The sequence below is a fragment of the Streptomyces sp. NPDC006610 genome, from assembly GCF_040611575.1.
In the GTDB taxonomy this organism is placed as follows: Bacteria; Actinomycetota; Actinomycetes; order Streptomycetales; family Streptomycetaceae; genus Streptomyces.
In genome coordinates, this window is sequence record NZ_JBEXOP010000023.1 from 1 (window position 1) to 56,801 (window position 56,801).

The 56,801-nt window shown below is 71.8% G+C and carries 51 protein-coding genes, 1 pseudogene and 1 riboswitch (1 of these 53 running past the window's edge); of the genes and pseudogenes, 15 read left to right on the plus strand and 37 right to left on the minus strand.

Going from position 1 to position 56,801, the window contains the following annotated elements; genetic code table 11:
- Window positions 1–49: 49 nt before the first annotated feature.
- A complete protein-coding gene (locus ABZY13_RS19495) occupies window positions 50–442 on the minus strand; it encodes a helix-turn-helix domain-containing protein (protein WP_356632497.1) in 393 nt (130 codons plus the stop codon).
- Window positions 443–624: 182 nt separating this feature from the next.
- On the opposite strand from ABZY13_RS19495, the gene ABZY13_RS19500 reads away from it, so the two are divergent.
- The 3 genes from ABZY13_RS19500 (at window position 625) to ABZY13_RS19510 (ending at window position 4,813) form a co-directional block, all read left to right on the plus strand.
- Entirely contained in the window at window positions 625–1,482 is an 858-nt protein-coding gene (locus tag ABZY13_RS19500; protein WP_356632294.1) for an SDR family oxidoreductase, read from the plus strand.
- A 272-nt stretch (window positions 1,483–1,754) separates the two neighbouring features.
- A complete protein-coding gene (locus tag ABZY13_RS19505) occupies window positions 1,755–1,904 on the plus strand; it encodes a hypothetical protein (RefSeq protein ID WP_356632296.1) in 150 nt (49 codons plus the stop codon).
- The gene (locus ABZY13_RS19510; protein WP_356632298.1) at window positions 1,898–4,813 is read left to right on the plus strand and encodes a BTAD domain-containing putative transcriptional regulator; all 2,916 of its coding nucleotides are present in this window, start codon (window positions 1,898–1,900) and stop codon (window positions 4,811–4,813) included. Before ABZY13_RS19505 ends, ABZY13_RS19510 begins: the two co-directional genes overlap by 7 nt.
- A gap of 128 nt (window positions 4,814–4,941) precedes the next feature.
- On the opposite strand, the gene ABZY13_RS19515 is transcribed toward ABZY13_RS19510, so the two are convergent.
- Window positions 4,942–5,529 carry a M23 family metallopeptidase gene (locus tag ABZY13_RS19515; protein WP_356632300.1) on the minus strand — a complete coding sequence of 196 codons (588 nt, stop codon included), beginning with the start codon at window positions 5,527–5,529 and terminating at the stop codon, window positions 4,942–4,944.
- A 248-nt stretch (window positions 5,530–5,777) separates the two neighbouring features.
- Between ABZY13_RS19515 and rarD the strand changes: the two are divergent.
- Window positions 5,778–6,515, plus strand: a pseudogene (rarD, locus tag ABZY13_RS19520) (EamA family transporter RarD); the annotation flags it as partial.
- Here rarD and ABZY13_RS19525 read toward each other — a convergent pair.
- On the minus strand, window positions 6,500–8,002 hold the full coding sequence (locus ABZY13_RS19525) for an MFS transporter (protein WP_356632302.1): 1,503 nt from the start codon (window positions 8,000–8,002) through the stop codon (window positions 6,500–6,502). The pseudogene rarD and the gene ABZY13_RS19525 overlap by 16 nt on opposite strands.
- Before the next feature lie 154 nt (window positions 8,003–8,156).
- Between ABZY13_RS19525 and ABZY13_RS19530 the strand changes: the two genes are divergently transcribed.
- Both ABZY13_RS19530 and ABZY13_RS19535 read left to right on the plus strand, forming a co-directional pair.
- Window positions 8,157–8,597 (plus strand): helix-turn-helix domain-containing protein, encoded by a 441-nt coding sequence (locus tag ABZY13_RS19530; protein ID WP_356632304.1) that lies wholly within the window; start codon window positions 8,157–8,159, stop codon window positions 8,595–8,597.
- Window positions 8,598–8,625: 28 nt separating this feature from the next.
- A complete protein-coding gene (locus tag ABZY13_RS19535; RefSeq protein WP_356632306.1) occupies window positions 8,626–9,162 on the plus strand; it encodes a VOC family protein in 537 nt (178 codons plus the stop codon).
- Between the two features lie 144 nt (window positions 9,163–9,306).
- On the opposite strand, the gene ABZY13_RS19540 is transcribed toward ABZY13_RS19535, so the two are convergent.
- From ABZY13_RS19540 to ABZY13_RS19560, 5 genes are all read right to left on the minus strand, one after another.
- Window positions 9,307–10,272, minus strand: a complete 966-nt coding sequence (locus ABZY13_RS19540; RefSeq protein ID WP_356632308.1) for a hypothetical protein — start codon at window positions 10,270–10,272, stop codon at window positions 9,307–9,309.
- Between the two features lie 141 nt (window positions 10,273–10,413).
- Complete coding sequence (locus ABZY13_RS19545) at window positions 10,414–11,304, minus strand: ABC transporter permease (RefSeq protein ID WP_356632310.1); 891 nt, start codon at window positions 11,302–11,304, stop codon at window positions 10,414–10,416.
- Window positions 11,291–12,412, minus strand: coding sequence for an ABC transporter ATP-binding protein (locus tag ABZY13_RS19550; RefSeq protein ID WP_356632499.1), 1,122 nt, complete (start codon window positions 12,410–12,412; stop codon window positions 11,291–11,293). Before ABZY13_RS19550 ends, ABZY13_RS19545 begins: the two co-directional genes overlap by 14 nt.
- Window positions 12,413–12,538: 126 nt before the next feature.
- Complete coding sequence (locus ABZY13_RS19555; RefSeq protein ID WP_356632312.1) at window positions 12,539–13,738, minus strand: DUF2092 domain-containing protein; 1,200 nt, start codon at window positions 13,736–13,738, stop codon at window positions 12,539–12,541.
- A 343-nt stretch (window positions 13,739–14,081) separates the two neighbouring features.
- The gene (locus tag ABZY13_RS19560) at window positions 14,082–15,092 is read right to left on the minus strand and encodes a polyprenyl synthetase family protein (RefSeq protein ID WP_356632314.1); all 1,011 of its coding nucleotides are present in this window, start codon (window positions 15,090–15,092) and stop codon (window positions 14,082–14,084) included.
- Between the two features lie 545 nt (window positions 15,093–15,637).
- A riboswitch (cyclic di-AMP (ydaO/yuaA leader) is annotated at window positions 15,638–15,804 on the plus strand.
- A gap of 4 nt (window positions 15,805–15,808) precedes the next feature.
- Here ABZY13_RS19560 and ABZY13_RS19565 point away from each other — a divergent pair.
- Window positions 15,809–16,312 carry a transglycosylase SLT domain-containing protein gene (locus ABZY13_RS19565; RefSeq protein ID WP_356632316.1) on the plus strand — a complete coding sequence of 168 codons (504 nt, stop codon included), beginning with the start codon at window positions 15,809–15,811 and terminating at the stop codon, window positions 16,310–16,312.
- Between the two features lie 35 nt (window positions 16,313–16,347).
- Here the strand turns inward: ABZY13_RS19565 and ABZY13_RS19570 are convergent, their stop codons facing one another.
- Window positions 16,348–17,232 (minus strand): HAD family hydrolase, encoded by an 885-nt coding sequence (locus tag ABZY13_RS19570; RefSeq protein WP_356632318.1) that lies wholly within the window; start codon window positions 17,230–17,232, stop codon window positions 16,348–16,350.
- 197 nt (window positions 17,233–17,429) lie between these two features.
- Here ABZY13_RS19570 and fahA point away from each other — a divergent pair, with 197 nt between their 5' ends.
- Both fahA and ABZY13_RS19580 read left to right on the plus strand, forming a co-directional pair.
- Window positions 17,430–18,662: a fumarylacetoacetase gene (fahA, locus tag ABZY13_RS19575; RefSeq protein ID WP_356632320.1), complete on the plus strand. Its 1,233-nt coding sequence runs from the start codon at window positions 17,430–17,432 to the stop codon at window positions 18,660–18,662.
- A gap of 202 nt (window positions 18,663–18,864) precedes the next feature.
- On the plus strand, window positions 18,865–19,803 hold the full coding sequence (locus ABZY13_RS19580) for a M56 family metallopeptidase (RefSeq protein ID WP_356632322.1): 939 nt from the start codon (window positions 18,865–18,867) through the stop codon (window positions 19,801–19,803).
- Between the two features lie 22 nt (window positions 19,804–19,825).
- Here the strand turns inward: ABZY13_RS19580 and recQ are convergent, their stop codons facing one another.
- The 15 genes from recQ to ABZY13_RS19655 all read right to left on the minus strand — a co-directional run bounded on the left by recQ (window position 19,826) and on the right by ABZY13_RS19655 (window position 38,184).
- Window positions 19,826–21,805 carry a DNA helicase RecQ gene (recQ, locus tag ABZY13_RS19585; RefSeq protein WP_356632324.1) on the minus strand — a complete coding sequence of 660 codons (1,980 nt, stop codon included), beginning with the start codon at window positions 21,803–21,805 and terminating at the stop codon, window positions 19,826–19,828.
- A 307-nt stretch (window positions 21,806–22,112) separates the two neighbouring features.
- Window positions 22,113–23,762, minus strand: a complete 1,650-nt coding sequence (gene nuoN, locus ABZY13_RS19590; RefSeq protein WP_356632326.1) for an NADH-quinone oxidoreductase subunit NuoN — start codon at window positions 23,760–23,762, stop codon at window positions 22,113–22,115.
- A complete protein-coding gene (locus ABZY13_RS19595; RefSeq protein WP_356632328.1) occupies window positions 23,759–25,330 on the minus strand; it encodes an NADH-quinone oxidoreductase subunit M in 1,572 nt (523 codons plus the stop codon). The genes nuoN and ABZY13_RS19595 overlap by 4 nt, the downstream gene beginning before the upstream one ends.
- Before the next feature lie 5 nt (window positions 25,331–25,335).
- Window positions 25,336–27,285, minus strand: a complete 1,950-nt coding sequence (nuoL, locus tag ABZY13_RS19600) for an NADH-quinone oxidoreductase subunit L (RefSeq protein ID WP_356632330.1) — start codon at window positions 27,283–27,285, stop codon at window positions 25,336–25,338.
- A gap of 15 nt (window positions 27,286–27,300) precedes the next feature.
- Window positions 27,301–27,600, minus strand: a complete 300-nt coding sequence (gene nuoK / locus ABZY13_RS19605; RefSeq protein ID WP_100598032.1) for an NADH-quinone oxidoreductase subunit NuoK — start codon at window positions 27,598–27,600, stop codon at window positions 27,301–27,303.
- Window positions 27,597–28,439, minus strand: a complete 843-nt coding sequence (locus ABZY13_RS19610; RefSeq protein WP_356632332.1) for an NADH-quinone oxidoreductase subunit J — start codon at window positions 28,437–28,439, stop codon at window positions 27,597–27,599. Before ABZY13_RS19610 ends, nuoK begins: the two co-directional genes overlap by 4 nt.
- Window positions 28,436–29,086: an NADH-quinone oxidoreductase subunit NuoI gene (gene nuoI, locus ABZY13_RS19615; protein WP_356632334.1), complete on the minus strand. Its 651-nt coding sequence runs from the start codon at window positions 29,084–29,086 to the stop codon at window positions 28,436–28,438. Before nuoI ends, ABZY13_RS19610 begins: the two co-directional genes overlap by 4 nt.
- Window positions 29,079–30,455, minus strand: a complete 1,377-nt coding sequence (gene nuoH, locus ABZY13_RS19620) for an NADH-quinone oxidoreductase subunit NuoH (RefSeq protein ID WP_356632336.1) — start codon at window positions 30,453–30,455, stop codon at window positions 29,079–29,081. The genes nuoI and nuoH overlap by 8 nt, the downstream gene beginning before the upstream one ends.
- On the minus strand, window positions 30,452–32,980 hold the full coding sequence (locus ABZY13_RS19625; RefSeq protein WP_356632338.1) for an NADH-quinone oxidoreductase subunit G: 2,529 nt from the start codon (window positions 32,978–32,980) through the stop codon (window positions 30,452–30,454). Before ABZY13_RS19625 ends, nuoH begins: the two co-directional genes overlap by 4 nt.
- A complete protein-coding gene (nuoF, locus tag ABZY13_RS19630) occupies window positions 32,977–34,326 on the minus strand; it encodes an NADH-quinone oxidoreductase subunit NuoF (protein ID WP_356632340.1) in 1,350 nt (449 codons plus the stop codon). The genes ABZY13_RS19625 and nuoF overlap by 4 nt, the downstream gene beginning before the upstream one ends.
- On the minus strand, window positions 34,323–35,201 hold the full coding sequence (nuoE, locus tag ABZY13_RS19635; protein ID WP_356632342.1) for an NADH-quinone oxidoreductase subunit NuoE: 879 nt from the start codon (window positions 35,199–35,201) through the stop codon (window positions 34,323–34,325). The genes nuoF and nuoE overlap by 4 nt, the downstream gene beginning before the upstream one ends.
- A complete protein-coding gene (locus ABZY13_RS19640; RefSeq protein WP_356632344.1) occupies window positions 35,198–36,520 on the minus strand; it encodes an NADH-quinone oxidoreductase subunit D in 1,323 nt (440 codons plus the stop codon). The genes nuoE and ABZY13_RS19640 overlap by 4 nt, the downstream gene beginning before the upstream one ends.
- Complete coding sequence (locus ABZY13_RS19645; protein ID WP_356632346.1) at window positions 36,517–37,260, minus strand: NADH-quinone oxidoreductase subunit C; 744 nt, start codon at window positions 37,258–37,260, stop codon at window positions 36,517–36,519. Before ABZY13_RS19645 ends, ABZY13_RS19640 begins: the two co-directional genes overlap by 4 nt.
- On the minus strand, window positions 37,257–37,811 hold the full coding sequence (locus ABZY13_RS19650) for an NADH-quinone oxidoreductase subunit B (protein ID WP_031141109.1): 555 nt from the start codon (window positions 37,809–37,811) through the stop codon (window positions 37,257–37,259). Before ABZY13_RS19650 ends, ABZY13_RS19645 begins: the two co-directional genes overlap by 4 nt.
- A gap of 13 nt (window positions 37,812–37,824) precedes the next feature.
- Entirely contained in the window at window positions 37,825–38,184 is a 360-nt protein-coding gene (locus tag ABZY13_RS19655; RefSeq protein WP_007383963.1) for an NADH-quinone oxidoreductase subunit A, read from the minus strand.
- Between the two features lie 690 nt (window positions 38,185–38,874).
- Here ABZY13_RS19655 and ABZY13_RS19660 point away from each other — a divergent pair.
- The gene (locus ABZY13_RS19660) at window positions 38,875–39,729 is read left to right on the plus strand and encodes a C40 family peptidase (RefSeq protein ID WP_356632348.1); all 855 of its coding nucleotides are present in this window, start codon (window positions 38,875–38,877) and stop codon (window positions 39,727–39,729) included.
- Between the two features lie 234 nt (window positions 39,730–39,963).
- On the opposite strand, the gene ABZY13_RS19665 is transcribed toward ABZY13_RS19660, so the two are convergent.
- The gene (locus tag ABZY13_RS19665) at window positions 39,964–41,271 is read right to left on the minus strand and encodes a geranylgeranyl reductase family protein (RefSeq protein ID WP_356632350.1); all 1,308 of its coding nucleotides are present in this window, start codon (window positions 41,269–41,271) and stop codon (window positions 39,964–39,966) included.
- A gap of 97 nt (window positions 41,272–41,368) precedes the next feature.
- Between ABZY13_RS19665 and ABZY13_RS19670 the strand changes: the two genes are divergently transcribed.
- On the plus strand, window positions 41,369–41,893 hold the full coding sequence (locus ABZY13_RS19670) for a GNAT family N-acetyltransferase (protein WP_356632352.1): 525 nt from the start codon (window positions 41,369–41,371) through the stop codon (window positions 41,891–41,893).
- A gap of 444 nt (window positions 41,894–42,337) precedes the next feature.
- On the opposite strand, the gene ABZY13_RS19675 is transcribed toward ABZY13_RS19670, so the two are convergent.
- The 5 genes from ABZY13_RS19675 to ABZY13_RS19695 form a co-directional block, all read right to left on the minus strand.
- Window positions 42,338–43,033 (minus strand): demethylmenaquinone methyltransferase, encoded by a 696-nt coding sequence (locus ABZY13_RS19675; RefSeq protein WP_356632354.1) that lies wholly within the window; start codon window positions 43,031–43,033, stop codon window positions 42,338–42,340.
- Window positions 43,034–43,162: 129 nt separating this feature from the next.
- Entirely contained in the window at window positions 43,163–43,768 is a 606-nt protein-coding gene (locus ABZY13_RS19680; RefSeq protein WP_356632356.1) for a hypothetical protein, read from the minus strand.
- A gap of 7 nt (window positions 43,769–43,775) precedes the next feature.
- Complete coding sequence (mqnC, locus tag ABZY13_RS19685) at window positions 43,776–44,975, minus strand: cyclic dehypoxanthinyl futalosine synthase (RefSeq protein ID WP_356632358.1); 1,200 nt, start codon at window positions 44,973–44,975, stop codon at window positions 43,776–43,778.
- Between the two features lie 78 nt (window positions 44,976–45,053).
- A complete protein-coding gene (locus ABZY13_RS19690) occupies window positions 45,054–45,761 on the minus strand; it encodes an A24 family peptidase (RefSeq protein WP_356632360.1) in 708 nt (235 codons plus the stop codon).
- Window positions 45,758–48,718 (minus strand): BTAD domain-containing putative transcriptional regulator, encoded by a 2,961-nt coding sequence (locus ABZY13_RS19695; RefSeq protein WP_356632362.1) that lies wholly within the window; start codon window positions 48,716–48,718, stop codon window positions 45,758–45,760. Before ABZY13_RS19695 ends, ABZY13_RS19690 begins: the two co-directional genes overlap by 4 nt.
- Before the next feature lie 228 nt (window positions 48,719–48,946).
- Between ABZY13_RS19695 and ABZY13_RS19700 the strand changes: the two genes are divergently transcribed.
- The 4 genes from ABZY13_RS19700 (at window position 48,947) to ABZY13_RS19715 (ending at window position 52,854) form a co-directional block, all read left to right on the plus strand.
- On the plus strand, window positions 48,947–50,509 hold the full coding sequence (locus tag ABZY13_RS19700) for a putative T7SS-secreted protein (protein WP_356632364.1): 1,563 nt from the start codon (window positions 48,947–48,949) through the stop codon (window positions 50,507–50,509).
- 589 nt (window positions 50,510–51,098) lie between these two features.
- Window positions 51,099–51,620 carry a hypothetical protein gene (locus tag ABZY13_RS19705; RefSeq protein WP_356632501.1) on the plus strand — a complete coding sequence of 174 codons (522 nt, stop codon included), beginning with the start codon at window positions 51,099–51,101 and terminating at the stop codon, window positions 51,618–51,620.
- 172 nt (window positions 51,621–51,792) lie between these two features.
- Window positions 51,793–52,182, plus strand: a complete 390-nt coding sequence (locus tag ABZY13_RS19710; protein ID WP_356632366.1) for a hypothetical protein — start codon at window positions 51,793–51,795, stop codon at window positions 52,180–52,182.
- Between the two features lie 345 nt (window positions 52,183–52,527).
- Entirely contained in the window at window positions 52,528–52,854 is a 327-nt protein-coding gene (locus ABZY13_RS19715) for a hypothetical protein (protein WP_356632368.1), read from the plus strand.
- A gap of 94 nt (window positions 52,855–52,948) precedes the next feature.
- Here the strand turns inward: ABZY13_RS19715 and ABZY13_RS19720 are convergent, their stop codons facing one another.
- The 7 genes from ABZY13_RS19720 to ABZY13_RS19750 all read right to left on the minus strand — a co-directional run.
- Window positions 52,949–53,401, minus strand: a complete 453-nt coding sequence (locus ABZY13_RS19720) for a pilus assembly protein TadG-related protein (protein WP_356632370.1) — start codon at window positions 53,399–53,401, stop codon at window positions 52,949–52,951.
- Complete coding sequence (locus tag ABZY13_RS19725) at window positions 53,398–53,832, minus strand: TadE/TadG family type IV pilus assembly protein (RefSeq protein WP_356632372.1); 435 nt, start codon at window positions 53,830–53,832, stop codon at window positions 53,398–53,400. The genes ABZY13_RS19720 and ABZY13_RS19725 overlap by 4 nt, the downstream gene beginning before the upstream one ends.
- Complete coding sequence (locus ABZY13_RS19730) at window positions 53,833–54,213, minus strand: TadE family protein (protein WP_356632503.1); 381 nt, start codon at window positions 54,211–54,213, stop codon at window positions 53,833–53,835. It lies immediately after the preceding gene.
- Window positions 54,214–54,361: 148 nt separating this feature from the next.
- Entirely contained in the window at window positions 54,362–54,613 is a 252-nt protein-coding gene (locus tag ABZY13_RS19735; protein ID WP_129799371.1) for a hypothetical protein, read from the minus strand.
- A gap of 101 nt (window positions 54,614–54,714) precedes the next feature.
- The gene (locus ABZY13_RS19740) at window positions 54,715–55,623 is read right to left on the minus strand and encodes a type II secretion system F family protein (protein ID WP_356632375.1); all 909 of its coding nucleotides are present in this window, start codon (window positions 55,621–55,623) and stop codon (window positions 54,715–54,717) included.
- Between the two features lie 11 nt (window positions 55,624–55,634).
- Window positions 55,635–56,615, minus strand: coding sequence for a type II secretion system F family protein (locus tag ABZY13_RS19745; RefSeq protein ID WP_356632505.1), 981 nt, complete (start codon window positions 56,613–56,615; stop codon window positions 55,635–55,637).
- A 5-nt stretch (window positions 56,616–56,620) separates the two neighbouring features.
- A protein-coding gene (locus tag ABZY13_RS19750; protein WP_356632377.1) for an ATPase, T2SS/T4P/T4SS family crosses the window boundary here: on the minus strand, window positions 56,621–56,801 show its end. Its footprint extends 1,127 nt past the window's final position; 181 of the gene's 1,308 nt are visible here — the last part of the coding sequence; its start codon lies off the right edge, out of view — the gene reads right to left on this strand; its stop codon occupies window positions 56,621–56,623.

Consider the following 56,801-nt stretch of genomic DNA (forward strand, 5'->3'; position numbering starts at 1 on the left):
GGCAAGGGCGACCTCGCCCAACTCCTCACCGGCAACGACACCTGGACCGTCACCGACTGACCCGGACGACACCCCCACACGAAACCCGGGCGGACTGCACCGCCCGGGCCTCGTCGTAGGCCGTGCGGGCACGTTCCACGTCGTCCATGCGCCTCTGCGTCCACTGCGCCAGCGACCGCACCTGCTCGGCGGCCTCCCGGCCCAGGTCGGTGAGCGAGTAGTCGACGCGCGGCGGGATGACCGGCTTGGCGTCGCGATGGACGAGGCCGTCGCGTTCCAGGGTCTGAAGGGTCTGGGCCAGCATCTTCTCGCTGACCGTGACGCTCCGCCCGATTTCCCGGCGCAGCTCGCTGAACCGGTAGGAGCGGTCGAGCAGCGCGATCAGCACCAGGACGCCCCAACGGCTCGTGACGTGCTCCAGGACCAGCCGGTGCGGACACATGGCCTCGCGGGCGGCCGCGTTCTCACTCGGTCCCACTGAACTCGCCTCCAGGCGCCTACGGGCAATCACTCACCCAGACCCACTTACTTTGACACCAGTACCTTACTTCAAAGTGGGTACTATCTTATGGTTAGCGCCCCTTCTAGGGTTAGTGACACAACGAACCCCGAAGGAGCCAGACCATGAGCATCGTCGTCACCGGAGCCAGCGGAAAGCTCGGCCGCCTCGTCGTGGAGCAGCTGCTGGAGAGGGTTCCGGCCGAGGGGATCACCGCCGTCGTGCGCACCCCGGAGAAGGTCGCCGACCTCGCCGGGCGCGGCGCGCGGATCGCCGTTGCCGACTACAACGCGCCCGAGACCTTCGACGACCTGTTCGCCCCCGGCGACAAGGTGCTGCTGATCTCCGGAAACGAGTTCGGCAAGGGCCGGGTCGGCCAGCACCGGGTCGTGCTCGACGCGGCGAAGGCGGCCGGCGTCGCCCTGTTCGCCTACACCAGCGCTCCCGGCACCCTCTCGGCCGCGCTCGCCGACGACCACCGGGGCACGGAGGAGGCGATCCTCGCCTCGGGCGTGCCGTATGTGCTGCTGCGCAACGGCTGGTACCACGAGAACTACACCGAGAACCTGGCCCCGGTGCTGGCGCACGACGCGGTCGTGTCCGCCGCCGGAGAGGGCCGGGTCTCCTCCGCCGCGCGCGCCGACTACGCCGCCGCGGCCGTCGCCGTGCTGACCGGCGAGGGGCACGAGAACAGGACGTACGAGCTGGGTGGCGACGAGGCGTGGAGCTTCGCCGAGTACGCGGCGGAGCTGAGCCGGCAGACCGGGCGGGAGATCGTCTACCGGTCCGTCTCCACCGACGACCTGACCGGCATCCTCGCCGGGGCCGGGGTGCCGGAGGCGTTCGCCGCGGTGCTGGCGGGCGTGGACGCATCCATCGAGAAGGGTGAGCTGGTGGTCGACTCCGGCGACCTGTCCCGGCTGACGGGGCGTCCGTCCACGCCGCTCGCCGAGGCGATCGCCACCGGGCTGAAGGCCGCCTGACGCCACGCCGGCTCCCCCGGACGCCTGCACGGTTCCCCTCCCGGGAGTCTGCCGCTCCCCCGGACACCCGCCCGGCTCCCCCGAGAGCCTGCCGCTCCCCCGGACACCCGCCCGACTCCCCCGGACACTGCCCGGTTCCGGCCGGGCCGACGGGAAGTGGCCCTCCGGTGTCGGTCCCGTACTGGATCGCTGAACTCCTGTTCGGCGACTCGGCGTACGGCTACGCTGAGCCGCAGTCACGGACTGTCACGGGCTGTCACGGAGGCAGGCGCATGGGGGAGCCGATATTCGGCGTGCTGGGCCCGCTCCAGGTGCGGGCGCGGGGCGGGCCGGAGCCGCTGCGGCTGGGCGGTCCGAAGCCGCGCGCGGTACTCGCGACGTTGCTGCTGCAGCCGGGGTCGTCGTCTCGCTCGACGTGCTGACGGAGGTGCTGTGGCCGGGCGGCGCGCCCCGTTCGGCGGTGGCCAACGTCCGCACCTACGTCCGCGCGTTACGCCGGATCCTGACGGCCGCGGGCATCGCCACCGACGGGCTGCGCACCCTGCCCTCCGGCTACGCCCTGGACGTCGAACCCGTCGACCACGATCTGCAGCTCTTCGAACATCGTCTGGAGGCCGCCCGGGCCGCCCGCGACCGCGGCGACGGCGTCACCGCCCTGCGCGGCTACGAGGCGGCGCTCGCCCTGTGGCGCGGCGGCGTCCTCCAGGACCTGCCCTCCAGCGTGGTCTGGGACCCGGTCCTCACCCGGATCGAGGAGCTGCGCTCGCTCGCCGTCGATGAGTGCCTGGAGGTCCGGCTGCGGCTCGGCGACTACGCGCCGCTCGTCGCGGACCTGCGGACCCGTCTCGCCGAGGACCCGCTGCGCGAGGACCTGTGGCAGATGCTGGTGCGCGCCCTGCACGGGGCCGGCCGGGTCACCGAGGCGCGTGCCGCCTACGCCGAGGCCGAACGGATCCTCGCCGCCGAACTCGGCGTCGCTCCCGGCGCCCCGCTGCGCGCGGCCGGCGAGCAGGTCAACGGCCTCACGGACCGGCGTCGTACGGCCCCGGCCGCGCCGGTGTGCCAGCTGCCGATGGACGTGCCCGACTTCACCGGCCGCGACACCGAGGTCGCCGCCCTGGAGGAGTTGCTGGCCGGGGCCGGGCGGCGTCCGGTCGTCGCCGTCGTTTCGGGGCCGCCGGGGTCGGGGAAGTCCACGCTGGTCGTCCATGTGGCCCACCGGGTGCGGCACAGGTTCCCGGACGGGCAGCTGTTCGTGGAGCTGGGCGGCCTCAGCGACCGGCCCCGGGAGGCGGCCGACGTGCTGGCGGAGATGCTGCGCGGCCTCGGCGTCATCGACGCCGCCATGCCGGCCGGACCGGGCGAGCGGGCCGCGCTCCTGCGCTCCCGGCTGGCCCAGCGCCGGGTCCTGATCGTGCTGGACGACGCCGCGACCGGCGTCCAGGTCCGGCCGCTGCTGCCGGGCACCGGCGGCTCGGCGGTGCTGGTCAGTTCCCGTCGCCGGATGCCGTCCCTGCCCGCGCACCACTGCCCGCTCGGCGTGATGCGCCGGGAGGAGGCCCGCGCCCTGCTCGGCCGGATCGTCGGCGAGGACCGGCTGCGCGCGGCCGGCCCGGACGCGGACCGGGTGCTCACCGGCTGCGGCTCACTGCCGCTGGCCGTGCGGATCGCCGGCGCCCGGCTGGCCAACCGGCCCGGCTGGAGCGTCGGCGCGCTCGCCGACTTCCTGCACGACGAACGCGGCCGGCTCGACCAGCTGCAGACCGGCGAGATGGAGGTGCGGGCGAGCGCGGAGCTGAGCTACCGGTATCTGCCCGAGCAGGCCGCCACCGCCTTCCGCGCCTTCGGCCGGCTCCCCGACGAACCGGTGCCCGGCTGGCTCGTGTCCGTCACGATGGGCAGCCCGACAGAGCCCGCCCGGGCCCTGGAGACCCTGCTGGACGAACATCTGGTGGAGGCGGTGGGCGCCGACCCGCTGGGCCTTCAGCGCTATCGCATGCATGCCCTGCTCCGTATCTACGCGCGTGAACTCGCCGAGACGGAGACGGACGGGCCGCGGATCTGGCGCGGGCGCGTGCTGGGGGCCGTCGACACCCTGATCGCGCTGGCCCGCTGTGCCAACGCCGCCATGCCGACGCGGTTCCTCGGAGTGCTCGGCGTCCCCGGCGAACGGACGCCGCTGCCCGGTCCGGCGGCCGGGATCACCGCGGCCGTGCGGGCCAGGCCGGTCGAGTGGTTCGAGAGCGAACGCCGGATCCTGGTCGCCGCCGTGGAGTGCGCGCTGCGTCTGGGCGAGCCGGCGCGGGCCGCCGCGCTGGCCGTGGAACTGGCGGGCTTCTTCGACATGCGCGGCTACTACGGCGACTGGCTGCGCACCCACCGACTGGTCCTGGACGCCATGCCCGGTGTTACGACCACCATGCCCGGTGTCCCGACCGCCGTTCCCGGTGTCCCGACCGCCGTTCCCGGTGTTCCGACCGCCGTTCCCGGTGCGTCGGAGGCCGCGCGCGGCACCCCGGACCGAGCAGCCCTCCCCGCCCCCATCCTCACCCCCACCCCCGTCGACGCCGCCTCCGCGGCTCTCCTGCGCAACCTCGGCCAACTCCACCTCTACCAGGACCGCTACGGCGAGGCGCGCGCCGCCTTCGACCGCTCGCGGGAGGTCTTCGCCGCCCTCGGGCACCGCGCGGGCGAGGCCTTCGCGGTCCTCGGCGCCGGCTCCGTGCAGCGGGTGACCGGCCATCCGGAAGCCGCGCTGGCGTCGTTCGCCGAGGCGCTGGCCGCCTTCCGGGACGCGGGCGACCGGCACGGCGAGGCCGTCGCGCACAACGCGATCGCCTCCGTCTGGCTGGAGCGCGGCGACCCGGACGCCGCCGCGCCCTGGCTGGCGAACGCCCTCGCCCTCTCGCGCGACGTCGGCGACCGGCACCGCGAGGCGCAGGTACGCCGCCGTGTCGCCGTACTGCACGAACTGCGCGGGGAGCCGCGGTCGGCCCGGGAGGAGCTGGAGCGGGCGCTGGCCATCTTCGACGAGCTGACCGACACGCACTGCGCGGCGTATGTGCGACAGAGCATCGGGGAGCTGTGTCTGCGGCAGGGCGACGCGGGGCGGGCCTCGGCGCTGCTGGTCGGGGCACTGGCCGTGCAGCAGCGGCTCGGCGACCGGCGGGCGCAGGCGCGGGTGGCGTGTCTGCTGGGCGAGCTGCATCACGCCACGGGACGCGAGCAGACCGCGCGGCGCTACTTCCACCGGTCGCTGTCGGCCTGGCGGCGGCTCGACGTGCGCGCCGAGGCGGAGCTGGTGGACGCGAAGCTGCGGTCGCTGCGCTGAGCCCCGCACGGAACACGCACGGGTTGGCGCACCGAGCCCCACCCGGAACAACGGTTGCCGCACCGAGCCGCGCCCGGCACACCGGGCGCGGCTCACGAGCACACGGCGGGCCCGACGGGCCCGGAGGCTCAGCAGCCGTTGGTGCTGGTCTGGTAGCGCACGAGGTAGTCGTACCAGGTCACGCCCTGCACCACCGCGACGACGACGCTGCCGTTGTGGATCTGCTCGTAGTGCAGGTGCGGGGAGATGTCGTACAGCGCGGACGACGCGCCGACCGTGCCGATCCGCTGGCCGCGCGTGACGGTGTCGCCGACCTGGACGTCACGGGTGTTCAGGTGGGCGTAGCGGGTGCGCCAGCCGTCGCCGTGACCGATGACGACCGTGTGCCCGTAGCCGGTGTCGGTCGCGTAGTACGAGGACAGGACGGTGCCGCCGGCGCTGGCGAGGACGCGGCGGCCGAGGTCGTCCGGGTTGCCGTTCGCGTCGTAGTGGTTCCAGTCGATGGAGTGGGCGGGGCTGTGGCCCTGCCAGTTGCTGCCGCGCCAGCTCTGGCCGCAGACGAACGGCATCCGGAACGCGGGCCGGGTGTCGGCCGCCACCGCCTGCTCCGAGGCCGCGCCCGTCGTCGCGCCGGCCGCCGGGGCCGCCGCGACCAGCGCGGCGAGGCCGGACAGCGCCGCGAGCAGCCGACGGCCGTGTCTCTTACGTCTCCGCATGGTTCCTCCCGTGGTCGCCGAGGTGACGCGGCGATTGAAGGAGGCGCGCATACAACGCGGATACAAAAGGCGACCCGGCCTGTCATGACCGTATGGCGATACGAGCATGACAGGCGGGGCCGTACGGCGTTACCGTCGTTCTTCCGAAAGGGTGCGTGAGCGTGGGTGTGCGAGAAGGAGGGGCCGTGGCCGGCGAGTCCAGGGGCGAACGGCACATAGGACTGCTGAACGGCTTCGCGGCCTACGGGATGTGGGGCCTCGTCCCGCTCTTCTGGCCGCTGCTGAAGCCCGCCGGCGCGATGGAGATCCTCGCCCACCGGATGGTGTGGTCACTGGTGGTCGTCGGCGCCGCGCTGCTGGTCGTACGGCGCTGGGCGTGGGCCCGGGAACTGGTGCGCGAGCCGCGGAGGCTGGGGCTGATCACGGTGGCCGCGGCGGTGATCACCGTGAACTGGGGCCTGTACATCTGGGCCGTGAACGCCGGCCACGTCGTCGAGGCCTCGCTCGGGTACTTCATCAACCCGCTGGTCACCATCGCGATGGGCGTGCTGCTGCTGAAGGAGCGGCTGCGGACCGTGCAGTGGGTCGCGGTCGGGGTGTGCGTGGCGGCGGTGCTCGTCCTCACCGTGGGCTACGGCCGGCCCCCGTGGATCTCCCTGGTCCTCGCCTTCTCCTTCGCCACCTACGGCCTGGTGAAGAAGAAGCTCAACCTCGGCGGTCTGGAGTCGCTGGCCGCCGAGACGGCGATCCAGTTCCTGCCCGCGCTCGCCTATCTGCTGTGGCTGTCGGCCGAGGGCCGCTCCACCTTCGCCGCCGAGGGACCGGGGCACGCGCTGCTGCTCGCCGCGTGCGGCGTGGTCACCGCGCTTCCGCTGGTCTGCTTCGGCGCGGCGGCGATCCGCGTGCCCCTGTCCACGCTGGGCCTGCTGCAGTATCTGGCCCCGGTGTTCCAGTTCCTGCTCGGCGTCTTCTACTTCGACGAGGCCATGCCGCCCGAGCGCTGGGCCGGGTTCGCGCTGGTCTGGCTGGCGCTGTCGATGCTCACCTGGGACGCGCTGCGCACCGCGCGCCGCACGGCCCGCACGCTGAGGGCGGAGAGGAACGCGCCGGCCACCACCATCACCACCGGCACGGCCAGCGCCGTACGGAAGGCGGAGAGCGTGTCCTCCGGAGTGTCGGCCCCGGTCGACGCCAAGCCGTAGACGGCGGTCACGGCGGAGATGCCGAGGGCCGAGCCGAACTGCGTCGCCGTGTTGAGCAGCCCGCCGGCCAGCCCCTGCTCCTCCTCCGCGACGCCGTCGGTCGCCGCGATGGTCAGCGGGCCGTACGCCAGTGCGAAGGCGAGGCCCGAGATGATCAGCGTCGGGAACATGGCGGCGTAGGACCAGTCCATGCCCACGGGCAGGAACAGCGCGTAGGCGACTGCCGCCAGGACGAAGCCGCCGAGGATGACGCGGGCGTTGCCGTAGCGGGTGACCAGTCGCGGGGTGAGGGTCGGGGCGAGGACGGCGTCGCAGCCCATGACGAGCAGGGCGAGCGCCGTCTGCAGCGACGACCAGCCGCGCAGTTCCTGGAGGTACAGCGTCACCACGAACTGGAAGCCGAAGAAGGCGCCCAGGAACAGCAGCGCCCCCAGGTCTGCGCGGACCATGGCGCGGTGCCGCAGGATGCCGAACCGCACCAGCGGGGCCGCGGCCCGCCGCTCGACGGCGACGAAGACCGCGCCGAGCACCAGCGCCCCGGCCCCGGACGCGACGGTCCACGGCCAGTCGTGCAGACCGTGTTCGAGCCGTACGACGGTGTAGGCGGCCAGCAGCATGGCGCCGGCGACGGTCACCGCGCCGAGCAGGTCGAACCCGCCCCGGCCGGTCCCTTCGGCTCCCCGCAGCAGGCCGACCGCCCCGGCCCCCTCCGCCCCGCCGCCCGGCACCACCCGCACCGCCGCCACCAGCAGCGCCGCCGCCAGCAGTACCGGCGCGAAGAACACCCACCGCCAGCCGAGCTGGGTGAGCAGTCCGCCGATGACGAGGCCGAGCGAGAAGCCGCCGGCCCCGGTGCCCGCGAAGACCAGCAGGGCCTTGTTGCGCTGCTCGCCCTCCTCGTACGAGGTCGTGATCAGCGACAGCGCGGCCGGCGTCATGAACGCGGCGGCGACGCCGGTGACGAAACGGGCGACGACCAGCATCCAGCCCTCGGTGGCGAAACCGCCGAGGCCGGAGAAGAGCAGGAAGACGGTGAGCCAGCCGAGGAACATCCGGCGCCGGCCGAGCAGGTCGGCGGCCCGGCCGCCGAGCAGCGTGAAGCCGGCGTAGCCGAGCACATAGGCGCTCATCACCCAGGCCGCGGTCCCGGTCGACAGGCCCAGATCGGATCTGATCGACGGGATCGCGATGGCCATCATCGCGACGTCGATGCCCTCCAGGAAGATCGTTCCGCACAGCACGAGCAACAGGGCCCAGGCACGGGTGCCCATCGGTACTCCTCACGTAGGCACGGGAAAAGACGGAAGTCAGGAATTACGGGCGTCAGCAATGACGGGCGTCAGGGATTGCGGACGTCAGGGGTTACCCGAGTGAGGGCCGCTTCCCTCTTGTAACCGGACCCAGCCTCCGGCAGTATCGACAGACATGGAAGTAGGCACTTCTAAGTCACCGAGTAACTGCGCGAGCACCGTGGACCACGGCGACGACGACCCCTTCCAGTGGGACACCCGCGAGGGCTGCGAGGTACGGCAGATCCTGGACCGGGTCGCCGACAAGTGGTCGCTGCTGGTCATCGCCCTGCTGGAGAACCGCCGGCTGCGCTTCACGGAGCTGCGCCGCGAGATCGACGGGGTCAGCCAGCGCATGCTGACCGTCACCCTGCGCCAGCTGGAGCGCGACGGCCTGGTCCGGCGCACGGTGCACCCGGTGGTGCCGCCCCGCGTCGACTACGAGCTCACCCCGCTCGGCGCCACCCTCCACACGACCATCCGCTCGCTGGTGACATGGACCGAGGAGCACCAGCAGGAGATCGCCAGGGCACGGGCGGAGTACGACGCGCGGGAGGCGCGCAGCGCGGCCGAGTGAGGCGTCCCGATGCCCGAGGATGTCCCGCATGACTGACGATTCCCGCGTGACCGAGGAGCCCACGGAGACCGTGACCGGGGAGCGGACGGAACGCCCGCCCGCCTCCCCGGCGCCTGCCCCGCTCCACTGGAAGCTGGTGATCGACGCCCACGACCCGCACGCGCAGGCCGACTTCTGGGCCGCCGCGCTCGGCTACCTGGTCGAGGACAACAGCGCGCTGATCGAGCGGCTCACGCAGGCCGGTGTGCTCCCCGCCGGGGCCACCGTCGACTTCCACGGCCGCCCGGCCTTCCGGGACCTGATCGCCGTACGCCACCCCGACGACCCCTGCGAGGAGGAGAGCGGGACCGGACTGGGGCGGCGGCTGCTGTTCCAGCGCGTTCCGGAGCCGAAGTCGGGCAAGAACCGCCTGCATCTGGACCTGCATCCGGAGCCGGGCCGGCGCGACGCCGAGGTGGAGCGGCTGCGCGGCCTCGGTGCCCGTGTGCTGCGGGAGGTGAGGGAGGCCGGCGGGGCGTGGGTGGTCATGTCGGACCCGGAAGGGAACGAATTCTGCGTGCAGTGACGACCGCGCAGCGACGGATCGACGGATCGACGGCAGCGGAGGCGCGCAGTCCGCAGATGCTCGGACAGCCGCCTCGCCCCATGCCCCAGACCGCGCCTCACGCGACGGGCCTCGGACCGCCGTCTTCCCGGGCCCCGAACCGCCTCACGCGACGGGCCTCGGACCGCCTCCTCCCGCGCCTCGGACCGCCGCGGCCCGTCGCGTGAGGCGACCCATGCGGGTGCGGGCGGCGTCCAGTTCCTCGGCGTCCGCGGCGGCCGGGCCGTTTCCGGCGGCGAGCGCGGTCCACAGGGCGATCAGTTCGTGGCCCAGTTCCAGGCCGAGTGCCGGGTCGCGCACCGCACGCCAGGCCGTCGCCGCGCTCTGGACGTTGCCGTAGGCGCTGTCCTCGTCGCCGGTGCGGTGGCGGGCGCGGGCGGCGTCGACGCTGAGGCGGAAGGCACGCAGCGGGTCGGCGGCCAGATAGGCGACGTAGGCGGCGAGTTCCACGACGGCGAGGTGCTCCGGGTGGTCCGGGGCGTAAGTCGCCGACGCCTCGGACAGGGCCCGTTCGGCCAGGGCCGCGGCCTCCTCGGGGCGGCCCGCCCGCACGGCGTCGCCGATCGGGGCGGTGCGGGGCGTTTCGGGGGCGTCGCCGAGGAGTGCCTCGGCGACGGCGTCGAAGGTCGAGGGCGGGACCGGCTCCGGGCCGGGGTCGAGGTCGGCGGCTGCCGGCACGGCTGCGGTGGCGGGAACGGCCTGGACGGGCGGGGCGTCGTCCATGACCGGCGGCGGTCCGAAGACGCCGGTGGGCACGGGGGCGCCCGGCTGCCGTGGGGGCGTGGACGCCGGGGCGGCCGGCTGCCGCCGGGACGTGGGCGTGGGCACCGGCTCGGCGGTGTAGCGGCTGGAGCCGTCCGGGTGGACCTCGAGCGGGACGACGTAGCCGATGCGCTCGTCGTGCACCGTGGCGAGGACGGGGCCGCCCATGGTCAGGGCGATACGGTGGAGGTGCTTCAGGACGGTGCGCTGAAGCTCCTCCCCCGGCGCGGCGACGATGCGCACGCCGCCGATCGAGGCGCTGCCGGAGTCCGGCCCGGCGCCGGGGACACGGACGTCGATGGGTGCCACCGGGGCCACCTGCGCCTCCTTCACGTTCGTGCCCGGAGCCTGGTTCGCCGGCTCCGGTCCCTTACTCGTGTCTGTGCCTCGAGTGTCGCCGCTCGTGGCCCGTGGATGCGTCACCGGCGCGTCACAGCCTCGTCCCAGGGCTCAGGTGGTGATGTCCTTCGCCGTGAACCGCGCCCACGCCGCCGAGCCGAAGACGGCCGCGTACAGCGCCTGGAGGCCGAGGTTCTTCACCAGGTCGTCCCAGTAGACGGGCTCGCGCATCAGGTCGGCGAAGGACAGCCAGTAGTGGGAGAAGAAGTACGGGTGGAGGGCGTGCAGTTGGGGGATCTGGTCGAGGATCTGCACGGTGATGAGCAGGCCGACGGTCGTCGCCATCGCCGCGATGCCGCTGCCGGTCAGCGTCGAGACGAACAGGCCGAGCGCCGCGACGCCGACCAGTGAGGCGGCGACGACGAGGGCGATGAGCAGGGCTCTGACCAGGCCTTCGCTGAAGCCGATCCGCGTGCCCGAGAGGGTCGTCAGCTCGCCGAGCGGGAACAGCAGCGCGCCGACCGCCAGCGCCGAGACGGCGACGACGAGGGTGGCGGCGAGGCAGAAGGCGATCGTGGTGGCGAACTTGGCCAGCAGCAGCCGGGTCCGGCCGGCGGGGGCGACCAGCAGATAGCGCAGGGTTCCGGCGCTCGCCTCACCGGCGATCGCGTCGCCCGCGACGACGCCGACGGCCATCGGGAGGAAGAACGGGAGCGTCGCGGCGAGGGCGGTGAACACCAGGAACAGGCCGTTGTTGGTGATCTGCGCGATGAACGCGGGTCCTTCGCCGCCCTCCGGTCCGCCTCCCCCGCCGAGACCGGAGCCGTCACTGGTCTCGATCTTCACGGCGATGCCGACGAGCACCGGCACGGCGGCCAGCACCCCGAGCAGCGCGAGCGTGCGCCAGCGCCGGAAGGTGAGGGCGAGTTCACCGCGCAGCAGCCCGAACGTCCACAGCGGGCCCGGTGTCCGTCCGGGACGTGCGAGTTCAGCCTGCGACATCGAAGCCCTCCCCGGTCAGCGCCACGAACGCGTCCTCCAGCGAGGCCCGTTCCACTCCGAACCCGCGCACCCGCACCCCCGCCGCCACCAACGCGGCGTTCAGTTCCGCGAGTTCGCCCTCCGGCGGCTCCCCGGTCACCCGCTCCTCGATGACGACGACGTCGCCGATCCCGCGTTCCTTCAGCACCCGGGCCGCCTCCCCGGTGTCCGGCGTGGTCACCACGAGCCGCCCCCGGATGCCGGCCGCGAGGTCCGCGACCGCGCCCTGGGTGACGAGCCGGCCGCGTGCCATCACGGCGGCGTGGGTGCACACCTGCTCGATCTCGTCGAGCAGGTGGGAGGAGAGGAAGACGGTGGTGCCCTCGGTGGCGAGTTCTCTGATCAGGGCGCGGATCTCGCGCATGCCCTGCGGGTCGAGCCCGTTGGTCGGCTCGTCCAGCACGAGCAGCCGGCGCGGGCGCAGCAGCGCGGCGGCGAGGCCGAGGCGCTGTTTCATTCCCAGCGAGTAGGCCTTCGCCTTCTTGCCGCCGGCCGCCGCGAGCCCCACCCGTTCCAGCGCGGCGGCGACGCGGGCGCGCCGGGTGCGGGGGTCGGCGGTGGGGTCGGCGGCGTCGTAGCGCAGCAGGTTGTCGCGGCCGGACAGGAAGCCGTAGAGGGCCGGCCCCTCGATGAGCGCGCCGACGTGCGGCAGCACGGCGCGCGTGGCGCGGGGCATGGGCCGCCCCAGCACGTGCGCCGTGCCCGACGTGGGTTCGATCAGGCCCATCAGCATACGGATGGTCGTGGTCTTGCCGGAGCCGTTGGGACCGAGGAAGCCGAAGACGCTGCCCGCCGGGACGGTCAGGTCGAGACCGTCGACGGCGAGCTGTCCGCCGCGGAAGCGCTTGGTGAGCGCCCGGGTGTGGATCACGGCCCCCTCCGGACCCGGCTCCGTGACGGACGAATCCGCCCCCGCGGCGTCCGGGCCCGCAGAGGTGACGGAAGCCTCCGCCCCCGCGGCGGACGAGCCCGGACTTTGCTCCGTGAGCGACGAGCCGTGCCCTGCGGCGGAGCGGCCCGGACCCGTGACGGACCGGCCCCTCCCCGCGGCGGACCCGTCCGCCCCCATGGCGGGCCCGTCCGCCCCGGTGGCGGACGGGTGCGGCCCCGCGGCGGACGGTTCGTCCATCGGCTCCCTCGTTTCGTCGTACGACACGCCGTGCGCGCGTACGACCCCCCGTACGCGCGTACGGTCCTACTGCCCCGCGTCGGCCGCCTTCACCAGCGCGTCCTTGGTGACCGCGCCGACGTAGACGGTGCCGTCCTCGGTGATCAGGGCGTTGATCAGCCGGGTCTTGAAGACGGTGCCCGAGCCGAAGTCGCCGCTCACCCGGTCGCCGAAGGAGCCGAGGAAGCCGCCCAGTTCGCCGCCCGCGGCCTCGGTGGGAACCCCGCCCTCGGCACCGGTGTCGAGAACCGCGACGGCGTTCCAGCCCTCGCCGACGACCTCGGCGCCCTGGAAGCCCTTGGCCAGGTCCTCCTCGGACTTGCCCGCGTGGGCCGGGGCCTCCACGCTGTCGTCCTCGGTCACCTTCGCACCCTTGGGCGGGGTGAAGTCGAAGGTGGACGCGGCCGGCTCGGCGAAGCTGACCTGCGTGAAGCCGGCGTCCACCACAGCGGCGCCGCCACTCGCGGGGGTGAGCGTGAACTTCAGCGGGAGGCCGGTCTCCGCGTCGACGGCGATGCTGATGGCCCCCACGGTGGAGCCGGTCTGCTTGGGCTCGATGAGCAGCTTGTAGGCGTCCCGGCCCGCGACCTGGGCGGTGCCGTCGACGGTCACGGACGTGGTGTCGTCGACCGCCTTCAGGGCCTCCTCGGCGAGGTCCTGGGGCGTGGCGGGCGCCTGCTTCTCGTGCTTGCCGCCGTGCTCGTCGACGGTGGCGTGGTAGACCTCGTTGGACGCGCTGTCGTAGCCCCAGACGTCCTTGCCGTTGTGGATCAGGCTGTACTCGGCGGCGTCCTCCAGCAGGGACACCTTGTGCCGGTCCGGGCCGTCGGCGGCGACGCGCAGGGTGTGAGAGCCGGACGCCAGCTCGGTGAGCCTGGCCGCCGGGTCCGCCGAGGAGCCCTCGCCGTCGGCGCCGGCCGCGCCGGAGAGCATGCCGCTCTCCAGGCCGCCCAGGTCGGGCAGGCCGAGGTCGGTGCTGATCCTCACGGTGCCGGACAGCTGCTGGACGTCCGACGCGGCGATCTTCTCGATCAGTTCCTCGGCGGTGATCTTCGGCAGGTCCGGGCTGCCGGAGTCGGCTATCGCCGGAACCAGTCCGATGGTTCCCGCGGCGATGCCGATCACCGCGGCGGGCACGCCGTACCGCGCGGCCCTGCGTCGTCGCGCCGCGCGCAGGTCGTCGTCCTCCGCGGCGGTGGTGCTGTCGTCGGATGCGTACGGTGCCATGTGTGCCTTACCTCCGTCGTCGGCGGCGGCCGCCCGTCGTACAGGTGCTCGCACTTGTCCACCCCGAGCCGCCATTCTCACCCGAATCGGTGAGGAGTGGTGTCCTTCAGTGCATCCATCTGACCAAATACGGCAAGGAAAATCGTCAGACCGCAGAGCCAACTCCGTGTACTCCTGCGGTATGACGGGACAGGGCGGTTTCTCCCCCGCCCCGTAGGGGTGGGGTGCGACGGGCAGTCAACGGACCTGTGAGTCCGCGCCGCGACGGCCGACCGACCGGACCCCCGAAGCTGCGGTACGACAGCCGGCGACCGGACCCGTGGGGCCGCGCCGCGACGGGCGGCTAACCGGCGCGGTGGACCACCGCGTCGCACATCTCCTCCAGCGCCGCCTTGGCGTCGCACTCCCGCAGCGGGGCGAGCGCCGCGCGTGCGGCCTCGACGTAGCGGATGGTGTCGCGCCGGGCGTGTTCCAGCGCGGGGTGGCGGCGGAAGGCGGCGAGCGCCTCGGCGTGCCGGTCGTCGTCGGTGAGGTCGGAGTCGAGCAGTTCGCACAGGGCGAGGTCCTCGGGGAGCCCGAGCCGGGCCGCCCGCTCGCGCAGCCGGAGCACCGGCAGCGTGGCGATGCCCTCGCGCAGGTCGGTGCCGGGCGTCTTGCCGGACTCGTGGGAGTCGGAGGCGATGTCCAGCACGTCGTCGGCGAGCTGGAAGGCGACGCCGAGGCGCTCGCCGTACTGGGTGAGGACGTCCACGACCGACTCGTCGGCGCCGGACATCATCGCGCCGAAGCGGCAGGCGACGGCGACCAGGGAGCCCGTCTTGCCGGACAGCACGTCCAGGTAGTGCTCGACCGGGTCGCGGCCGTCCGACGGTCCGGCCGTCTCCAGGATCTGCCCCGTGACCAGCCGCTCGAACGCCTCCGCCTGGACCCGCACCGCCTCCGGTCCGAGGTCGGCCAGGATGTGCGACGCGCGCGCGAAGAGGAAGTCGCCGGTGAGCACCGCGACCGAGTTGCCGAAGCGGGTGTTCGCGCTGGGCACCCCGCGCCGCACGTCCGCCTCGTCCATCACGTCGTCGTGGTACAGCGTCGCGAGGTGCGTCAGCTCCACGACCACTGCGGAGGGCACCACGCCGGGCGCGTAGGGGTCGCCGAACTGCGCGGCGAGCATCACCAGCAGCGGACGGAACCGCTTCCCGCCGGCCCGCACCAGGTGCTGCGCGGCATCGGTGATGAAGGGGACCTCGCTCTTGGTGGCCTCGAGCAGTCCCTCCTCGACAGCCGTCAATCCGGCGTGGACATCGGCTTCCAGAGCCTGGTCCCGCACGCTCAGCCCGAACGGCCCGACGACGGTCACGAGGGGTCTCCTGTCTGCTGGTGTCTACTGGGGATTACACGGTTTGTCGATACGTCGCTGCCTTCACTCAAGTCAGCGTATCCGGTCACGTTTCGATCACCGCCAGCGCCCGGCGTTACGGCTCGGCCGGTATCGGATCATGACTGGCGGGTTTCTGACCACCCAGCGGGGATTATTTCGCACCGTTTCGTCCGGTTTCGCACTCTCCCCGAATCGCCGCGACACCCGCCCCCGCCCACTCCGGCAAGCCCACTCCCGCCGCGACGATTTGATAACCCCTTAGCCGCATTTGCCCGTTTTGCCTGACTTGCACGCGACCGTGAGGTCACTCACGTCCCCGTACCCGCGGAATTCACCTGCGCCACACGCGACACCCCTTGAACCGCAGGCCATTTGACCTCCCTGGCGACAAAGGATCAAGTGCGCCAAACCCGCCGGACAGAGATCAAATCGCCCGTGGTGTGACTCCGCCGCTTGTTCCCGGCATGTTCCCTCGCATACGTTCCCGGCCTGTCGGGCGGACGCCGAGTCCTGCCACCGCCCGCACACCACCAACGACCACTCGCACGGCAGGAGCGGGGGACCCAGGTAAGTCGCCGGGCCGGCACGACGCCGGACCGGCTCGGGGTGAAGCCGCGCGTTCCGGCGCGCGGCCGGGCACCTCCCAGCCCGAACCCGACAGCTCACCTCGCAGGCGACGGAGAGGACATTTCGACATGCCCGCAAGCCGTCAGCACAGCCGTGCCCTGACCACCCGCACCGCCCGCCGCCTCGCCCGCAAGCTCGCCGTCGCCGGCACCGGCGCGGCCGTGCTCGCCCTGCCGCTCGTCGGCGCGAGCGGCGCCTCGGCGGCCCCGGCGGCCGCCCCGGCCGCGACGACCGCCACCACCGCCGCGTACACCAACAACCTCGACGGCTGGATCCGCCAGTCGCTCGCGATCATGGCCCAGCACGGCATCCCCGGCACCTACAACGGCATCCACCGCAATGTCATGCGCGAGTCGTCCGGCAACCCGTGGGCGATCAACAACTGGGACTCCAACGCCGCCAAGGGCACGCCCTCCAAGGGCCTGCTCCAGGTGATCGACCCGACCTTCGCCGCCTACCACGTGCCCGGCACCGCCTACGACCCGTACAACCCGGTCTCCAACATCACCGCCGCCTGCAACTACGCGGCCGACCGCTACGGCTCGATCGACAACGTGTTCGGCGCCTACTGAGCCCACCCCCCTCTCAGGGCCCGCGCCCCGTCCCCTCACGGGGTCCCCGCCCACAGACGTTCGAGGACGACGGCCACGCCGTCGTCCTCGTTCGACGTGGTGACCTCGTCGGCGACCGCCTTCAGCTCGGGGTGGGCGTTGGCCATGGCGACGCCGTGCGCGGCCCAGTCGAACATGGGGATGTCGTTGGGCATGTCCCCGAAGGCGATGGTCTGCGCGGGGCGTGCGTCGAGGTGCTGGGCCGCGATCGCCAGGCCGGTCGCCTTGGTCACGCCGCACGGCTGCATCTCCACCGTTCCCGGCCCGGACATGGTGACGGTCGCGAGCGAGCCGACCGCCGCCCGGGCCACCGTCGCCAGCTCGTCGTCCGTCAGGCCGGGGTGGCGCAGCAGCACCTTGCTGATCGGCTCGCTCCACAGGTCGGCGCGCCGGCCGACCCGTACGGCGGGCAGCGTGGGGTGCGGCATCCGGTAACCCGGCTCGATGAGGGTCAGCCCGTCCACGCCGTCCTGGTCGACGGCGGCGTACACCTCCCCCAGCTCGGCCTCGATCTTGCCGAGCGCGGTCTCCGCCAGTTCCCGGTCCAGGGTGACCGACCACAGCAGGCGGTCCGCCCCGGCGTCGTACACCTGCGCGCCCTGCCCGCACACCGCGATCCCCCTGTTCCCGAGTCGCTCCAGCAGCGGGCGCACCCGGGGCGCCGGGCGGCCGGTCACCACGAGGTGGCGGGCGCCTGCCCCCACGGCCCGCCCGAGGGCGGCGAGGGTCCGGTCGGAGACCGTGTCGTCGCCGCGCAGCAGCGTGCCGTCCAGATCGGTGGCGATGAGCGAGTACGCGCCGGGGTCCGCCGAGGGGGCGGTGTGCGGCGCGGGGGCGGAGTGCGCGGCGGGTGCGGTGGTGCGCGCGAGGGGTGCGGCCATGATCAGAGAATACGGACATCCGGCCGGGTCCGTTCACCACCCCGTTCACCGTCTCCGACGTCAACCGGCCCTGGTTCCGGGCGCCTTCACGACACGGCGGAACGGGCCCGCGGGGGACGCTGCCCAAGAGGGCCGCCCCGGCCGTAACGTGTGCGGCGACTACCCGGTCCGCGCGTACGAAAGTGAGGCAGCACCCCATGCCCCCCTTCGATCTCCCCGAGGGCGACCCCTTCGGCCCGCACAACCTTCCGTACGGCGTCTTCTCGCTCACCGACGCCACGGGCTCCCCCGAGTCCGCCGAGCGCCGGGTCGGCGTCCGCCTCGGCGATCACGTCCTCGACGCGGGCGCGGCGGCTCTGGCGCTCGGTTCCCCGTACGCCGACCTGCTCGCCCGGCCGACCCTGAACCCGCTGCTCGCGGCCGGCCGCACCGCCTGGTCGGACGTGCGGCGCGCGCTGACCGCCTGGGTGACGGTGCCCTCCCACCGCGAGACCGTCGCCCCCCTGCTGCACCCCCTGTCCTCGGTGACCCTGCATCTGCCCTTCGAGGTCGCGGACTACGTCGACTTCTACGCCTCCGAGAACCACGCCCGCAACGTCGGCCGGATGTTCCGCCCCGACGCCGCCGACTCGCTCACCCCCAACTGGAAGCATCTGCCGATCGGTTACCACGGCCGCTCCGGCACGGTCGTCGTCTCCGGCACCGACGTCGTCCGCCCCGCCGGCCAGCGCAAGGCCCCGTCCGACGCGGCGCCCGTGTTCGGCCCGTCCGTCCGGCTGGACATCGAGGCGGAGGTCGGCTTCGTCGTCGGGACGCCCTCCCCGATGGGCACGCCGGTGCCGCTGTCGGCCTTCCGCGAGCACGTCTTCGGCCTGTGCCTCCTCAACGACTGGAGCGCACGGGACATCCAGGCCTGGGAGTACGTCCCCCTCGGCCCGTTCCTCGGCAAGTCCTTCGCCACCTCCGTGTCGGCGTGGATCACCCCGCTGGACGCGCTGGACGCGGCGCGCGTGGCCCCGCCGCGGCGGACGCACCCCCTGCTGCCGTACCTGGACGACGGCGACGAGGAGCCCGGCGGCTACGACCTGCGGATCTCGGTCGCCGTCAACGGCCACGTCGTCTCGGAACCCCCGTTCTCCACCATGTACTGGACCGCGGCCCAGCAGCTCGCCCACATGACCGTCAACGGCGCCTCCCTGCGCACCGGCGACCTCTACGGCTCCGGCACGGTCAGCGGGCCCGAGGAGCGTCAGCGCGGCTCGCTGCTGGAGCTGACCTGGAACGGGCGGGACCCGCTCGAACTCCCCGACGGCAGGCGGACCTTCCTGGAGGACGGCGACGTCGTCACCCTCACGGCCTGGGCCCCGGGGGCGGACGGCGCCCGCGTGGGCCTCGGGGAGGTGACGGGGCGCGTCGTCGCGGCCGGCTGAACCTCGCGGGCGCTCCACGGGGTTGGGCGGCGCCGCCCGGGACGAGGTGGCGCCGCACCCCTGACTCCGGCGGCCCGTCGCCGTCATACTGGCGGCGTACGGTGCACGCCGGAGCGTCGCGCGCGGCGCCGCACCGCCTCGTCGCGCGCACCGCCCCGCACCGCAGCCGCCCCACTCCCGACCAGGATCCGGAGCCCGTGGCATGACCGTCTGCCTGCTCCTGCTGAGCCTCCTCGCCCTGACGGCCGCCGTACCGGCCCCCCGCGCCCTGACCCGGGCCGCGTGGACCGAACGCGAACCCGTGGTCGGGCTGTGGGTGTGGCAGTGCCTGGTCGCCACCGTCCTGCTGTGCTGCCTGGCCGCGCTCGTCCTGGGCGCGGCGGCCCTCTTCCAGACCGTGCGCGACCATGTCTTCGCGCCCGCGCCGCCCGCCGTCACCGCCGCCTACGACCTGTCCGCCGCCCCGGCCTGGGCTGCTGCCCTCACCCTGCTGCTGGCCTGCGGCGCCGCCTGGACGACGGCGATGCTCACCCGCGAGCTGGCCGAGGCCCGCCGCCGCCGCGGCCGGGCCCGCGCGCACCTGCGGGAACGCGCCCCCGACCTGCCCGCCGGGCTGCCGGCCTCCCGCGGCCCGCTGCTCGTGCTGGAGGACGAGTACCCGGACGCCTGGTGGATGCCCGGCCACCCTTCCCAGCTGGTCGTCACCACCGGGGCGCTGCACCGCCTCACCGACCACCAGCTGGACGCGGTCCTCACCCATGAGCGCGGCCACGCCCGCGCCCGCCACGACTGGCTGCTGCATCTGTCCACCGCCCTCGCCACCGGCTTCCCCCGGGTCCCGCTCTTCGCCCACTTCTGCGACCAGACGCGCCGGCTGGTCGAACTCGCCGCCGACGACACGGCCTCCCGCCGCTGCGGCCACCTGACCACCGCGTTGGCCCTGATCGAGCTGAACCAGCACCGGGGCGTGCTGTCCTGCGCCTCCAGCCGCCGGCTGCTGGGCGAACGTGTGGACCGCCTGCTGGCCCCGCCGCCCCGGCTGGACCGGCGGCACCGCGCCCTCACCACCACGGTCGCCGGCCTGGCCCCTCTGCTGCCCCTGCTGATCACCTTCGCCCCGGGGCTGACGGCACTGGGCTGAAAGAGCGCGCGCCCCCGCCCGCCTACGCCCAGTCCTCGGGCTCGGGCTCCGGGGCGGGCTCCAGGTCGGGCTCCGGGTCCGACTCCCACTCCCGTCCGGGCTCCGCACCGCCGCCGCCCCCGCTCAGCGAGGCCAGCACCGCCACCACGCCCTCCCCGTAGGTCGCCAGCTTCTTCTCGCCGACCCCGCTGATCCCGCCGAGCTGCGCGACCGACGTGGGCCAGACCGTGGCGATCTCCCTCAGCGTGGCGTCATGGAAGATCACGTACGCCGGGACGCCCTGCTCCCGGGCCTGCTCCGCACGCCAGGCGCGCAGGGCCTCGAAGGCGGGGAGCAGTTCCTCGGGCAGCTCGGCCACCGCTGCCTTGGCCTTGCGCTCGCCCCGCCCGGACGAGGAACCCGACGCCTTCGCCGCCACCGGCTTCTTCGGCTCCTTGCGCAGCGGCACCTCCCGCTCGCGCCGCAGGACCGCGCCGCTGGCCTCGGTCAGCACCAGCGTCCCGTACTCCCCCTCGACCGCGAGCAGCCCCTGGGCCAGCAGCTGCCGGATGACGCCCCGCCACTCGCCCTCGGTCAGCTCCTGCCCGATGCCGAACACGGACAGCTGGTCGTGGTCGAACTGGATCACCTTGGCGGTCCGCTTGCCGAGCAGGATGTCGACGATCTGCACCGCGCCGAACTTCTGCCCCCGCTCCCGCTGGAGCCGCACCACCGTCGACAGCACCTTCTGCGCCGCGACCGTGCCGTCCCAGGTCTCCGGCGGGGTCAGGCACGTGTCGCAGTTGCCGCAGGCCTCCCGCTCGGGGTCCTGGCCGAAGTAGGCGAGCAGCCGGGCCCGGCGGCACTGGGCGGTCTCGCACAGCGCGAGCATCGCGTCGAGGTGGGCCTGCGCCCGGCGCCGGAACGCCTCGTCGCCCTCGCCGGACTGGATCAGCTTGCGCTGCTGGATGACGTCGCCCAGCCCGTACGCCATCCACGCCGTGGACGGCAGTCCGTCGCGGCCGGCGCGGCCGGTCTCCTGGTAGTAGCCCTCGACGGACTTGGGCAGGTCGAGGTGGGCGACGAAGCGGACGTCCGGCTTGTCGATGCCCATGCCGAAGGCGATGGTCGCCACCACGACCAGGCCCTCCTCCCGCAGGAACCGGGACTGGTGCGCGGCGCGGGTGCCCGCGTCCAGACCGGCGTGGTACGGGACCGCCTCGATGCCGTTCCTGCTGAGGAACTCGGCCGTCTTCTCCACGGAGTTGCGGGACAGGCAGTACACGATGCCCGCGTCGCCGGGGTGCTCCTCGCGGAGGAACGAGAGCAGCTGCTTCTTGGGGTCGGCCTTGGGGACGATGCGGTACTGGATGTTGGGCCGGTCGAAGCTGGCCACGAAGTGCCGGGCGCGCGGCATGTTCAGCCGCTGGGTGATCTCCTGGTGGGTCGCACGGGTGGCCGTCGCCGTGAGCGCGATCCGCGGGACGTCGGGCCAGCGCTCGCCGAGCAGGGACAGCGCGAGATAGTCGGGGCGGAAGTCGTGGCCCCACTGGGACACGCAGTGCGCCTCGTCGATGGCGAAGACGGAGATCTTGCCGCGGGAGAGGAGGTCCAGCGTGGACTCCAGCCGCAGCCGTTCCGGAGCGAGGTAGACGACGTCCAGCTCCCCGGCGAGGAACTCCGCCTCCACCGTCCGCCGCTCGTCGAAGTCCTGCGTGGAGTTCATGAACCCGGCGCGCACGCCGAGCGCCCGCAGCGCGTCCACCTGGTCCTGCATCAGGGCGATGAGCGGCGAGACGACGACGCCCGTGCCCGGTCTGACCAGGGCCGGGATCTGGTAGCACAGCGACTTTCCGGCGCCGGTCGGCATCAGGACGACGGCGTCGCCGCCGGCCACCACATGCTCGACGACCGCTTCCTGCTCGCCGCGGAAGGCCTCGTACCCGAAGACCTTGCGCAGCGTGGCCACCGCCTCGCTCTCGGCTACCGCTGTCATCGCACCGATCCCGCCCGTCCCGCCCATCGCCGGCCCCCCGTACGTCGCGTCTCGACCACTGCGTCCACGATAGGCGTCCGCACCGACAGGCCCGGAAGTTGTCCACAGACCCGCCTCCGGGAAAGCCGGCAAGAACACGACGATCGGTCACACGTGTGCGGGTGTTCCACTCGCGCGCACGTCGAGGAAGGTCGCCGCCCCCTTTTCCCCCGTCGACGTGTACCTCATCGCGATCAGGACCCGGCGCGACGAGAACGGGTGAGCCCGTACGGCGACGGCCCGGCGCCCCGCTCACGCGGGGCGCCGGGCCGTCGCCGCATCGGCGCGCAGCGGATCAGCGCACGAACACCCCCGCGTCGCCCGCCAGTTCCAGGAAGTACTGCGGCGCCACGCCCAGCACCAGCGTGACCGCGACGCCCACCCCGATCGCCGTCACCGTCAGCGGGGACGGGACCGCGACCGTCGGGCCCTCGGGCCGCGGTTCGCTGAAGAACATCAGGACGATGACGCGGATGTAGAAGAACGCCGCGATCGCCGAGGAGATCACGCCGACCACGACCAGCGGGCCCGCGCCGCCCTCCGCCGCCGCCTTGAACACGGCGAACTTGCCCGCGAAGCCGGACGTGAGCGGAATGCCCGCGAAGGCCAGCAGGAAGACCGCGAACACCGCCGCCACCAGGGGCGACCGGCGGCCGAGCCCGGCCCACTTGGACAGGTGCGTCGCCTCGCCGCCCGCGTCCCGCACCAGCGTGACCACCGCGAACGCGCCGATCGTCACGAACGAGTACGCGGCCAGGTAGAAGAGGACGGACGAGACGCCCTCGGGCGTGGTGGCGATGACGCCGGCGAGGATGAAGCCCGCGTGCGCGATCGACGAGTAGGCCAGGAGCCGTTTGATGTCGGTCTGGGTGATGGCGATGATCGCGCCGCCCAGCATGGTGACGATCGCCACGCCCCACATCACCGGCCGCCAGTCCCAGCGCAGCCCCGGCAGCACCACGTACAGGATGCGCAGGAGCGCGCCGAAGGCGGCCACCTTGGTCGCCGCCGCCATGAAGCCGGTGACCGGCGTCGGCGCGCCCTGGTAGACGTCCGGCGTCCACATGTGGAACGGCACCGCGCCGACCTTGAACAGCAGGCCCATCACGATCAGCGCCGCCCCGAGCAGCAGCAGCGCGTCGTTGCCCATGGTGTTGGCGAGCGCCGGGGTGACCTCCGGGACCGTGCCGTCGACGACCCGCGCGATCGTCGCATACGACATCGAGCCCGAGTAGCCGTACAGCAGGGCGATGCCGAACAGCGTGAACGCGGAGGCGAACGCACCGAGCAGGAAGTACTTGACCGCGGCCTCCTGCGACATCAGCCGCTTGCGCCGGGCCAGCGCGCACATCAGGTACAGCGGCAGGGAGAAGACCTCCAGCGCCACGAACAGCGTCAGCAGGTCGTTCGCCGCCGGGAAGAGCAGCATGCCGGCGACCGCGAACAGCAGCAGCGGGAACACCTCGGTGGTGGCGAACCCGGCCCTGACCGCGGCCTTCTCGCTGTCGCTGCCCGGCACGGAGGCGGCCTGGGCGGCGAAGGAGTCGACCCGGTTGCCGTGCGCCGCGGGGTCGAGGCGCCGCTCGGCGAAGGTGAACAGGCTGACCAGCGCGGCCAGCAGAATGGTGCCCTGGAGGAACAGGGCCGGTCCGTCGACCGCGATGGCGCCCATCGCGGCGATGCGGGCCTTGGTGGTGCCGTACCCGTCCGCCGCGAGGGCGACGGTGCCCGCGAAGGCGGCGGCGAGGCCGACGACGCAGACGAACATCTGGGCGTAGTACCGGGACTTGCGCGGCACGAACGCCTCGACGAGCACCCCGACGATCGCCGCGCCCAGCACGATCAGGATGGGCGACAGCTGCCCGTATTCGATCTTCGGCGCGTCGATCTTCGAGATCGGGTCGGCCGCGGTTGTCCACAGGCTGTGGACGGCTGTTGTGCTCACTTGGCCGCCTCCACGTCGGGTTCCGGGTCCTTCTTGTCGACGTCGGACATGGTGTGCTTCACGGCCGGGTTCACGATGTCCGTGACGGGCTTCGGGTAGACGCCCAGGAAGACCAGCAGCACGATCAGCGGCGCCACCACCACCAGTTCGCGCACCCGCAGGTCCGGCATCGTGGCGACCTCCGCCTTCACCGGGCCCGTCATCGTCCGCTGGTAGAGGACGAGGGTGTAGAGCGCGGCGAGGACGATGCCGAGGGTGGCGATGATGCCGATCACCGGGTAGCGCGCGAAGGTGCCGACCAGGACCAGGAACTCGCTGACGAACGGCGCGAGCCCCGGCAGCGACAGGGTGGCGAGGCCGCCGATCAGGAAGGTGCCGGCGAGCACCGGGGCGACCTTCTGCACACCGCCGTAGTCGGCGATGAGCCGCGAGCCGCGCCGCGAGATCAGGAAGCCCGCCACCAGCATCAGCGCGGCCGTCGAGATCCCGTGGTTGACCATGTAGAGCGTCGCGCCGGAGTGGCCCTGGCTGGTCATCGCGAAGATGCCCATGATGATGAAGCCGAAGTGCGAGATCGACGCGTACGCCACCAGGCGCTTGATGTCGCGCTGGCCGACCGCGAGCAGCGCCCCGTAGATGATGCTGATCAGGGCCAGCACCAGGACGACCGGCGTCGCCCACTCCGACGCCTCCGGGAACAGCCCGAGGCAGAAGCGGAGCATCGCGAAGGTGCCGACCTTGTCCACGACCGCCGTGATCAGGACGGCGACCGGGGCGGTGGCCTCCCCCATGGCGTTGGGCAGCCAGGTGTGCAGCGGCCACAACGGGGCCTTGACCGCGAAGGCGAAGAAGAAGCCGAGGAACAGCCAGCGTTCGGTGTTCGTCGCCATCTCCAGCGAGCCGCTCGCCCGCGCCTCGGCGATCTCCTGGAGCGAGAAGCTCCCGGCGGCCACGTACAGGCCGATCACCGCGGCCAGCATGATCAGACCGCCGGCCAGGTTGTACAGCAGGAACTTCACGGCCGCGTACGACCGCTGGGTCGAGGCCGCCTTCTCGCCGTGCTCGTGGGCACGGTCCCCGAAGCCGCCGATGAGGAAGTACATCGGGATCAGCATGGCTTCGAAGAAGATGTAGAAGAGGAAGACGTCGGTGGCCTCGAAGGAGATGATCACCATCGCCTCGACGGCCAGGATCAGGGCGAAGAAGCCCTGCGTGGGCCGCCACCGGTTGCTGCCGGTCTCCAGCGGGTCGGCGTCGTGCCAGCCGGCCAGGATGATGAACGGGATCAGCAGGGCGGTCAGCGCGATCAGCGCCACCGCGATGCCGTCCACGCCCAGCTCGTACCGGACGCCGAACTCCGCGATCCAGGAGTGCGACTCGGTGAGCTGGTAGCGGGCGCCGTCGGGGTCGAAGCGGACCAGGACCGCCACGGCGAGGGCGAGCGTGGCGAGCGAGACCAGCAGGGCCAGCCACTTGGCGGCGGTGCGCCGCGCGGCCGGCACGGCGGCCGTGGCGATGGCCCCCACCGCCGGGAGCACCGCCGTCGCTGTCAGCAGAGGAAAGGACATCGGTATCAGACCGCCCTCATCAGCAGGGTCGCGGCGACGAGGACCGCCGCACCGCCGAACATCGAGACCGCGTACGACCGCGCGAAGCCGTTCTGCAGCCTGCGCATCCGCCCGGACAGGCCGCCGACCGAGGCCGCCGTGCCGTTGACCACTCCGTCGACCAGGGTGTGGTCGACGTACACCAGGGAGCGCGTGAGGTGCTCGCCGCCGCGGACCAGGACGACGTGGTTGAAGTCGTCCTGGAGCAGGTCGCGGCGGGCGGCCCGGGTGAGCAGCGACCCGCGCGGGGCGACGACCGGGATCGGGCGGCGGCCGTACTGGAGGTAGGCCAGGCCGACGCCGAGGACCATCACGGCGACCGTGCACAGCGTGACCGTGAGGGCGCTGAGCGGCGGGTGTCCGTGGTCCGGGTGGCCGGTGACCGGCTCCAGCCAGTGCACGAAGCGGTCGCCGATGCTGAAGAACATGCCTCCGAAGACCGATCCGACCGCGAGCACGATCATGGGGATGGTCATCACCTTGGGCGACTCGTGCGGGTGCGGCTCGGCGTGCGCGCCGTGGTGCTCGGCCGCGGGTTCGGCGCTCGGCGCCTCCGGCGAGGGGGTCGGCCGGTGGCGCCAGCGCTCCTCGCCGAAGAACGTCATCAGCATCACGCGGGTCATGTAGAACGCGGTGATGGCCGCGCCCAGCAGCGCGCAGCCGCCGAGGATCCAGCCCTCCGCGCCGCCCTTCGCGAACGCCGCCTCGATGATCTTGTCCTTGGTGTAGAAGCCGGACAGGAACGGGAAGCCGATGATCGCGAGGTAGCCGAGGCCGAAGGTGATGAACGTGATCGGCATGTACTTGCGCAGGCCGCCGTACTTGCGCATGTCGACCTCGTCGTTCATGCCGTGCATGACCGAGCCGGCGCCGAGGAACAGCCCGGCCTTGAAGAAGCCGTGCGTCACCAGGTGCATGATCGCGAAGATGTAGCCGATCGGGCCGAGGCCCGCGGCCAGCACCATGTACCCGATCTGCGACATCGTCGAGCCGGCCAGCGCCTTCTTGATGTCGTCCTTCGCACAACCGACGATCGCACCGAACAGCAGCGTGACCGCGCCGACGATGGTCACCACGAGCTGGGCGTCCGGCGCAGCGTTGAAGATCGCCCCGGAGCGGACGATCAGATACACGCCGGCCGTCACCATGGTCGCCGCGTGGATGAGGGCCGAGACCGGGGTCGGGCCCTCCATCGCGTCCCCGAGCCAGGACTGCAGCGGCACCTGGGCGGACTTGCCGCAGGCGGCGAGCAGCAGCATCAGGCCGATCGCGGTGAGCGTGCCCTCCGAGGTCTCCCCCACGCCGTCGAGCACCGGCCCGAAGGCGAAGGTGCCGAAGGTGGTGAACATCAGCATGATCGCGATCGACAGACCGACGTCGCCGACGCGGTTGACCAGGAAGGCCTTCTTGGCGGCGGTGGCGGCGCTGGGCTTGTGCTGCCAGAAGCCGATCAGCAGGTAGGAGGCGAGACCCACGCCCTCCCAGCCGACGTACAGCAGCAGGTAGTTGTCGGCGAGGACGAGGACCAGCATCGCCGCGAGGAACAGGTTGAGATAGCCGAAGAAGCGGCGGCGCCGCTCGTCGTGCTCCATGTACCCGATCGAGTACACGTGGATGAGCGAGCCGACGCCGGTGATCAGCAGCACGAACGTCATGGACAGCTGGTCGAGGCGCAGGGCCGCGTCGGCCTGGAAGCCCTCGACCGGGATCCAGCTGAACAGGTGCTTCGTGACCGTCCGGTGCTCGGCGTCCTTGCCCAGCAGGTCGGCGAAGAGGACGACGCCGAGGGCGAAGGAGACGGCGGCGAGGAGCGTGCCGATCCAGTGGCCGACGGCGTCCAGCCGCCGGCCACCGCACAGCAGGACGACCGCTCCGAGCAAGGGCGCCGCGATCAGCAGCGCAATCAGGTTCTCCACGATTCTTCCGACCCCTTACAGCTTCATCAGGCTGGCGTCGTCGACCGAGGCCGAGTGGCGGGAACGGAACAGCGACACGATGATCGCCAGCCCGACCACGACCTCCGCCGCGGCGACGACCATCGTGAAGAACGCGATGATCTGGCCGTCCAGGTTGCCGTGCATCCGGGAGAAGGCGACGAAGGCGAGGTTGCAGGCGTTGAGCATCAGCTCCACGCACATGAACAGCACGATGGCGTTCCGCCTGATCAGCACGCCGGTCGCGCCGATCGTGAACAGCAGGGCCGCGAGATACAGGTAGTTGACGGGGTTCACTTCGACGCCTCCTCGGTCCGCCGGAAGTGCGGCGGCTCGATCGCCTTGCGCTCCAGGCGTTCCTCCGCGCGCTGCTCCAGCGCCCGTAGGTCGTTCAGCGCCTCGGTGGACACGTCGCGGATCTGGCCGCGCTCGCGCAGCGTCTTGTTGACCGTCAGCTCGGACGGGGTGCCGTCGGGCAGCAGACCGGCGATGTCGACCGCGTTGTGCCGGGCGTAGACGCCGGGCGCGGGCAGCGGCGGAAGCTGCTTGCCCTCGCGGACGCGCTGCTCGGCCAGCTCGCGCTGGGTCTTCGCGCGCTCGGTGCGCTCGCGGTGGGTGAGCACCATGGCGCCGACGGCGGCCGTGATCAGCAGGGCGCCGGTCAGTTCGAAGGCGAAGACGTACTTGGTGAAGATGAGGGCGGCCAGGCCCTCGACGTTGCCGCCCGCGTTGGCCTGGCCGGTGCCGTTGAACTCCGTGAGGGAGGCGTTGCCGATGCCGCCGACCAGCAGGACGCCGAAGCCGAGCCCGCACAGCAGGGCCAGCCAGCGCTGGCCCTTGATGGTCTCCTTCAGCGAGTCCGCGGCGGTGACGCCGACGAGCATCACCACGAACAGGAACAGCATCATGATCGCGCCGGTGTAGACGACGATCTGCACGATGCCCAGGAAGTAGGCGCCGTTGGCGAGGTAGAACACCGCCAGCACGATCATGGTGCCGGCGAGACAGAGCGCGCTGTGCACGGCCCGCCGCATGAAGACGGTGCACAGGGCGCCGATCACCGCGACGGTGCCGAGGATCCAGAACTGGACGGCCTCTCCGGTGGAGGTGGAGTAGGCGGCGAGTTGCGCGGTCATCGGCCGATCACCTTCTCCGACGCCGGCTCGCTCTCCCCGAAGGTCGAGTCCGCCTCCTGCACGGTCTCGCCCTTGGAGACGGCGACCTGCCGCTCCGTGCCCGGCGCGGCCTCCGTCACCAGGCCGCGGTAGTAGTCCTGTTCGTCCGTGCCCGGGTGGATGGCGTGGGGCGTGTCGACCATGCCGTCCTCGAGGCCGGCGAGCAGCTGCTCCTTGGTGTAGATGAGGTTGGCGCGGCTGGAGTCGGCCAGCTCGAACTCGTTGGTCATGGTCAGCGCGCGCGTGGGGCACGCCTCGATGCACAGTCCGCACAGGATGCAGCGGGCGTAGTTGATCTGGTAGACGCGGCCGTACCGCTCGCCCGGCGAGTAGCGCTCCTCGTCGGTGTTGTCCGCGCCCTCCACGTAGATGGCGTCGGCGGGGCAGGCCCAGGCGCACAGCTCGCAGCCGACGCACTTCTCCAGGCCGTCCGGATGGCGGTTGAGCTGGTGCCGTCCGTGGAACCGCGGGGCCGTGGTCTTCTGCTGCTCCGGGTACTGCTCGGTCAGCCGCTTCTTGAACATGGCCTTGAAGGTCACGCCGAAGCCGGCGGCGGGGTTGAGGAAACCGGGCTTGGTCTGCCCGGCCTCCTTCGGCTCCTCAGCCATCGGACGCCTCCTTTCCATCCGTAGATCCGCCCAAAGATCCGTCACTGTGAGTATCGGGCCCGCCACTGACAATCAGCTCCCGCTCCCGGCGCGAGGGGCGCCGCGGCACCGGCGGCAGCTCCTGTCCGGGCAGCGGCGGCACGGGGAATCCGCCCGCCGTCGGGTCGAACTCCTCGGTCCGCCCCGGCGGTTCGGCGGCGGGCTTGTCGCGCTCGCGGAAGAAGTCCGCGACGAACGAGAGGAGCAGCAGGGCGAGCACACCGCCGCCGACGTAGAGGGCGATGTCGGTGAATTCGTAGTTCTCGTTGCGCAGGGCCCGCACGGTCGCGACCATCATCAGCCAGGCCAGGGAGACCGGGATGAGGACCTTCCAGCCGAGCTTCATCAGCTGGTCGTAGCGGACGCGGGGCAGCGAGCCGCGCAGCCAGACGAACAGGAACAGCAGCAGCTGCACCTTGAGCAGGAACCACAGCAGCGGCCACCAGCCGTGGTTGGCGCCCTCCCAGAAGGTGCTGACCGGCCACGGCGCCCGCCAGCCGCCCAGGAACAGGGTCACGGACACCGCCGAGACGGTGATCATGTTCGCGTACTCCGCGAGCATGAACAGAGCGAACTTGATCGACGAGTACTCGGTGTTGAACCCGCCGACCAGGTCGCCCTCGGACTCCGGCATGTCGAACGGGGCCCGGTTCGTCTCGCCCACCATGGTCACGATGTAGATCAGGAAGGAGACCGGCAGCAGCACGACGTACCAGCGGTCGGCCTGCGCCTCGACGATCGCCGTGGTCGACATCGAACCGGAGTAGAGGAACACCGAGGCGAAGGCGGCGCCCATGGCGATCTCGTACGAGATCATCTGCGCGCAGGACCGCAGGCCGCCGAGGAGCGGATAGGTGGATCCGGAGCTCCAGCCGGCGAGCACGATGCCGTAGATGCCGACCGAGGCGACCGCGAGGATGTACAGCATCGCGATCGGCAGATCGGTCAGCTGCATCGTGGTGCGCTGGCCGAAGATCGAGATCTCGTTGCCGGCCGGGCCGAAGGGGATCACCGCGATCGCCATGAAGGCCGGGACGGTCGCGATGATCGGCGCGAGGATGTAGACCATCTTGTCCGCGCGCTTGACGACGACGTCCTCCTTCAGCATCAGCTTGATGCCGTCCAGGAGCGACTGGAGCATGCCCCAGGGGCCGTGCCGGTTGGGGCCGATGCGCAGCTGCATCCAGGCGACGACCTTGCGCTCCCAGACGATGGCGAACAGCACCGACAGCAGCACGAAGACGAAGCAGAACACCGCCTTGATCGCGACGAGCCACCAGGGGTCGCGGCCGAAGATCGAGAGGTCTGCAGCGGCGAGGTACGGGCTCATGCCTCCACCTCCTTGAGGGCTTCGTCGGCGGGCGTCGCCGGACCGATACGGACGAGGGAGCCGGGCACGGCGCCGGTGTCGGAGGCGACGCCGCCGCCGACGGAGTTCAGCGGGAGCCAGACCACGCGGTCGGGCATCTCGGTGATCTGAAGCGGCAGTTCGACGGTGCCGGCGGCGCCGGTCACGGCGATCGTGCCGCCGTCCTCGACGCCGGCCTCGGCGGCCGTGGCGGCGGACACGCGCGCGCGTGCCGCGTGCCGGGTGCCGGCGAGCGCCTCGTCCCCCTGCTGGAGGAGGCCCAGGTCGAGGAGGAGCCGGTGCCCGGCGAGCACGGCCTCCCCGGCGGCGGGCCGTGGCAGCACGCCCGCGCTCTCCAGCGGGTCGGCCGCCCGGGGTCCGGACCAGGCGCCGAGCCGGTCCAGCTCCGCGCGCGTGGTGCGCAGATCCGGCAGCCCCAGGTGCACGTCCATGGCGTCGGCCAGCATCTGCAGCACCCGCGCGTCGGTGGGCTCGACCCGCCGGGTCATCTGGTCGGGCTTGAGCGCGGGCTCGAACAGGCGCACCCTGCCCTCCCAGTTGAGGAAGGTGCCGGCCTTCTCGGCGACCGCGGCCACCGGCAGCACCACGTCCGCCAGCTCGGTCACCTCGCTGGGACGCAGCTCCAGCGAGACCAGGAAGCCGACCTCGGCGAGGGCGGCACGCGCGCGTGCCGGGTCGGGCAGGTCGGCCACCTCCACGCCCGCCACCAGCAGTGCCTGCAGCTCGCCGCCCAGGGCGGCGCCGATGATCTGGCCGGTGTCGCGGCCGTAGCGCAGCGGCAGTTCGGCGACGCCCCAGACGGCGGCGACCTCCTCACGGGCGCGCGGGTCGGTCGCCGGGCGCCCGCCCGGCAGCAGCGAGGGCAGCGCGCCGGCCTCGATCGCCCCGCGCTCCCCGGCCCGCCGCGGGATCCACACCAGCCGGGCGCCGGTCGCGGTGGCCGCCCGCACGGCGGCGGTCAGACCGCCGGCGACGGCGGCCAGCCGCTCGCCGACGACGATCACCGCCCCCTCGCCGCGCAGCGCCTGTGCCGCCGCGACCCCGGAGTCCTCCAGGCCGACCTCGCTCGCGAGGGCGTCCAGCCACTCGGTCTCGGTGCCGGGCGCGGCGGGCAGCAGCGTGCCGCCGGCCTTCTCCAGGCCGCGCGTGGCGTGCGTGGCCAGCGAGAACACCCGCTGTCCGTGCGCCCGCCAGGCCTTGCGCAGCCGCAGGAAGACGCCGGGCGCCTCCTCCTCGGACTCGAACCCGACCAGCAGCACGGCCGGCGCCTTCTCCAGGGCGGCGTACGTGACGCCGGTGCCGTCGAGGTCGCGGCCCCGTCCGGCGACCCGGGCGGCGAGGAAGTCGGCCTCCTCTCCGCTGTGCACCCGCGCGCGGAAGTCGATGTCGTTGGTGTCGAGCGCCACCCGCGCGAACTTGCTGTAGGCGTAGGCGTCCTCGACGGTCAGCCGGCCGCCGGTCAGCACGCCGGTGCGGCCTCGCGAGGCGAGCAGGCCCTGCGCGGCGATCTGCAGCGCCTCGGGCCAGGAGGCCGGGACGAGGTCGCCCTCGGCGTTGCGCACCAGGGGCGTCGTCAGCCGGTCCCGCTGCTGCGCGTAGCGGAAGGCGAAACGGCCCTTGTCGCAGATCCACTCCTCGTTGACCTCGGGGTCGTTGGCGGCGAGCCGCCGCATGACCTTGCCGCGCCGGTGGTCGGTGCGGGTCGCGCAGCCGCCGGAGCAGTGTTCGCACACCGACGGGGAGGAGATCAGGTCGAAGGGGCGGGAGCGGAAGCGGTAGGCGGCCGAGGTGAGCGCGCCGACCGGGCAGATCTGGATGGTGTTGCCGGAGAAGTACGACTCGAAGGGGTCGCCCTCGCCTGTGCCGACCTGCTGGAGCGCGCCCCGCTCCAGCAGCTCGATCATCGGGTCGCCCGCGATCTGGTTGGAGAACCGCGTGCAGCGGGCGCACAGGACGCACCGCTCGCGGTCGAGCAGCACCTGCGTGGAGATCGGGACCGGCTTCTCGTAGGTCCGCTTCTTGCCCTCGAAGCGGGACTCGGCGTTGCCGTGCGACATGGCCTGGTTCTGCAGCGGGCACTCGCCGCCCTTGTCGCAGACCGGGCAGTCCAGCGGGTGGTTGATGAGCAGCAGCTCCATCACGCCGTGCTGCGCCTTCTCGGCGACCGGCGAGGTGAGCTGAGTCTTCACCACCATTCCGTCCGTACAGGTGATCGTGCAGGACGCCATGGGCTTGCGCTGGCCCTCGACCTCGACGATGCACTGGCGGCAGGCGCCGGCCGGGTCGAGGAGCGGGTGGTCGCAGAAGCGGGGGATCTCGATGCCGAGCTGCTCGGCGGCGCGGATGACCAGGGTGCCCTTGGGCACGCTGATCTCGGCGCCGTCGATCGTCAGCGTGACGAGGTCCTCGGGCGGGACTGCGGCCTCGCCCCCTCCGGAGGAGCGCCGGCCCGCGGCGGAGCCGCTCTCGGACTGCTGAACGGTCATGCGTTCACCTCCGTACGGTCGGCCCAGGCCGTCGACTTGGCCGGGTCGAAGGGGCAGCCGCGGCCGGTGATGTGCTGCTCGTACTCCTCGCGGAAGTACTTCAGCGAGGAGAAGATCGGCGCGGCGGCGCCGTCGCCGAGGGCGCAGAAGGACTTGCCGTTGATGTTGTCGGCGATGTCGTTCAGCTTGTCGAGGTCGGACATGCGGCCCTTGCCGGCCTCGATGTCGCGCAGCAACTGCACGAGCCAGTAGGTGCCTTCGCGGCACGGTGTGCACTTGCCGCAGGACTCGTGGGCGTAGAACTCGGTCCAGCGGGTGACGGCGCGCACGACGCAGGTGGTCTCGTCGAAGCACTGCAGGGCCTTGGTGCCGAGCATGGAGCCGGCGGCGCCGACGCCCTCGTAGTCGAGCGGGACGTCGAGGTGCTCGTCGGTGAACATGGGCGTCGAGGAGCCGCCCGGCGTCCAGAACTTCAGCCGGTGGCCCGGCCGCATCCCGCCGCCCATGTCGAGCAGCTGGCGCAGCGTGACGCCGAGCGGGGCCTCGTACTGGCCGGGGCTGGCGACGTGGCCGCTGAGCGAGTAGAGCGTGAAGCCCGGGGACTTCTCGCTGCCCATCGACCTGAACCATTCCTTGCCGTTGTTCAGGATGGCGGGAACCGACGCGATCGATTCGACGTTGTTCACCACAGTGGGGCAGGCGTAGAGGCCCGCGACGGCGGGGAAGGGGGGACGCAGCCGGGGCTGGCCGCGGCGGCCTTCGAGCGAGTCGAGCAGCGCGGTCTCCTCACCGCAGATGTACGCGCCCGCGCCCGCGTGGACGGTGAGTTCCAGGTCGAGTCCGCTGCCGAGGACGTTCTCGCCGAGGTAGCCGGCCTCGTAGGCCTCGCGCACGGCGGAGTGCAGCCGCCGCAGCACGGGGACGACCTCGCCGCGCAGGTAGATGAAGGCGTGCGAGGACCTGATGGCGTAGCACGCGATGACGATGCCCTCGATCAGGCTGTGCGGGTTGGCGAACAGGAGCGGGATGTCCTTGCAGGTGCCCGGCTCCGATTCGTCGGCGTTGACGACGAGGTAGTGCGGCTTGCCGTCGCCCTGGGGGATGAACTGCCACTTCATCCCGGTCGGGAATCCCGCGCCGCCGCGGCCGCGCAGCCCGGAGTCCTTGACGTAGGCGATCAGGTCGTCGGGCGCCATCGCGAGCGCCTTGCGGAGCCCTTCGTACCCTCCGTGCCTGCGGTAGACGTCCAGCGTCCAGGACTCGTCCTCGTCCCAGAAGGCCGACAGCACGGGTGCCAGCAGCTTCTCCGGGCTGGTGTCCTTCACCTCGGGTGCCAAGGTCATCACTCCCCCTCCTCGGCGGTCGGGCCTGCCGGGTGGGCAGGGTCGGATGCCGACGTCTTCTGGGGCGCGTCGTGCGAGCTGGCGTGCTCGCCGGGCGACGGCTCGGACAGGGCGCGGTCGCGCGGCGGTACGTCGTCGTGCGGTCCGCCCTCGCGCGGGTGGACCACCCGGGCGGGCGCGGTCTCGCCCTTGGCCAGGCGCAGGCCCACCAGTGAGGCCGGTCCGGCGCTGCCGCCCGCCGCGACGGCGCCCTCCCGCTCGTCGGGGAAGCCCGCCAGGATGCGGGCCGTCTCCTTGAAGGTGCACAGCGGGGCGCCGCGGGTGGGCGTGACGGGTTGGCCCGCGCGCAGGTCGTCGACGAGGCGCAGGACGGTCTCGGGCGTCTGGTTGTCGAAGAACTCCCAGTTGACCATCACGACCGGCGCGTAGTCGCAGGCGGCGTTGCACTCGATGTGCTCGAGGGTGACCTTGCCGTCGTCGGTGGTCTCGCCGTTGCCGAGGCCGAGGTGCTCCTGGAGCGCCTCGAAGATCGCGTCACCGCCCATCACCGCGCACAGCGTGTTGGTGCAGACGCCGACCTGGTAGTCGCCGGACGGCCTGCGCCGGTACATGGTGTAGAAGGTGGCGACCGCGGTGACCTCGGCCGTGGTCAGCTCCAGCATGTCCGCGCAGAACCGCATCCCGGTGCGGGTGACGTACCCCTCCTCCGACTGCACCAGGTGCAGCATCGGCAGCAGGGCCGAGCGGGAGTCGGGGTAGCGGGCGATGATCGCGCGCGCGTCCCGCTCCAGCCGGGCCCGGACGTCGTCCGGGTAGCCGGGCGCCGGCAGCTCGGGCATGCCCAGGCTGACGCCCCGCTCGGAAGAAGAGGTGCTCACCGGTCGACGCCTCCCATCACGGGGTCGATGGACGCGACGGCGACGATCACGTCGGCGACCTGGCCGCCCTCGCACATCGCCGCCATGGCCTGCAGGTTGGTGAAGGACGGGTCGCGGAAGTGGACCCGGTAGGGGCGGGTGCCGCCGTCGGACACGGCGTGCACGCCCAGCTCGCCCTTGGGCGACTCGACCGCGGCGTACGCCTGCCCCGGCGGGACCCGGAAGCCCTCGGTGACCAGCTTGAAGTGGTGGATCAGGGCCTCCATGGAGGTGCCCATGATCTTCTTGATGTGGTCGAGGGAGTTGCCGAGGCCGTCCGGCCCGAGGGCGAGCTGGGCGGGCCAGGCGATCTTCTTGTCGGCGACCATGACCGGGCCGGGCTCGAGCCGGTCCAGACACTGCTCGACGATCCGCAGCGACTGGCGCATCTCCTCCAGCCGGATCAGGAAGCGACCGTAGGCGTCGCAGGTGTCGGCGGTCGGGACGTCGAAGTCGTACGTCTCGTAGTCGCAGTACGGCTGCGCCTTGCGCAGGTCGTGCGGCAGGCCGGTGGAGCGCAGGATGGGGCCGGTGGCGCCGAGGGCCATGCAGCCGGCCAGGTCGAGATAGCCGATGTCCTGCATGCGGGCCTTGAAGATGGGGTTCCCGGTGGCGAGCTTGTCGTACTCCGGGAGGTTCTTCTTCATCTTCTTCACGAACTCGCGGATCTGGTCCACCGCGCCGGGCGGCAGGTCCTGGGCGAGTCCGCCGGGGCGGATGTACGCGTGGTTCATCCGCAGGCCCGTGATGAGCTCGTAGATGTCGAGGATCATTTCACGATCACGGAAGCCGTAGATCATGATCGTGGTCGCGCCGAGTTCCATGCCGCCGGTGGCGATGCAGACCAGGTGCGAGGAGAGCCGGTTCAGCTCCATCAGCAGCACCCGGACGATCTTGGCGCGCTCGGTGATCTGGTCCTCGATGCCGAGGAGTTTCTCGACGGCGAGACAGTAGGCGGTCTCGTTGAAGAAGGACGTGAGGTAGTCCATCCGCGTCACGAACGTGGTGCCCTGCGTCCAGGTGCGGAACTCGAGGTTCTTCTCGATCCCGGTGTGCAGGTAGCCGATGCCGCAGCGGGCCTCGGTGACCGTCTCGCCCTCGATCTCCAGGATGAGCCGGAGCACCCCGTGGGTGGAGGGGTGCTGGGGGCCCATGTTGACGATGATGCGCTCGTCGTCGGCGCGGGCCGCGGACTGGACGACTTCGTCCCAGTCGCCGCCGGTGACCGTGTAGACGGTGCCCTCGGTGGTCTCCCTGGGGGAGGCGTGGGAAGTGCTCACGAGTACGACCTCCGCTGGTCCGGAGCCGGGATCTGGGCGCCCTTGTACTCGACGGGGATGCCGCCGAGGGGGTAGTCCTTGCGCTGCGGGAAGCCCTGCCAGTCGTCCGGCATCATGATCCGCGTCAGGGCCGGGTGACCGTCGAAGACGATCCCGAAGAAGTCGTAGGTCTCGCGCTCGTGCCAGTCGTTGGTCGGGTACACGGAGACCAGCGACGGGATGTGCCGGTCGCCGTCCGGGCAGCTGACCTCGAGGCGGATCAGCCGGTTGTGGGTGATCGAGCGCAGGTGGTAGACCGCGTGCAGCTCGCGGCCCTTGTCGTTCGGGTAGTGCACGCCGCTCACACCGGTGCACAGCTCGAAGCGCAGCGCCGGGTCGTCGCGCAGGGTGCGGGCGACGCGGACCAGGTGCTCGCGCTCGATGTGGAAGGTCAGCTCGCCGCGGTCGACGACCGTCTTCTCGATCGCGTTGTCCGGCAGCAGCCCCTGCTCCTCCAGGGCGCCCTCCAGCTCGTCGGCGACCTCGTCGAACCAGCCGCCGTAGGGGCGGGCCGAGGGGCCGGGCAGCCGGACGGAGCGGACCAGGCCGCCGTAGCCGGAGGTGTCCCCGCCGTTGTTCGCGCCGAACATGCCGCGCTGGACGCGGATCTCCTCGCCGCCGTCGCCGCGCTGTCCGGGGAGGTTCGAGGCCGAGAGCTCCTTCTCGGGGTTCGGCCCGCCGGCGCCGTTCGCCTCGCTCATCGCAGCAGCCCCTTCATCTCGATCGTGGGCAGTGCCTTGAGCGCCGCTTCCTCCGCCTCGCGGGCCGCCTCCTCGGCGTTCACGCCGAGCTTGGAGCTCTGGATCTTCTGGTGGAGCTTGAGGATGGCGTCCAGCAGCATCTCGGGGCGCGGCGGGCAGCCGGGCAGGTAGATGTCGACCGGCACGATGTGGTCGACGCCCTGGACGATCGCGTAGTTGTTGAACATGCCGCCCGAGGAGGCGCAGACCCCCATGGAGATCACCCACTTGGGATTCGGCATCTGGTCGTAGACCTGCCGCAGCACCGGCGCCATCTTCTGGCTGACCCGGCCCGCGACGATCATGAGGTCCGCCTGGCGGGGCGAACCGCGGAAGACCTCCATGCCGAAGCGCGCCAGGTCGTAACGGCCGGCGCCGGTGGTCATCATCTCGATGGCGCAGCAGGCGAGGCCGAAGGTGGCGGGGAAGACCGACGACTTGCGCACCCAGCCCGCGGCCTGCTCGACGGTGGTGAGCAGGAATCCGCTCGGCAGCTTTTCTTCGAGTCCCATGACGTAAAGCCCCTCAGTCCCATTCCAGGCCGCCGCGCCGCCACACGTACGCGTAGGCGACGAAGACGGTGAGCACGAAGAGCAGCATCTCCACGAGCCCGAACACACCGAGGGCGTCGAAGGTGACGGCCCACGGGTAGAGGAAGACGATCTCGATGTCGAAGACGATGAAGAGCATCGCCGTCAGGTAGTACTTGATGGGGAAGCGCCCGCCGCCGGCCGGCGTGGGGGTCGGCTCGATTCCGCACTCGTAAGCCTCGAGCTTGGCGCGGTTGTACCGCTTCGGACCGATCAGCGTGGCCATGACCACGGAGAAGATCGCAAAGCCTGCCCCGAGGGCTCCCAGTACGAGGATGGGCGCATACGCGTTCACCGCTCCTCGCTCCTCTCAGTCGGCACTGACTGCTGGCGGGTGGTACCTGGCTGGTGACCCAAGATCGAGAACATGTGAAGCAGGTCACAAGCCCAACTGCCTCGCATCTTATGCCCGCCGCTCTGTGATCTGCGACACGGGGTATCCCACTGAGTTTGTGATCTCCACCACCTGATGAAGGATCATGAAGTCGGATGAGCGGCGATCTTCGCACGGGAAGCGCTCAAGTGATCACCAGACGTGACATTTCCGCTCGTCGGCGCAGGTCCGAGCGGGTTCGAGGAGACGTCTCAATATCAAGAGAGTTCCGGCGCATGCAAATTGGCACTGGACGCGGCGGCTTGATAGTGGACCGCGTTCACACCCCGGAGGGAGCGCGGGGCGGGGTGTGGACGCGTGCACGCGTTCACGAGCGCGGGTGCGCCGAGCCTGCCCGGCCGGACGCGGCCGATTCGGTAACCGTTCCGTGACCTCCGCCACATCCACGAGAGGCCCCTGAGAACCGGGCTTGGCCAACCATCCCAACCGATGGTAGGTCGCGGGCAATTCGGACGTAATGAAGAAAACCCGTGATCAAGGGCCTGAGACGCCGCGTCCGTATTGTCCGTTACGGCGTCAATAAAGAAGGACGGACCGGGCTTTCGGGCCACCGATTGAACAACTGTGGCGCAGGACACGTTTCTTGAAGGTATGGAGGAGCCCCTGATACCGGTTGGTCTCATGTCCCACACCGCTCACATACGAAGCCACCGGAAGCCCCGCCGCAACGCGCCCTCAGTGGCGGTGCGCGCCGGAGTGGCCGGTGGCATCCTCAGCACCGTGGCAGTGGCCGGCGCATCGGCCGCGGCGAACGCCGCGGAGCCGGTGACGCAGACCCTCGAACTGCCCACCCTCACGGCAGACCTGGCCGCCCAGGTCGCCCAGTCCGCGGACGCCACGGAGCTGGCGGCCGCGAACTACGAGCTGGAGGCGGAGCGCGACGCGGCGGCCGCCCAGGCGGCCAAGGAGGCCCGGGCCGACCTCGCCGAGGCCAAGAAGAAGGCGGAGGCCCGGAAGAAGGCCGCCGAGGCCGCGCGCAGGGCCGCCGCGGAGCGTGCCGCACGCGACGCCGAGCGGGCCGACCTCACCGCGACGACGACCACGTCCGCCGCCGCCACGGCCACCGTCACGACCGCCTCGGCGCCGGCGAGCGGCAGCGTCGCGACGGTCATCGCCTTCCTCAAGGCGCAGCTGGGCGACGCCTACGTCATGGGCGCCTCCGGCCCCAACGCCTGGGACTGCTCCAGCCTCGTCCAGGCGGCCTTCCGCCAGGTCGGCGTGGACCTCCCGCGCGTCTCCCAGGACCAGTCGATGGTGGGCACGGACGTCTCCCTGTCCAACCTCGCGGTGGGCGACATCCTGTACTGGGGCGGCAAGGGCTCGGCGTACCACGTCGGCGTGTACATCGGGAACGGCCAGTACCTCGACGCGGCGAACCCCTCCAAGGGCGTCGTGATCCAGGACCTGTCGGGCTACCCGGCGTCGGGCGCGGTCCGCGTCCTCTGACGCCGGACACGAGGGTCGGCCAGGGCGACGAAACGCCACAAGGGCACAGCAAGGGGCCGCAGCCGCTCGGGGCTGCGGCCCCTTGGCCGTCGTACGGCGGCCCTACGACCGTGCGGGACGGCCGTGGGGCCGCCGTACGGCCGTGCACGGCCCGCGCAGGCCCGGCCGTACGGCGGGGCGCGCAGGGCGGCCGTCGGCGGGGCGTGACCGCCGTACGGCCGGCCTGCGACGGTGTCAGGCCTTCGGCGCCACCTTGCTCAGCCCGTTGATGATCCGGTCCATCGCGTCGCCGCCCGTCGGGTCGGTGAGGTTGGCGAGCAGCTTCAGGGTGAACCGCATCAGCATCGGGTGCGTGAGACCCCGCTGGGCGGCGAGCTTCATGACCTTCGGGTTGCCGATGAGCTTCACGAAGGCCCGGCCGAGCGTGTAGTAGCCGCCGTAGGTGTCCTTCAGGACCTGCGGGTAGCGCCGCAGGGCCGCCTCGCGCTGGGCCGGGGTGGCCCGGGCGTGCGCCTGGACGATGACGTCGGCCGCGAGCTGCGCGGACTCCATGGCGTAGGCGATGCCCTCGCCGTTGAAGGGGTTCACCAGCCCGCCGGCGTCGCCGACCAGCAGCAGCCCGCGGGTGTAGTGCGGCTGCCGGTTGAAGGCCATGGGCAGCGCGGCGCCGCGGATCGGGCCGGTCATGTTGTCCGGGGTGTAGCCCCACTCCTCGGGCATGGACCCGCACCAGGCCATGAGCACCTCGCGCCAGTCCAGCTCCTTGAACGAGCTGGAGGTGTTCAGCACGCCCAGGCCGACGTTGGAGGTGCCGTCGCCCATGCCGAAGATCCAGCCGTAGCCGGGCAGCAGCCGGTCCTCGCCGGGGCCCCGGCGGTCCCACAGCTCCAGCCAGGACTCCAGGTAGTCGTCCTCGTGGCGGGGCGAGGTGAAGTACGTGCGCACCGCGACGCCCATCGGCCGGTCCTCGCGGCGGTGCAGGCCCATCGCCACCGACAGGCGGGTGGAGTTGCCGTCGGCGGCCACCACGAGCGGCGCGTGGAAGGTCACCTCCCGCTTCTCCTCGCCCAGCTTGGCGTGCACGCCGGTGATGCGGCCGGTGCGGTCGTCGATGATCGGGGCGCCGACGTTGCAGCGCTCGTACAGCCGGGCGCCCGCCTTCTGCGCCTGCCGGGCGAGCTGCTCGTCGAAGTCGTCGCGCTTGCGGACCAGCCCGTAGTCCGGAAAGGAGGCGAGATCCGGCCAGTCCAGCTGGAGCCGGACGCCGCCGCCGATGATGCGCAGGCCCTTGTTGCGCAGCCAGCCGGCCTCCTCGGAGATGTCGATGCCCATGGCCACGAGCTGCTTGACGGCGCGCGGCGTGAGGCCGTCGCCGCAGACCTTCTCGCGCGGGAACTCGGTCTTCTCCAGCAGCAGGACGTCGAGACCCGCCTTGGCCAGGTGGTACGCCGTCGTGGAACCCGCCGGGCCCGCGCCCACGACGATCACATCGGCGGTGTTCTCGGAGAGGGGTACGGAGTGGGGCTCGGACGCGTCAGTCACGGCGGGATCTCCCCAAGTTCGGAATCTGTGTGCCGATCGGCACTGGACACGGGCAGTCTATTCAGCAGAATTGATCAACCGGCCGAAGGGATGCCCAGTGAACCGAGTTCTGCCCGTGGTACGGCTGCGCGTCCCCACCGACGAGGACGCGGTCGCCTGGCACCGGGTCTTCGACCACCCGGACGTCATGGAGTTCCACGGCGGCCGGTCCGCCGAGCTGTCCGTCTACGAGGAGTTGACCGCCCGCCAGCGCAGGCACGACGCCGAGCTGGGCTTCTGCCTGTGGACCGTGCTCGACGAGCACGACCGGGTCCTCGGCTTCACCGGCGCGCAGCCCTGGGAGCGGCCCTGGGGGCCGACGGGCGAGATAGAGATCGGCTGGCGGCTCGGCCGGGAGCACTGGGGCAAGGGGTACGTCACGGCCGCCGCGCTGATGACGCTGGACCGGCTGCGGGCACGTGGCGTCAACGGCGTCGTCGCCATGGTCCGCGCCGCCAACCACCGCTCGATCGCGGTCACCCGGCGGCTCGGCATGCACCTCGCCGAGACCTTCACGAGCCCCGACTCGCACCAGCCGGCCCACTGCTACCGACTCCGACTGGACCTCGCTCACTCCGCGTGAGGTTCGTCCGGTTTCGGCTACGGAAAGCCACTTGACGCTTCCGGCGCCCTCCCCGGCGGCCACGCCGCCCGTACCGCTGGGGGTGACGACCGTGCCCACCACACCCAGGACGCGCCAGGTGCGCGTGACCGGGCTCGTCGGTCCGACGGCCGTGGACGCCCGTGCGGCCGCCGACGCGCACGGCGTCCGGCTCACCGCGCCCGACCGACCCGGCTTCCACCGCCCGGTCGTGTACCACGTCGCACGGCAGTACCCGCCGCCGGACGCCGAGGCGCCGCGCGGCTCGGCGGTCGCCGTGTGGTCCGACCCCGGGCGAGGGCGGCGGAGGCTCGGGCGTGCGCGAGCCGCGGCTGCCGGACGCCGCCGGGGGGCCTGCGCCGCGAGCGGGAGGCCGCGTCGGGCGACCCGGGCGCCGTGCTGCTCCTCGGGCTCCGCGGGTGAGGCTCAGCCCGCCTTGAAGCCCCGGTGCAGGGCCACGATCCCGCCGGACAGGTTCCGGTACGCCACCCTGGACCATCCGGCCTCGCGCAGCAGTGCGGCCAGCGCGGGCTGGTCGGGCCACTCCCGGATGGACTCGGCGAGGTACACGTAGGCGTCCGGGTTGGAGGAGACGGCCCGCGCGACGGGCGGCAGCGCCCGCATCAGGTACTCGGTGTAGACCTTGCGGAACGGCGCCCACGTCGGGTGCGAGAACTCGCAGATCACCACGCGCCCGCCGGGGCGGGTCACCCGCAGCATCTCGCGCAGCGCCGCGTCGGTGTCCTGCACGTTGCGCAGCCCGAACGAGATGGTGACCGCGTCGAAGACGTCGTCGGCGAAGGGCAGCCGCGTCGCGTCGCCCGCCGTCAGCGGCAGCCAGGGGTGCTTCTGCTTGCCCACCCGCAGCATGCCGAGGGAGAAGTCGCAGGGGACGACGTACGCGCCGGTGCGGGCGAACGGCAGGGAGGAGGTGGCCGTGCCGGCGGCCAGGTCGAGCACCTTCTGCGCGGGCCGGGCGTCGACGGCGCGGGCGACCTCTCTGCGCCACACCCGGTCCTGGCCGAGCGACAGCACGTCGTTGGTGAGGTCGTACCGTTCCGCCACGTCGTCGAACATCGAGGCGACTTCGTGCGGCTGCTTGTTCAGGGATGCGCGGGTCACGGGGTCATTGTGGCAGGAGGGGGTACGGCGCCACCGCAGCAGCCTCGGCCCGCCGCGCGGCGGCGTCCTCGGCCCACGTGCAGCAGAGGCAGACGGCAGAGCCCACCGGTTCCGCGAGCGCCTCCGGACTCACCGGCTCCGGTACACCAGCCGCCCCGCCACCACCGTGGCCACGCACGTCCCGGCCCCGCGCTCGGCCAGCTCCGCCTCGTCGCCCACGTCGAACACGGCGAACCGCGCCGCCGACCCGGTCTCCCGCGCGGGCGCGAACTCCACCGGGATTCCGGCCTCGTAGGGATCGAGGGCCGGCACGCCGCCGGGTGTCCCGAGCCGTCCGACCACCGCGAGGCCGGAGCGGCGCAGGGCCGCCGCCACGGCGGGGCGGGCGGGCTCCCCCGCCACCGCGACGGTGCCGTGCGCGAGCATCCGCTGCACCCCGCGCCGGGCGCTGGCGCCCCAGCGCGCGTCGTTCATCGACAGCGCCGCCAGCGCGTCCCCGGTGAGCGGGCGGTCGCCCAGCTCGCCGAACTCGCGCGGGTCCGGGTGGTACGCCTGCTCCAGCAGCTCAAGGCCGTGCGGATTGACCAGCCCCGGCGTGAGGATGCCGGGCCAGCGCCGCACGCGCGCGCCCTCGCCGACGGCGGCGAGGACGTCGTCCAGCGGGCCGACGGCCGCGATCCACTCGCCGCGCACGGCGAGGGCGCGGCCCCGGGAGTCGCAGTGAACCGTCAGCAAGCGGGCCTCAGTTGGCGGCGAGGATCTTCAGCTCGGGGTGGGCGGTGCCGCCCTCGATGGCCGTGGACGAGATGTGCGAGACGACGCGGTCGTCCACCGGGTCGTTGGCCGGGTCGTCGTGGACGACGAGGTGCTCGTACGTGGTGGACCGCTGCGCCGGGACCCGGTCGGCGGTGCGGATCATCTCGATCATCTCGATCAGGTTGGAGCGGTGCTTGGCGCCCGCCGCCGAGACGACGTTCTCCTCCAGCATCACCGAGCCGAGGTCGTCGGCGCCGTAGTGCAGGGTCATCTGGCCGGCGTCCTTGCCGGTGGTCAGCCAGGAGCCCTGGATGTGGGCGACGTTGTCGAAGAAGAGGCGGGCGACGGCGATCATCCGCAGGTACTCGAAGATCGTGGCCTGGGTGCGGCCCTTGAGGTGGTTGTTCTGCGGCTGGTACAGGTACGGGATGAAGGCGCGGAAGCCGCCCGTGCGGTCCTGCACGTCCCGGATCATCCGCAGGTGCTCGATCCGCTCGGCGTTGGTCTCGCCGGTGCCCATCAGCATCGTGGAGGTGGACTCGACGCCCAGGTTGTGGGCGGTCTCCATGATCTCCAGCCACCGCTCCCCGCTCTCCTTGAGCGGGGCGATCGCCTTGCGGGGCCGCTCGGGGAGCAGTTCGGCGCCGGCGCCGGCGAAGGAGTCGAGGCCGGCGGCGTGGATCCGCTGGATGGCCTCCTCCACGGACACCTTGGAGATCCGCGCCATGTGCTCGACCTCGCTCGCCCCCAGGCTGTGGATGACGAGCTGCGGGAACTCCTTCTTGATCGCCGCGAAGTGCTTCTCGTAGTACTCGACGCCGTAGTCCGGGTGGTGGCCGCCCTGGAACATGATCTGCGTGCCGCCCAGCTCGACGGTCTCCGCGCAGCGGCGCAGGATGTCGTCCAGGTCGCGGGTCCAGCCCTTGGCCGTGTCCTTGGGCGGGGCGTAGAAGGCGCAGAACTTGCACGCGGTGACGCAGACGTTGGTGTAGTTGATGTTCCGCTCGATGATGTACGTCGCGATGTGCTCGACGCCCGCGTACCGGCGGCGCCGGGCCGCGTCGGCGGCGGCGCCGAGCGCGTGCAGGGGGGCGTCGCGGTAGAGGTCGAGCGCCTCCTCGGGCGTGATCCGTCCCCCCTCGGCGGCACGGTCGAGCACGGACTGGAGGTCGGCCTTCTCGGTCACCGGGCGTCCCTTTCGTCAAGGCGTCAAGGGTGTGGACGGACTGGCTCAGCCTACGCCAGCCCTTCCCCGGGCCCCGCGTCAGGCCGCGTACGCCCCCGCGAGCATCCCGCCCAGCGCGCCCGCGAGGAGGAACGGGCCGAACGGGATCGCCGTCCTGCGCCCGGCCTTCCCGGCGACCAGCAGCGCGCCGCCGTACAGCGCGCCGAGCAGGAACGCGGCGAAGGTGCCCAGCAGCAGGGCCGGCCAGCCGTACCAGCCGAGCGCGGCGCCCGCGCCGAGGGCGAGCTTCACGTCGCCGAAGCCCATGCCGGCCGGGTTGAGCAGGAAGAGGAGGAAGTACCCGGTGCCGAGGGCGGGGGCGGCGAGCAGGGCGGTCGTCCAGTCGCCGGCGTGGCCGGGCAGCAGGGCGGCGAGGCCGAGGAGGGCGGGGACGGCCAGGGCGAGGGGGAGGGTGAGCGGGTCGGGCAGGCGCCGTACCCGCACGTCGATCACGGCGAGCAGCACCCCGACGGGCGCGAGCAGCAGCCAGACGCCCAGCTCGGGCCGGGCGCCGGTGGCGGCGGCGAGGACGCCGCAGACCAGGCCGGTGAGCAGGGGAAGCGCCGGCGGCGTGCCCGGGCACCGGACACACGCCCCGCGCCCCCGCAGCGGATGCCCGGCGGGACACGCGCTGCGCCACGGCTCCCCCGCGGGCACGGAGAACCGGTACGCGGCCCGCGGCAGCAGCGTTCCCGCCGCGGCTCCCCATCCCGCGGCGGCGAGCACGAGCGGCAGGCCGCCGCTCATCCCGCCTCGGTGGCGCCGGCGCGCCAGGCAGGCAGCAGTTCGTCCAGCAGCGCCTCGGTGCGCGGCGGCAGACCGCGGGCGCCGCTGCGGACGACCAGGTCGGCGGCGAGCGACCGCAGCCGGCCGGCGTCGCCGGTGGCGTGGGTGGCGCGCAGCAGTTCGTGCCAGAGCCGCTCGTCGGCCGGCGCCGTGCGCAGGGCGGCGTTCAGCGCCTCGATGGCCCGTTCCGCGCGGTCCTTCTCCAGGTGGAACGCGGACAGGGCGAGCCCGATGTCGGCGACGAGGAGCGGCAGCTGGGCGTCGACGATCTCGTGGGTGAGCCAGCGGTAGCGGTCCTCGGGCCGGTCGGCGAGCAGCGGGCCGCGCACCAGCACCAGCGCGTCGGTGAGCAGCCGGCCGCGGACGGCGCGGTTGTCGACGCCGCGGCCCCGCGTGGCCTCGTGGTAGAGGGAGCGCAGCACGTCGAGGTCGGAGACGACGGACTTGGCGAGGGTGAGCCTGCCGGTGCCGTCGGTGCGCAGCCGGGGGCTGCCGTCGGGGTCGGCGCCGAGCCAGGCGCGCAGCCGGTCGAGCAGTGCCTCGCGCACGTCGTCGGTGACGCCGCGCGGCCACAGCGCGGAGGCCAGCACGCGCGGGTGGACGCCCTCGCGGTGCAGCAGGAGCAGCGCGAGCGCCTCGTGCAGCAGCGCGCTGCGCTCCCCGTCGGGCGCGTCCAGACCGATGATCTCGTACGGCCCGACCAGCCGCGCGTACACCGCGGGCCGTCCCTGTTCGCTGATGTCGACGAGGAACGGCGGCGTGTGGGTGGGGCCGTCGGGATCGCGGTCGGGGTCGGCCGCCGCGAACAGCTCGACCACGGCGCGCTGCTGGGCGGCGGGCAGGAGCTGGGCGTCGAGTTCGAGGCCGAGCAGCGGGGCGAGCAGCCTGCCCTCGCCGGTGATCTCCATCTCCCAGGCGGCGCCGGGGAGTTCGCCGCTCTCGGTGCCGACGAGGTAGCCGATGCCGAGGCGGCTCGCGTCGGCGGCGAGTTCGGCGAGCTTGACGGCGTCCTCGGCGGAGGGCTGGGCGGCGAGGAGGACCAGGTGCGGGGCCCAACGGGTGTGCCGGGCCGGGCCGGTGCGGCCGGTGAGCACGGAGTCGTGCCCGGCGGCGCCGAGCGCCCCGCGCCGCTGCCGGGTCTCGGCCTCCATGGTCTCGATCAGGTCGTCGACGCCGTCGAGGTGGCGCAGCCGGTTGGGGGCGAGCGGGGTGAGGTCCTCGCCGAAGCCGACGAGCGTGATGGTCATGCGGTCGGACCAGCCGTTGGTGGCCAGCTCGGCGGCCACCGACGCGAACACGGCGGCCCGGTCGGCCTCGCTGCCGCTGAGCGAGACGATGCCGGGCACGGCCTCCAGGTTCAGCAGCAGCCGGGAGTCGTCCATGGCGCCGAGGGAGACGAGGCCGGGGTACGGGGCGGCGGCGTCGGTGTCCTCGTACCGCTCGGCGTCGGCGCGGGCGAGCAGCCAGAACGTCTGGTCCTGCCCCAGCCGCCAGGGCGCGGGCGGCTTCCCGGCCGGCTGGGCGAGCTGGAGGTGCAGGTCGCCGTTGCTGAGCCAGGCCGCGTACACGGTGGGCAGCGGGCGCGACTCGGCGGTCAGGGCGGCGGCCAGTCCCCGCAGGGACCGGTCCAGCAGTCGTACGCCTTCGGGGTCGGCGCCGACGAGCAGCGCGTCCTGCACGTCGAGGGCGTCCCCGGCGGGCGTGGGCGGCTCCATCCCGCGCCGCCCGCCAACGGCGCCGAGCGCCGACTGCCACAGGGCCTGCCGGCGACGCCGCCCGAGGGCGCCGAGGAGACCGGCGGCGAGGAGGGGGGCGCCGAGGAGCGCCTCGGGGAGTCCGAAGGAGCGGGAGTCGTGGCCGGCGGCGGAGACGGCGCGGGGCTGCTGGTGGCCGGGCTGCCGGTAGTCGGGTTGCCGGTCGAGGCCGGCGCCGGGAGCGGGCCGCTGCGGAGGCAGCGAGACCTCGGCGTCGCCGGCGCCGCCTGTTCCGCCGCCCTGCGCGTGACCGCTCCCGCTCTTGGCGTACTCGTCGATCTGCTGCTCGACCTCGGGCGACACCTCGGCCGCCTCGTCGGGCATCTCGACCAGCTCGCCGCCGCGGGCGTCGCCGGGCATCTCCATGATCCAGCCGGGCCGGATGAGGCTCGCCTCCGACAACCGCGAACCGTCCGGCTGCACCCGGTCCTTGTTGAGCTCGAAGATCTCCTTGTACCGGCGCCCGTCGCCGAGGTGCCGTTCGGCGATCTCCCAGAGGGAGTCGTGGTGACGCCCCTCGGGCGGCTGGATCCGGTAGTACTTGGTGTCGCCCTGTGCGGCAGGAGTGTTCACCTCGGCGTGGGACGCCTGCTCGGCGACCGCGGCGGCGGTCGCGGCGGCGGCCTGCTCCTGCTGCTGCAGGAAGATCCCCGGCGTCTGCTGGGCGGCGGCGACGGCGGGCCTCTGGTTGCCCTCCAGGTTCTGCCCGAGCTGCGACAGCCCCGGAGCGAAGCTCGCGGCCGTGGCCCCGGCCAGCAGCAGCGCGGCGACCAGCTGCCGGGCGAGCAGCTGACTGGGCCCGGCGCCCGGCACCCGCCCGGGCACGCCGACGCCGGACAACGCGGCCCTGACCTCCACGAGCACGCAGGCGGTGAACTGCGCCCAGGCCAGCCAGACGACGAAGGTGAGGATGTTCAGGAACGTGTCGACGGTGACCGGCTCACTGAGCCAGTCCAGCGACGGCGCCTCGGTCGGCAAGGGCCACCCGGTGAACGTCGCCAGCGCGACCGGCACCCCGACGACGAGACCGAGCAACGCCACGAGCGCGAAGAACGCCTTCACGAAGTCCCCGAACGACCTCCGCCGTATCCGCACGGGCTGCGGCGTCCGGTTCACCGGCGTCCCCGTCGAGCTGGCCGAGCTGGAGGTGCGGCGTCGTGGCATGGCGGGTGTCCTGGGGTGTGGGAGGAGGTATCCGGTCGTGGGGGCTGGGGGGTTGGGTGGAGCCTACCGGGATCTTATGGACTCGGCCGGGGCCGTGGGCGGGCGGATGGGCGGCGGTTGGCTCCTGGGATCTTCGACGACTCGGCACCCCGCCACGGCTGGAGACCTCGATTAGTCTCGACGCCGTTGCAGGGCAGGCGCTGACGGACGTGACGGGAGTTGAGGACGGTGTCCCCCAGGCCGACGGACTGGCACGTACTCGACCTGGACAAGGACCCGACACCCGGCGACCCGGACCGCATCCGCCAACTGGCGCGCGCCCTGCACGACTTCGCCGACGACGTGGGCGAGGCGCTGCGCGACCTCAAGGGCCTGGCCAAGGAGGAGGAAATCCTCACCTGGGCGGGCAAGACGGCGAAGGTGTTCGCCGAACAGTTCGGCGACGCCCCGAAGAAGCTGCGCAAGCTGAGGAAGTCCTACGACTTGGCCGGCGACGCTCTCGCCTCCTTCTGGCCCGACTTGCAGACGGCCCAGGAGAAGGCGGACCGGGCCCTGCGTGACGGCCGCAAGGCCCGCGACGAGCTGAACGCCGCGCAGTCGTCGCTCGCGGGCGCCGAGGACTGGGTGCGCGCGGCCACCGCGAAGCCCGACGGCGGCAGGGACGTCCCCGAGCCCGACGAGGCCGAGGTCCGCCGCGCCACCCGCAACGCCCAGCACGCCGAGGCCCGCCGGGCGGCGGCCCAGCGAGACGTCGAGTCGGCCCGGAACGCCCTCGACGCGGCCAAGAAGCTCGCCGCCCAGGCGGCAGGACTGCGAGAGGAGGCGGCGCGCCGCACGGTCACCGAACTCCGGGAGGCGTCCGACGCCGGCATCCCCAACCGGCACTGGTGGGAGGAGATCGGCGACTGGGTCTCCGACCACTGGGACGAGATCGTCACCGTCTGCAAATGGGTCGTGGCCATTCTCGGCATCATCGTGATGATCGTCGGCGGCCCCCTGGGCTGGCTGGTCTTCGCGGCGGCCCTGATCGTCCTGGCGGACACGATACGAAAAGTGCTCAACGGGACGGCGGGATGGGGAGACCTGCTGTGGGCGGCGTTGGACTGCATACCCGCGACGAAGGGCATCACCAGCCTGGCGAAGCTGGGGATGTTGTGGAAGGCGGGAGGAATGAAAGGCCTGGGGGCAGCCTTCCAGCACGGCATCACCAGCGGTCTCCTCAGTTACGCCCGGAATCTGCGCAGCACGGCGATGATGGGGAAGGCCAGATTCTGGAAGGCTTTGCAGAGCGTCGACTCCAGAATCCCGGCCCCACCCGCACGCAAACCCGACGCCGAGCTCATATCAGGCGACGCCGTATACCACGGTAACCATTCGACTGCCATCGGGTACGACGAACGCACACTGGCGAACTTCGCCAAGGTCAAGCCGGAGACCGGATATCACGACGTGATCGTTCACGGCGCCGATGAAGGAATGGCCGTCCCCGGTCGCGTGAATCACTACGGGACAGAGTTCGCATCAGAACTCCATCCGTCACACCTGGCCGACGCCGTCCGCGGAAATCCCGCGTACGACGGCGGACCAGTTCGGCTCATTTCCTGCCACTCGGGCAGCATCGCCGAGGGAGTCGACGACGTTCCCATAGCCCAGCACGTGGCCAACAACCTGGGAGTACCTGTCAAGGCGCCAACAGATACAGTTGGAACAGACCGAACAATCAGCGAGCCACAGGTTCCAGAGATCGCGAACGACGGCTACTGGCGGACTTTCCTCCCCCTCACCGACTGACGTCATCCACGGAGTGACACAATGACTCTACGACTCGCAATTCAGCGCGAATTCCTGCCTGCACACCTTCAAAATGACTCAGCCGTGGAACTGACCCGATCGACGTCTGAGCACCCTCTGCCGGACAGTCAGCGCATCACAACCTACCTGGCATCGGGTCACGAATTGTTCTCCGCCATGGGAGCACGTCGAGACGCACTCGGAGGAGAAGAAATGATCATCGGTGCCGACTCTTTGAGGACTGATGGCGTTTGGTTGTGGCGAGAGGATCTACGCTATTACTTCAGCCGATACCACATCACCCTTCCCGCCGATTTTCTCGCTTTCATCCGCGAGCACGACTACTCAGTGCCCAAGATTTCCACGGAGGAATTGAGTCGACTCTCCGTCGAACGGCGACAGATCTTTACCAGGCCTACCTCCTCCTAGCCGACCGATATTGGAATTGAGGAGTTGACATCAGGTGACTGAAAGTCGCCCTATGGCTCATGTCGGAGCGGGGGTGCCAGTCGGGGTCTCGCTGGCGGTACCGGACTCCTGGTGGGAGTTCGACATCCGCCCGGAAGGCCGGGACACCACCATTCGCGCACTGGTCGACGAGCGGATCCGCGAGACGCCGGAACTGTCGCCCTACCGCGCCGACTTGACCGCCATGCTCCGCAAGATGGCCAAGGAGGCCCACGACTCCGGCGCCGTCTACCTCGGCTGCATGGCCGAGAACTTCGACGGCGTGCCCCTCTCCGCCACCGTCACGGTCTCCGTCCTCGGCGCCGAGAACAAGCAGGGCGTCACCCTGTCCACCGACCCCCGGGCCATCGCCGAGAACCTCCGGACGATCACACCCCGCCGGGAGGGCGACGCCTGGCGCAAGGTCACGACTGTCGAGATTCCCGAGGTCGGCCCCGCCGCCCGGACCTACGGCGTGGAGGACGTGCCCGTCGCCCACGGCGACAGCCGCACCCTCCGCATGGTCCTGATGCAGACGTACATCCCCGTCCCCGGAACCACCGACAAGGTCGTCCTCGTCTCCGGAGCCAGTCCGGTGCTCGACCTGGCCGAGGCCTTCCACGACATCTTCGACGCGGTGACCGGCACCTTCCGCTTCGTCTGACGTACCAGCAGGGCGACCTCGTGCCTGAAGAAGTAGTGGACCGGCATCATCGAATCCTCTCCCCAGCACCGCCAACGAGCGGGCTGCCGATTCCAGCGACCGCACAGCCGGCACGCAACTTGCCGCGATGACACACCGCACACTCATGCCGACCACCCCAAGGGGGTTTACAGTGATCCGAACCGTCGGATTCTTCCTCGAACTCTCGCCGGGCTGGCATCTCCTGACGGACGGATCGATCAGGAACGCCGTCAAAAGTGAGGGGGAGCCCGACGAAAAAAGGATCATCTCGTACCTCATTAATGGTACTGGTCTCTGGAGCGAGACCAGCGCAGGGCCGGATGTCCTCGATCCGGACGCTCCAGACATGACAGGCGTTGGTTCCCTGCGCACAGATGGCCTATGGATCTGGCGAGAAGACTTGCATTACTACGTCGCCATGTATCACGTTTCCCTGTCGAACGAATTTCTCGCACACGTCAGAAGCATGAAATACACGGCACCCGCTGTACCCGCCTCCCGACTCATCGACATTTCGAAGGAGCTGGGGATCCTCCAGTGACAAGTCACCCGGTCGGCGCGGAGTCCGAAGCCGGCCAGGTGACGAACATCTACCTCTCCGCCCGGCCTACCGGCCGGACGTCTCCGTGAGGTCCGCGTTGAGCACCGCGAATCCCGCGGCTCGGGGATCGGAACGTGCAGCACACGCTGAAGGGTCCGGGTGAATCCCGCCGGGTCCTTCTGGCTGCCCCGGTGCAGACCCTCATGTGACGAGCCGACCATCAGCTCTCCTTCCTGAAGGGTGTGATCAACGCGTCACACCGCGCGCCGGTCACGGCCCACCACGTCCCGTCAGCCCGTACGCTGAACCCGTCCGTGACCCTTCGGCGTGCTGAGGAGCTGACACATGGGCAAGGGCAAGAGCGACCTCGCGCTTCCGCTGAGCGAACTGGAGGGCTACGGCGGCAAGCTGCGGTCCATCAAGACCCGGCTGGACCACACCAAGAAGCTCTTCGAGTCGTACCGGGACGACATCGCCCACGGCAGCGTCAACGAGGCACTCGGCGACTTCGAGTCCAACTGGGAGGACGGCCGCGAGGACATCACCCAGCAGCTCGACGCCCTCGCCGACATGTCCGACGCGGTCGTCCGCGAGTTCAAGAAGCTGGACCTGGACCTCGCCAAGAAGGCCAAGGACGGGGTGAAGACGCAGGAGAAGGGCGGCGGCAAGTAGTCGCCGGGACAGTCCGCAACTCCTCGGAACAGACGGCCACGACGCTTCCGCCGAGCGGCGAAGGAGCTTCGCCGGGCCCGGTCGGCAGCGCCGCTCACCCCACCTCGTTCTCCGCCACGGCCTGCCCGTGCACCACCACGTCCCCGCCGTAGAACAACCCCGTGAACACCGGTGAGTACGTCAACTGGATGTCCACCTCGACCACTTCCGCGGTCGCCGTCACGCACCGGCTCGCCGCGATGTCGGCGCCGGTCATGTTCATCTCGCGGGCGAACGCCTTCACGCGGGCGTCGCAGTTCTCGTAGTTGATCGGCGCGGGGCCGCCCTCGTTGTCGTAGAGGGCCTCGCGGTCGATGTCCTGGGCCGCGTAGCGCGCCGCCTGTTCGGCGATGTCCGCCGCGCGTTCCCGCTTGGAGATGGACAGGCCGCCGTCGATCACGAAGGCGGAGAGGGTGAGGAAGACCAGCGCGAAGATGATCACCGCGCCGGCGCCCGAGCCGGAGTCGTCCAGTGCCCTGCGGCGGACGGCCCACCAGCGCGCGTTCACGCCGACCTCCGGAACGGGTCCAGCGGAGAGCTGAAACTCGACGTCAGGGTCGTCGGGATGTCCAAACCCAGCATGGCCAGGCCGCGCACCTCGCAGCTGACCTCGATCGTGAAGATGGTGTCGGGCGCGAAACCGGCGCTGGTCTGCCGTACCGACACCGGTCCCGAGCAGACGTCCTCCAGGTTGGCCTCGGCGGCCTTGCGGGCCTCCGCCATCGCCGTGGCGTGGTCCTTCTGGATCGAGCCGGCGCGCGCCGCGTCCCGGGCGGCGCCGTCGAGGGCGCCGCGGCCGTCGACCAGCTGGCCGAACGCCACCAGGACCAGGATGAAGAGGATCATCACCGGCGCGAGGATCACGACCTCGACCGTGGACAGGCCCCGGTCGGTCTCGTCGTGCGCCGGCCGAGAGCGCCGCGGCGGGGAGAGGTTCATCTAGTCCTCGCCCTCCGGCACGAAGCGTTCCACCGGGCCCGCCGACCGCGCGTGCACCGTCAGGTCCAGGCCCGGGAACACCGTCGGGACCCGCGCGGTGATCTCCACGCCCACCGTGTTCGGCTCCGGCTGGAGCATCGTCACGGTCGGCGACAGCACCAGCTGCGGGCCGAGCTGGTCGATGTAGCTGTCCACCACGCCCCGCGCCTCGCCCCGCCAGCCGCCCGGCTGCTCGTCGGCCGTCGCGCGGGCCTTGCGCGCGCCCGCCTGCGCCGCCGCCTGGGCGACGTGGTCGGCGAAGAAGTACAGCGCGAACTGAACCGTCGCGAAGATCATGAAGAACAGTACGGGGGTCAGCAGCACGAACTCGATCGCGGTCATGCCGGAGTCGCCGCGGGCGGCCACGCCCTCGCGCGCGGCTCTCGCCCGGCGGCGCACCCATGCGCTCACGCCCACCATCGACCCCCTCACACCGTCACTCCGTCAACCCCCGTGCCCCGGTCACCCGCACCCGCCCGCGTACGAGCGATCAGCAGGTCTTGCCCGCGTCCGCGCCCTTGATGCAGTCGCCGACCTTGTTGGCGCCCTCGCTCAGCGCGGCGTTGATGATGGCGGCCACGACGCCGACGATCGCCACGACGACCGCGGAGATGATGACCCACTCCACCGCGGAGGCGCCGCGGTCGAGCTCGCCGGAGCGGGCACGCTCGACGCGGGCCCGCAGGAAGGTGACCAGGAAGTCCATCGCCGGAATGCCGGTGCTGAAGTTCCGTCCGTTCATGGTGGTTGTCCTCTCGATGATCAGAAGCTCAGAAGGCCGGGAAGTCGAGGAAGTCAGAAGATCGGCTATCGGTTCGCCCCGTCCGGGCAAGCGGTCCGGACTCACACCTGGAACACGCGCATCGCCGCCGGAAAGATCAGGAACACCAGGAACCCCGCGCACAGCAGCAGCTGCGCCACGAGCATGGACTGCGACTTCTCGCCCGCGCTGCCCTCGATCTCGGCCAGTTCGCGGTGGCGCATGGTCTCCGCGCGGGAGGCGAGGGACTCGCGGACCTTGGCGCCGTCGTCGGCGACCAGGGCCAGCGACGCCGACAGGTCCTTCAGCTCCTCCACACCCAGCTCCTCGCCGAGCTGCCCCAGCGCCTGCCACTGGCTGAGGCCGGTGATCCGGGCGTCGGCGAGGGCGTTGCGGATGCGCCGCGTCGCCCAGCCGTCGGAGACCTCCGCCGCCGCCATCAGGGCCTCGGGCAGGCCCCGGCCGCCGGCCAGGCTCATCGACACCAGGTCGAGGTAGGCGCCGATCACGCGCCGCAGGTCACGCCGCTTGGCGGCCGCGTCCCGCCGTACCTCCAGGTCGGGCAGGACGAAGAAGACGCCCGCGCACAGCAGCGCCAGCCACACCGGGACGATCGGGCTGCGGCCGACGCCCAGCGTCCAGACGACGGCGAAGAGGAACGGCCCGAAGAACAGGCCCGTCACCGCCAGCAGCGCCTTCGTCGCCAGGAACTTCTCCCAGCTGCGCTCCAGCACCGCGAGGTCCGCCCGCAACGACCGCTGCTCCCAGCCCTGCTGGAGGTAGAACTCCGCGACCCGCCGCCCCACCTGGGCACGCAGCGCGCCGAACCGGCCGGTGTCCTGCACCGTCCGGGCCGACTCGTACGCGGTCCCGCGCGCCCGCATCGCGTCGATCCGGGCGACCTGCGCGAGCGGGCTGCGTCTGGTCGGGATCAGCGCGCGGACGAGGGCGTACACGCCCAGACCGAGGACCGCGCCGACTACGATCGGCATCGTCAGGTCGTTCACCGTCGTGCCCCCTCGTCCGACGGAAGCGTCTGAACCGGCGCGGCGGGCGTCCGCGGCCGTACGAACTGCACCGCCGCGTCGTCGCGCACCAGGAACCGCTCCGGCGTCTCGATGGTCGACAGCTTGCGCAGCCACCAGAAGCCGAGCCCGAACAGCCCGCACACACAGGCCAGGACGAGCTGGCCGACCGGACTGCCGTACGGCTCCACGAACTCCCGGTTGAAGACGGACAGTCCGAGGACGAAGGCGATGGAGACGCCCACGACGATCTGCACCGAGCGGCGGGTCGAGGCGCGCTGCGCCATCACGCGCTGACGCATGTCGACCTCCTCGCGCGCCGACTTGGCGAGCGCGCCGAGGACCTGGCGCAGACCGGGGCCGCGCAGGCGGGCGTTGAGGATGAGCGCGGCGACGATGATGTCGGCCGAGGCGTCGTCGATCTCGTCGGCGAGCGCCTGGAGCGCCTCGGGCAGCGGGGTGCGGGCGCGCAACCGGTCGACCAGGGCGTCGAGATGGGGCCGCAGGACGGGCGCGGCGGCACGGGCGGAGGCGGGGATCGCCTGTTCCAGGCCGACGGCGCCGGCGATGGTGTCGCGCAGCGATTCGGTCCAGGAGGCGAGGGCCTCGACGCGGCGCATGGCGGCGCGCTCCTCGGCGGCGCCGCCGAAGAGACGGTCCCAGAAGAAGACGAGCACGCCGGCCGCGATGCCGGCCACGGCCCAGCGGGTGAGCAGCAGGACGGCGAGGCCGATCAGGGCGGCCAGGGAGCCGCGCCGGCCGGCGAAGCGGAGCAGTTCACCCGCCCGCTCACCGGCCCTCTGCCTCTCGTGGTCCGGCCTGGCGGGCAGTCCGCGTACGGCGACCAGCAGCAGCGCGAGTCCGCCGCCCACGGCGACGCCGCAGGCGAGGGCGTACAGCACGGTCGTGGAGAACAGTCCGCCCATGGAGCCGAGCGAGTCGAGAGCGGCGAGTTTCATGGTCGTCATCCCCAGGTCCCGGTGGGCCGGTAGCCGTGCGCGATCAGTTCCTCCACGCAGGCGATCGGCGCGTGCGGCACCACCCGCCCGTCGGGCAGTTCGGCGAACACCTCGCTGGACAGCACGCGGCCGTCCACGCCGTTGACCTCCCGGACGGAGGTGACCATGCGCTGGAGCCGGCCGCCG

Coding starts and splice junctions, on each gene's coding strand:
- ABZY13_RS19500 (WP_356632294.1), top strand. CDS start 625: ATGAGCATCGTCGTCACCGGAGCCAGCGGAAAGCTCGGCCGCCTCGTC.
- ABZY13_RS19690 (WP_356632360.1), bottom strand. CDS start 45,761: ATGAGCGGCGGCCTGCCGCTCGTGCTCGCCGCCGCGGGATGGGGAGCC.
- ABZY13_RS19595 (WP_356632328.1), bottom strand. CDS start 25,330: ATGTCCTTTCCTCTGCTGACAGCGACGGCGGTGCTCCCGGCGGTGGGG.
- ABZY13_RS19505 (WP_356632296.1), top strand. CDS start 1,755: ATGGGGGAGCCGATATTCGGCGTGCTGGGCCCGCTCCAGGTGCGGGCG.
- ABZY13_RS19725 (WP_356632372.1), bottom strand. CDS start 53,832: ATGAACCTCTCCCCGCCGCGGCGCTCTCGGCCGGCGCACGACGAGACC.
- ABZY13_RS19650 (WP_031141109.1), bottom strand. CDS start 37,811: ATGGGACTCGAAGAAAAGCTGCCGAGCGGATTCCTGCTCACCACCGTC.
- ABZY13_RS19530 (WP_356632304.1), top strand. CDS start 8,157: ATGGAAGTAGGCACTTCTAAGTCACCGAGTAACTGCGCGAGCACCGTG.
- fahA (WP_356632320.1), top strand. CDS start 17,430: ATGCCCCCCTTCGATCTCCCCGAGGGCGACCCCTTCGGCCCGCACAAC.
- ABZY13_RS19525 (WP_356632302.1), bottom strand. CDS start 8,002: ATGGGCACCCGTGCCTGGGCCCTGTTGCTCGTGCTGTGCGGAACGATC.
- nuoI (WP_356632334.1), bottom strand. CDS start 29,086: ATGGCTGAGGAGCCGAAGGAGGCCGGGCAGACCAAGCCCGGTTTCCTC.
- recQ (WP_356632324.1), bottom strand. CDS start 21,805: ATGGGCGGGACGGGCGGGATCGGTGCGATGACAGCGGTAGCCGAGAGC.
- ABZY13_RS19660 (WP_356632348.1), top strand. CDS start 38,875: ATGGAGGAGCCCCTGATACCGGTTGGTCTCATGTCCCACACCGCTCAC.
- ABZY13_RS19715 (WP_356632368.1), top strand. CDS start 52,528: ATGGGCAAGGGCAAGAGCGACCTCGCGCTTCCGCTGAGCGAACTGGAG.
- ABZY13_RS19610 (WP_356632332.1), bottom strand. CDS start 28,439: ATGACCGCGCAACTCGCCGCCTACTCCACCTCCACCGGAGAGGCCGTC.
- ABZY13_RS19555 (WP_356632312.1), bottom strand. CDS start 13,738: ATGGCACCGTACGCATCCGACGACAGCACCACCGCCGCGGAGGACGAC.
- ABZY13_RS19645 (WP_356632346.1), bottom strand. CDS start 37,260: ATGAGCGAGGCGAACGGCGCCGGCGGGCCGAACCCCGAGAAGGAGCTC.
- ABZY13_RS19740 (WP_356632375.1), bottom strand. CDS start 55,623: ATGCCGATCGTAGTCGGCGCGGTCCTCGGTCTGGGCGTGTACGCCCTC.
- ABZY13_RS19545 (WP_356632310.1), bottom strand. CDS start 11,304: ATGTCGCAGGCTGAACTCGCACGTCCCGGACGGACACCGGGCCCGCTG.
- ABZY13_RS19625 (WP_356632338.1), bottom strand. CDS start 32,980: ATGACCGTTCAGCAGTCCGAGAGCGGCTCCGCCGCGGGCCGGCGCTCC.
- nuoH (WP_356632336.1), bottom strand. CDS start 30,455: ATGAGCCCGTACCTCGCCGCTGCAGACCTCTCGATCTTCGGCCGCGAC.
- ABZY13_RS19695 (WP_356632362.1), bottom strand. CDS start 48,718: ATGCCACGACGCCGCACCTCCAGCTCGGCCAGCTCGACGGGGACGCCG.
- ABZY13_RS19535 (WP_356632306.1), top strand. CDS start 8,626: ATGACTGACGATTCCCGCGTGACCGAGGAGCCCACGGAGACCGTGACC.
- ABZY13_RS19745 (WP_356632505.1), bottom strand. CDS start 56,615: ATGAAACTCGCCGCTCTCGACTCGCTCGGCTCCATGGGCGGACTGTTC.
- ABZY13_RS19735 (WP_129799371.1), bottom strand. CDS start 54,613: ATGAACGGACGGAACTTCAGCACCGGCATTCCGGCGATGGACTTCCTG.
- ABZY13_RS19495 (WP_356632497.1), bottom strand. CDS start 442: ATGTGTCCGCACCGGCTGGTCCTGGAGCACGTCACGAGCCGTTGGGGC.
- ABZY13_RS19550 (WP_356632499.1), bottom strand. CDS start 12,412: ATGGGGGCGGACGGGTCCGCCGCGGGGAGGGGCCGGTCCGTCACGGGT.
- ABZY13_RS19565 (WP_356632316.1), top strand. CDS start 15,809: ATGCCCGCAAGCCGTCAGCACAGCCGTGCCCTGACCACCCGCACCGCC.
- ABZY13_RS19515 (WP_356632300.1), bottom strand. CDS start 5,529: ATGCGGAGACGTAAGAGACACGGCCGTCGGCTGCTCGCGGCGCTGTCC.
- ABZY13_RS19730 (WP_356632503.1), bottom strand. CDS start 54,213: ATGACCGCGATCGAGTTCGTGCTGCTGACCCCCGTACTGTTCTTCATG.
- ABZY13_RS19570 (WP_356632318.1), bottom strand. CDS start 17,232: ATGGCCGCACCCCTCGCGCGCACCACCGCACCCGCCGCGCACTCCGCC.
- ABZY13_RS19580 (WP_356632322.1), top strand. CDS start 18,865: ATGACCGTCTGCCTGCTCCTGCTGAGCCTCCTCGCCCTGACGGCCGCC.